The following is a 54,881-nucleotide window of genomic DNA, read 5'->3' as shown; positions in this document are numbered from 1 at the left end:
CCGGCGGCGATGGCTTCCGCGACATGCTCGGCGGCGAGCATGCCGGAGAGCACGGCGTTGTGCGAACCCTTGATGCGCGGGACGTTGACCAGACCGGCCGAGCAGCCCATCAGCACGCCGCCGGGGAACGAGAGCTTCGGCACCGACTGGAAGCCGCCCTCGGTGATGGCGCGGGCGCCGTAGGACAGGCGCTTGCCGCCCTCGAAGGTGCCGCGGATCGCCGGATGCGTCTTGAAGCGCTGGAACTCCTCGAAGGGCGCGAGATAGGGGTTCTTGTAGTTGAGGTGGACGACGAAGCCGACGGCCACCATGTTGTCCTCGAGGTGGTAGAGGAACGAGCCGCCGCCGGTCTTGAAGTCGAGCGGCCAGCCGAAGGAGTGCTGGACCAGGCCCGGCTTGTGCTTCTCGGGCGCGACCTGCCACAGTTCCTTGAGGCCGATGCCGAACTTCTGCGGCTCCTTGCCGGAACCGAGGTCGTATCTGGCGATCAGCTGCTTGGCGAGCGAGCCACGCGCGCCCTCGCCGATCAGCACATACTTGCCCATCAGCGCCATGCCGGGGGCGAAGCCGGGGCCATGGCTGCCGTCGCGCTCGACGCCCATGTCGCCGGTGTAGACGCCGGTGACGGCGCCCTCGTCATTGTAGATGAGACCGGCGGCGGCGAAGCCGGGATAGATCTCGACGCCGAGCGCCTCGGCCTTGGTGGCCAGCCAGCGGCAGACATTGCCGAGCGAGACGATGTAGTTGCCGTGATTGCTCATCAGCGGCGGCATCAGCAGGTTGGGCAGGCGGAACGAGCCGGCCGGCCCGAGGACGAGGAAATGATCGTCGGTGACCGGCGTCTTGAACGGATGGTCGGGATCCTGGCGCCAGTCGGGCAGCAGGCGGTTGATGCCGATCGGGTCGACCACCGCGCCGGAGAGGATGTGCGCGCCGACCTCGCCGCCCTTTTCGAGCACGACGACGGAGAGATCGGGGTTGACCTGCTTGAGCCGGATCGCCGCTGCCAGGCCCGCCGGCCCGGCGCCGACGATGACAACATCGAATTCCATGCTCTCGCGTTCGACTTCGCTCATCTATCCCTCCGCTTTGGCTCGCCCTGTCCCAAGGGCAGAATTGGCTAAGCGCTGCATAGCGCATCGTTTGGAAACGTCAAACCGGACCATTCAGCACATCGGCCATTCGGACGGGTGAAGCCTCACAAACACAGTGATTTATCTTACGTTGACGTAAAGGTCAAAATATTTAACCTTCCGGCAGTGGGCGCCGCCCCTTAGTGTCGATGTGCAGGTGACCGTCATCAGCCAGCCGTCCGTCTCTTTCATGCGCCCTAACGTGCCCAGCAGGACAGGACCGAAGCGCCTCTTCCCCAGACGCCACATCCTGGCCGGGGCTGCCCTCCTTATTGCGACATGCCTGAACGGCGAAGGTCGCGCTCAGGAGACCGAGGCCAACCAGAAGGTCTGGGATGCCGGCGCCTACTCGTTCTCCGACGAACTCGGCGGCTTCCTGATCACGTCCGTATCGGGCACCGGAACGCGGGAGGACCCGATCGTCATCCACGAAGAGCTCGAATCCTCGTCGCCGGTGACGCTGACGATCCGCACGATCAGGCCGATCAGGCCCTTCGACAATTCCGGCTTCTACGCCAACGGCATCCTGTTCATGCGCATCCAGGCCCTCAACAACAGCGGCCAGGCCTGGGTCGAGTTCGAGTTCGAACTGCAGGAGATCGAGGGCAAGGCGAGCGTCTTCGGCGACGGGCTGTCCTTCGACCAGCGGCGCACCGACAACGTCAACATCTCCTCCGACAGCTTTGCCAAATACAGCCGCGACTTCGAACCCTACGACCGGCTGCGCTATACCGACGGCAAGGTGGACCCCCGCGAAACGGTCGGCTTCAGCTTCCTGGTGACCGACTATACGCCGCGCTGGCGCTTTTATCTGGTGCAGGACCCGCGCATCCCCTCCTCGTGAACTTGCAAATCGGCGCCGCAGCGTCGAAAGTGGGGCATGGCCTCCATTTCGGGAAATGAACGTCCGGATCTGCGCGATCTGCTCGCATTCTATGCGGCGGCGGGCGTGGACGACGCGCTTGCCGAGGAGCCGATCGACAGGTTTGCCGAGAGCGCGCAGCGCCAGGCGGCGCCTGCCCCGGAAGCCGCGAGGTCGACGCAGGCCGACCTGGGCCGGCCGGACCGGAACATGGCCGAACGGGCCGCGCCGCCACCGCCGCAACGCCCCGCCGCCTCGGCCGCCGTGCCCGACGAGGCGCAGGCGGCGGCCGCGCGCGAACTGGCCGGCAAGGCAGCGACGCTCGACGAGCTGCGGCAGATCATGGAGGGTTTCGAGGGCTGCAACCTCAAGGCCACGGCGAAGAGCATGGTGTTTGCCGACGGCAACCCGGAGGCCGACCTGATGCTGGTGGGCGAGGCGCCGGGCCGCGACGAGGACCTCGAGGGCCTGCCCTTCGTCGGACGCTCGGGCCAGTTGCTCGACCGCATCCTCGCGGCGATCGGCCTCGACCGGAAATCCGCCTACATCGCCAACGTCATTCCGTGGCGGCCGCCGGGCAACCGGACGCCGACGCCGCACGAAACCGAGATCTGCCGCCCCTTCATCGAGCGGCAGATCGCGCTGGCGAACCCCAAGGTGCTGGTGACGCTCGGCGGACCGTCGGCAAAGCTGCTCGTCGGGTCGCCCGACGGCATCCTCAGGCTGCGCGGCAACTGGAAGACCCATACGACCGCCCAGGGCACCGTCATTCCGGTGATGCCGACCCTGCATCCCGCCTATCTGCTCAGAAATCCCGCCCACAAGAAGCTTGCGTGGCGGGACTTCTTGGAGGTTAAGGCGAAGCTGCGCGAACTCGGCAGCCTGTAGCGAAGCGCCGCTCAGGCGGTCGCGGCGTCGGCGCGGCGGATGCCGATGAACTGCAGTTCGGCGAAGACCGCCACGGCCAGCGCCTGGGCGGCCACGAAGGCGATGCCGAGCGCGTTCGGCGCCACCGCGCCAGTAACGAGCAGGGCAAAACTGCCGATCACCCAGAGCACGTTGAGGGCGACGATGTCGAAGAGGATCAGCTTCGGCACCGCGGCGCGGCGCGCGACCACCACCAGCATGGCGACGAAGGGGACCAGCGCCAGGCCGGCCCACAGCAGCAGCGCTTCCGGCAGGTCGAGGAAAGGCGCAAGCAGCGGCGCCCCGACGATCGCCAGCAGGGCTGTGGCGCCGGTGGCGAGCGCATCGACATAGAGGGCGTTGCGGAGGAAGGGCGTGACGGCGACGGACATGTGATGCTCCTGTGGTTCGGTTGCGAGGAGGCTTCGCAACAGCTGCGACCGCCCTCCTGTCGCCGACAATCCCACCGCCATTGCGTATTGCGATTACGCCCGAGGTAATGGAAACGAGAAAACTCCCGCGCTAGGTTGCCGCCATGGACACGAACCCCGTAGGCAACCTCATCCGCGAATGGCGCATCAGGCGGCGCATGAGCCAGCTCGACCTCGCGATGGAGGCCGAGATCTCGCAGAGGCACCTGAGCTTCATGGAGAGCGGGCGCTCGCTGCCCTCGCGCGAGATGGTGCTGCGTCTCGCCGGGCAGCTTTCCGTGCCGCTGCGCCAGCGCAACCAGATGCTGCTTGCGGCGGGATATGCGCCGAGCTTCGGCGAACGGCCGCTGGATCACCCCTCGCTGGCGCCGGCGATGGATGCGGTGCGCATGGTGCTCAAGGGGCACGAACCCTATCCGGCGCTCGCCGTCGACCGCCACTGGAACCTGATCGAAGGCAATGCCGCGCTCGCCCCCCTGCTCGCCGGCGTCGAGGACGCCGCGTTGCTGGAGCCGCCGGTGAACGTGCTGAGGCTCAGCCTGCACCCCAGGGGCATCGCGCCGCGCATCGTCAACCTACACGAATGGCGGGCGCATCTGATCGAGCGACTGAAGCACCAGAACGATACGGCCGGCGACCCGGTGCTCGCAGCGCTGGAGAAGGAACTGCTCAGCTATCCGGACGGACCGCGGCCGGGGCGGCCGGTGCAGGGCGACGCCGGCATCATCGCCCATCCGCTCCGGCTGCGCGTCGGCGACGCGGTGCTGTCGTTCATCAGCACGACCACCGTGTTCGGCACGCCGCTGGACGTCACCCTCTCCGAACTCGCCATCGAATCCTTCTTCCCCGCCGACGAGGAGACGGCGGCGCGCCTGAGGACCCTGGCGACGGAATAGCCGGGGCGGCGGCAAAAATGCCCTATTGCGGCGGCGCCGCCTTCTTGGCCGCCTTGCGCTCGATGCCGAGGCGCCGCTCGCGCAGGATGATGAAGATGCCGGCGCCGATGACGATGGCGCCGCCGACCAGCGTGTGGATGGTGGGCAGGTCGCCGAAGACGACGTAGCCGACGACGATGCCGAGGATCAGCGAAGTGTATTCGAAGGGTGCCACCGTCGACGCCTCGGCGTGCCGGTAGGCCTCGGTCATGAACAGCTGGGCGATGCCGCCGCAGACCCCACCCGTGACCAGGAGCGCGGTCTGCTGCCACGACAGCGACTGCCAGCCGAAGGGGATGCTGAACAGGGCCATGACGCTCGCACTCAGCGAGAACCACAGCACGATGGTCGCGGTGCGTTCGGTATGGACGAGGTTGCGCACCAGGAGCATGGCGACGGCCGACAGCGAGGCGCTGACAAGTGCCGCGACGACGCCGATGGCCGCCTTGTCGCCGAGGCCCGCCCCGGAGGTGAACAAGGTGAGCTTGGGCCACGACACGATGACGACGCCGATAAGGCCGATGGCGACCGCAGTCCAGCGATACATACGGACGTTCTCGCCTAAGAACAGCGCGCTGAAGACGACGACCAGCAGGGGCTGGGCGTAGTTCAGCGTAATCGCCTCGGGCAGAGGCAGTTGGGTGAGCGCAAAGAAGCCGAAGCCCATGGCCATCACCCCCACAAGTCCGCGCATGACGTGCCCGAACGGCCGCCTGGTGACGAAGGCGGTGCGGAGTTCACGCCGGAAGGCGAGGAACAGCAGGATCGGAAAGATGGCGAAGAAGGACCGGTAGAAGACGATCTGGCCGGCCGGCACCTCGCCGGTCGCCTTGATGGCGGTCGACATGCCGACGAAGACGGCTACCGAGACGACCTTGAGGGCAATTCCGATGAGCGGCGACGAAGCGCCCTGACTTCCCTGGTGCATCACTTCTGCCGGGCCGCCTCTATTGCCGCCCAGACGCGCGCCGGGGTCGCCGGCATTTCGATGTGGTCAATTCCGTAAGCCCTGTACAATGCATCCGTCACCGCGTTGAGCGCCGCTGGCGTGGCGCCGATGGTACCCGCCTCGCCTGCCCCCTTCATGCCCATGGCATTGGTGGTCGAAGGCACGTTGCGCGTCTCGAAATGGAAGGACGGCACGGCGTCGGCGCGCGGCACCGCGTAGTCCATGAAGCTCGCCGTCAGCAACTGCCCGTCCTCGCCATAGACGGCCTCCTCCGACAGCGCCTGGCCGATGCCCTGCACGACGCCGCCATGGACCTGGCCGGCAAGCAGCAGCGGGTTCACGGTCGCGCCGAAATCGTCGACGATGGTGTAGGCGACGACCTCGGTCGTGCCGGTCTCGGGATCGATCTCGACCTCGCAGATGTGGGTGCCATTGGGATAGGTCGCCTCGTCCTGGACGAACTCGCCCATCGCCTTGATATCGTCGGGATTTTTCGCCGCGGCGTGGAGGCCGGCGAAGGAGATGACGCGGTCGGTGCCGACGATGCGGGCCTCGCGGTCGCCGAGCTCGATGTCGGCGGCGGCGGCTTCCAGCTCGTCAGCGGCGATCTTCCTCAGCTTCTCCGCCAGCGCCTCGCCGGCGCGGGAAGCGGAGACGCCGCCGAGCGGGATCGAGCGGGAGCCGCCGGTGCCGCCGCCCTTGGCGAGCTGGTCGGTGTCGCCCTGGTGCACGCTGATGCTCGCCACGTCGAGATTGAGCTTTTCGGCGACGAACTGGGCATAGGCGGTGGCGTGGCCCTGGCCGTTGGACTGGGTGCCGATGAACACCGACACCGTGCCGTCGGCGTTGAGCTCGACGCGCGCGGGCTCGGAGCCGGCGAAGGCGCAAGCCTCGATGTAGGTCGCCATGCCGATGCCGCGGATCTTTCCCCGTGACCTGGCCTCGGCGAGCCGGTCCGGGAAGCTTGCCCAGCCGGCGCGCTCCATGGAGAGGTCCATGTGCGCCTCGAACTCGCCGACGTCGTAGTTCCTGCCTGTCTGGGTGCGGTAGGGGAACTGCTCGGGGCGGATGAAGTTGCGGCGACGGATCTCGTCGACCGGGAGCCCGAGTTCGCGGGCGCAGGCATCGACGAGCTTCTCGACCAGAAGTGCTGCCTCCGGGCGCCCTGCCCCGCGATAGGCATCGACGGGACAGGTGTTGGTGTAGACGCCGGTGATCGTCACATCCAGCGCCTCGATGTCGTAGACCCCGGTGGACATGCTGGCGCCGATATGGGCGATGATCGGGCCGTATTGCGAGATGTAGGCGCCGACATTGGAGACCAGTCCGACGCGCAGGCCGAGGAAGCGGCCGTCCTTGTCCATCGCCATCTCGGCGGTCGCGAAATTGTCGCGCCCCTGGGCGTCGGCGAGGAAATGCTCAGTGCGGTCGCCGGCCCACTTCACCGGACGACCGAGGCGTTTTGCGGCCTCCAACACCAGCGCGTGCTCGCGATAGACGAAGGCCTTGGTGCCGAAGCCGCCGCCGACATCCGGGGTGACGACGCGGAGCTTGTCGGCGCCGATGCCGAACACCTGGCCGGTGAGGATGTTGCGCATCGAGTGCACGCCCTGCGACCCGGTGGTCAGCACGAAGCGGTCCTCGTCCTTGCGCCACTCGCCGATGGCCGAGCGCGGCTCCATGTAGTTGCAGATAAGGCGGTTGTTGACGAACTCGATGCGGGTGACGCGGTCGGCGGCGCCAAAGGCGGCGTCGGTCTTCGCCTTGTCGCCCAGATGATAGGTGAAGGCACGGTTGGAGCCGAGTTCCGGCCAGACCAGCGGCGCGCCGTCCTCCAGCGCCGTGGCGGTACCGGCGGCGGCGGCCTCGTCGTCGTAGTCGACCTCGATCAGCTCGGCCGCGTCCTGGGCGAGCGCGCGGCTGTCGGCAACCACGAAGGCCACTGCGTCGCCGACATGATGGACCCGGTCGCGGCAGAGGATGGGGATATCGCGGGTCGGCGCGCGGGTGCCGTCGGGCTGCTTCTGCATGACCACCGACTTGAGGTCGCCGAGATGGGCGACATCGGCGCCGGTCAGCACCAGATGCACGCCGGGCGCCGCGCGGGCCGCATCGAGCGGGCCGACGCTGAAGCTGGCCTTGGCGACGGGCGAGCGCAGGACGTAGCCGTGCAACTGTCCCGCCGGCGAGATGTCGTCGGTGTAGCGGCCACGGCCGGTGACAAAAGCGCCATCCTCGACGCGCAAAACGGACGCGCCCATCCCGAATTTCGGCGTGACGACAGTCATATCGGCCTCGTGAGGATTGGTGGGGGAAGCGCAGCAAATGTGCGACCCTGAACAGTTTTGCCGAGGGGGCGTTTCGTGTAAAGACCAGCGGCCGCTTATTTTTTCTACCAGGGCGGCGGGCAGAGCGACGACGACAGGAAGGCCACCATATGCGTACCGATACCGGACAGGTGTTTCGCCTCGAAGACTACCGGCCGAGCGACTACCTGATCCCGGCGACCGAACTCGACTTCAGGCTCGGCGCGGACAGCACGCGCGTGGTGGCGAAGCTGACGATCGAGCGGCGCGCAGGTATCGACAAGCCGGTCCAGCTGGAGCTCGACGGCGACGGGCTGACGCTACGCCGCATCGAGATCGACGGCGAGGCCGTGGATGCCGCCAATTTCGACGCCACGCCGGAACGGCTGGTGATCTATAGTCCGCCCGCCGCCGGCCGCTTCACGCTTTTGATCGAGACAGAACTCGCGCCGTCGCGCAACGAGGCGCTGATGGGGCTCTACCGCTCCAACAAGGTCTACTGCACCCAGTGCGAGGCCGAGGGATTCCGCCGCATCACCTATTTCCTCGACAGGCCGGACATCCTGTCGGTCTACAGCGTGCGCATCGAGGCCGAGCGCGCCGAGGCGCCGCTGCTGCTCTCCAACGGCAATCCGGTGGAGCGCGGCGATCTCGGCCAGGGCTGGCACTACGCCGTCTGGCACGACCCCTTCCCCAAGCCGTCCTATCTGTTCGCGCTGGTTGCCGGCGACCTCGGCTGCATCAAGGACCGCTTTGTCACCGCCTCCGGCAAGGAGGTCGAACTCGGCATCTATGTCGAGCACGGCAAGGAAAACCAGGCGGGCTACGCCATGGACGCGCTGCGCCGCTCGATGACATGGGACGAGGAGGTGTTCGGCTGCGAATACGACCTCGACGTCTTCAACATCGTCGCCGTCTCCGACTTCAACATGGGCGCGATGGAGAACAAGGGTCTCAACATCTTCAACGACAAGTATGTGCTTGCCGACGAGGAGACCGCGACGGACGCCGACTTCGCCAATATCGAGGCGATCATCGCGCATGAATATTTCCACAATTGGACAGGCAACAGAATCACTTGCCGCGACTGGTTCCAGCTCTGCCTCAAGGAAGGGCTGACCGTTTTCCGCGACCATGAATTCTCGGCTGACCAGCGGTCGCGGCCGGTCAAGCGCATCGCCGAGGTGCGCACGCTGCGCGCCCACCAGTTCCCCGAGGACCAGGGGCCGCTCGCCCATCCGGTGCGGCCGCGGCGCTACCGCGAGATCAACAACTTCTATACCGCGACCGTCTACGAGAAGGGTTCGGAGGTGGTGCGGATGATCCGCACCGTGCTCGGCGCCGAGACGTTCCGGAAGGGCATGGACCTGTATTTCGAGCGTCACGACGGAGACGCGGCGACGATCGAGGATTTCCTCAAGGTGTTCGAGGACGTGTCGGGCCGCGACCTGTCGCAGTTCGCGCTCTGGTATCACCAGGCCGGCACGCCCAATCTAAGCGTGACCACCACGCACAATCCGGCGAGCGCCGAGTTCACCATCGAGATCGAGCAGTCGGTGCCGCCGACGCCGTCGGAAACCCGCAAGCGGCTGATGCACATCCCGCTTGCCTTCGGCCTGGTGGGACCGGACGGCAGGGACATGGCGTACCAGGACGTCGATGGGGCGACGATCGAGCACGGCGTCATCCACGTGCGCAAGCGCAGGCACGTGGTGAAGTTCTCGGGCGTGGCGGAGCGGCCGGTGCTGTCGCTCAACCGCGGCTTCTCGGCCCCCATCACGCTGACCGTCGAGCAGCGGCCGGAGGACAAGGCGTTCCTCGCCTCGCACGACAGCGATCCGTTCTCGCGCTGGCAGGCGTTCAACACGCTGCTCACGGATGCCACCATCGCCGCCTTCAGGAACGTGCTGGGCGGCAAGCAGCCCGAGTTCGGCGCCGAGCTTGCCGAACTGGCGGGCCGCATCGCCGGCGACGGCAGCCTCGAACATGCCTTCCGCGCGCTCGCACTCGCACTGCCGGGCGAAGCCGACGTGGCGCGCGAGATCGGCAAGAACATCGATCCCGACGCCATCTTCGCCGGCCGAGAGGCCCTGGCCAGGTCGATCGCCGAGGCGAATTACGGAATCTTCTCCGGACTTTACGGGGATTTGCGAATGTCGGGCGCGTTTTCGCCGGACGCGGCCAGCGCCGGCCGGCGCGCATTGCGCAACACGCTGCTCGACTATCTGGCCATGCAGCCCGGCGGCGCGAAGCTCGCGGCGGCGCATTTCACCTCCGCGACCAACATGACCGACCGTGCCGCGGCACTCGCCGTCTTGGTGCACCGCCATGGCGGCTCGGCGGAAGCGACGGAGGCGCTGGCCGAATTCGACAAGCGCTATCGCGGCGATCCGCTGGTCATGGACAAGTGGTTCATGATCCAGGCCACGGCACCGGGTCCGCAGGCCGTCGACGCCGTCAGGGCGCTGACCCAGCACCCTGCCTTCTCGATCGCCAACCCCAACCGGGTGCGCTCGCTGTTGGGCGGCTTCGCCAGCGCCAACCAGACGGGCTTCCACCGCGCCGACGGCGCCGGCTACACCTTCTTCGCCGACATGGTGCTGACCGTCGAGAAGCGCAATCCCCAGGTCGCCGCACGGCTGGCCACCGCACTCAGGTCGTGGCGTTCGCTGGAGCCGAAGCGCCAGGCCAAGGCGCGCGCGGCGCTGGTGTCCATGCAGGCCAGGGAAGGCCTGTCGGCCGACCTGCGCGACATCATCGAGCGCACGCTCGCCTGATACGGAGCTTGATCCGAGTCAAGGCAAATCCTCCGGAACGCAGGGCTTCTGAAGCCCCGGGGCCGCTGCCTTGGCTTGCGCGATACGCCGCGGCCAGTTCGGCTGACTTTTAGCCGAATTTTAATCTTTTTCGCCCGCCCCACTGGACAAGGCGAATCGGCTTTGATTCTTTAGTGACGATTCGGAAGTGCGGTGTTGCCGGATCAGCCAAATCAGAACGGGATTACGGGGAGCCATTTATGGCCAAGGCGGACGCGTGGGGCGCGCCCGATGAGAATGCTGTTGTCCGACGCAGGCAGGCGCGCGACGCCGGCCTGGCGGGCAATGCACGTCTCATCGCCGAACCCGCCTACCGCCGGCTGCTGGCCGCGGAACCGCTGCTGCGCCGCTCCATCCCGACGCTGATCGTCATCTTCCTCCTGGTGGTCGCCGGTGCGCGCTTCCTATCGCTGATGGCGCTCAGGGACGACGTCGAACAAAACGCCAAGGCCATCCTCACCCTTGCCGCCGCCGACATGGTCAACTCGCTGATGCTGAGCGCGGCCGAAGGCGAGACGCTGGCAACCGCCGGCCAACAACTGGTCGAAGGGCCGGAACGGCAGGGCGCGCTCAGCCGCAGCCACGTGATCGCGCTCACGGACCAGAATTTCCGCGTCATCGCCGTGTCGCCGCAGTCGACCGGCTGGCAGGGGCAGTCGCTGGACGCGATCGTCGGCGGCGGGCAGCCGCTGTTCATGTTCGGCGAGCGCGCCGGCGTGTTGGCCGTGCGCATCGGCGGCCAGGACTGGTTCGCCGCCGTGAGCCTGGCCGAGGGCAAGCGGGCCGCGGGCGCCGTGCTGATCCCGCAGGACGCCGTTTTCGCCGATTGGCGCAAGACGCTGTCGCTCAACGTCTCGCTGTTCGTGTTCACGGCAGGCATCCTGTTCATCATCCTCTACGCCTACTTCACCCAGGCAGCGCGCGCGCAGGCGGCGGACGCCATCTACCTCGAGGCGCATCAGCGCATCGACCTCGCGCTGGTGCGCGGCAAATGCGGCCTGTGGGACTGGGACATGGTGCGCGGCAAGATGTACTGGTCGCGCTCTATGTACGAACTGCTGGGCTACGAAGCCTGCGACGCGATGCTGTCGTTCGGCGAGGTCGCCCGGATCATCCATCCCGAGGACGGCGACCTGTTCGAGCTCGCCAACCGGGTGGTGGGCCGCGAGATCGACCACATCGACCGCGTGTTCCGCATGCGCCACGCCGACGGCCACTGGGTATGGATGCGCGCCCGCGCCCAGGTGGTCGACCCCGAGGCGCCCGAAATCCAGATGACCGGCATCGCCGTCGACATCACCGAGCAGCGCCACCTGGCGCAACGCTCGGAGGCGGCGGACCTCAGGCTGAGGACCGCGATCGAGAACATCACCGAATCCTTCGTGCTGTGGGACGCCGGCGACCGGCTGGTGATGTGCAATTCGAAGTACCAGCAGGACAACGGGCTCAGCGACCGCGACGTGCTTCCCGGAACGCCGCGCGAGGAACTCGAGGCGCGCATGGTCGCGTTCATCTCCGAGCGGCGGCTCGCCAACGCCAACGGCCCCCGCGCCGGCGCGACCTACGAAAGGCAGCTCGCGGACGGGCGCTGGCTGCAGGTCAACGAGCTCAAGACCCGCGACGGCGGCATCGTGTCGGTCGGCTCCGACATCACCCAGATCAAGCAGCACCAGGACAAGCTGATGGAGAGCGAGCGCCGGCTGATGGCGACCATCCACGACCTCAGCCTGGCACGGCGCGCCGAGGAGGATCGTTCGAACGAACTCGTCGACCTCAACCGCAAGTACATGAAGGAAACGGAGCGCGCCGAAGCTGCCAACCGCGCCAAGTCGGAATTCCTGGCCAACATGTCCCACGAGCTGAGGACGCCGCTCAACGCCGTCATCGGCTTCTCGGAGCTGATGGAAGGCAAGTTGTTCGGGCCGCTCGGCTCGCCGCGCTACGACGAGTATGCGCGCGACATCAACTCGAGCGGCAAGCACCTGCTCGGCGTCATCAACGACATCCTCGACATGTCGAAGATCGAAGCCGGCCAGTTCTCGATCGACCGCGAGGAGATCGACCTGTGCCCGCTGATCCGCGAGACGGTGCGGGTGGTGTCGCTGCAGGCGGCGCAAAAGGCCATCACGCTCGACACCCAGATCGCCGAGCAGATGACGCTGTTCGCCGACCGCCGCGCGATCAAGCAGATCGCCATCAACCTGCTGTCCAACGCCGTGAAGTTCACCGGCGAGGGCGGCCGCATCACGGTGCGCGCCCGCAATGCAACCGGCGCGCTGACGCTCAGCATCGAGGACAGCGGCTGCGGCATCCCCAAGCATGCGCTCGCCAAGCTGGGCCGGCCGTTCGAGCAGGTCCAGAACCAGTTCTCGAAGAACCACGAAGGCTCGGGCCTCGGGCTGGCGATCTCGCGGTCGCTCGCCGAACTGCATGGCGGCGCGCTCAAGATCCGCTCCACCGAAGGCGTCGGCACGATCGTCGCGGTCCGCATTCCGGTGCGCAGGGTGCTGCGGCCGATGCAGAAGGCGGCCTGATCAAGGTTGTGCCGGCAACCTCGGGATCGCCGGCACATCGTTTCGCCAACTGGCACGGCGGGCATTCCGACGGATGCAGTCCCGCCGCTGCAGCTGTCTTTCTTAGCCGCATTTGTGCGACGCCAGACGAAATCCGTCTGGCTGCAAAATGCTCTAACGCATCCGCCAGCGCCCGCCGCCGTCGTGGCGCGGCATCTCGTCCTTGACGATCTTGCCGTCGTCATTGCGGTCGAGCAGGGCAAACAGCTTCTTCTGCCGCGACTCGATCTCCGCGCTGGTCAGCGCACCGTCGCCGTCGGCATCGAAACGCTCGACCATCCGCTGCGCGGCGCGCTCGGCGCGCATGCGCATGATCTGGTCGGCGATCTCGGCCACCGTCATCTTGCCGTCGCCGTTGCCGTCGGCATTGGCGAAACGCTGATTCATCGCGGCGGCGAATTCGTCGAAGGTGACGTCGCCGCTCTTGTCGGCATCGGCCCGCTCGAGCCGCGGCATCATCTTCATGCCCTGGCCGCGCGGACCGTCCTGGGCGGCTGCGAGGGCCGATGTTCCGGCCGTGCCTGCGAGGGCGAGGAAGGCAATCGCGAGTTTGGTCGATTTGCTCATGGGTCTTCTCCTGTTGCATCGTCACCCCCGATGCGAACCGAAGCGCTAATGGGCCCTCCCGGACATCATTTGCGCTTCGCGCGTAGCAAGCGGTCGAAATGCGTCCTGACCGTTTGCGACGTCTCCTTGAGATGGGCCTCCAGCACACCGAAATCGGGCAGGTCGGTCACCGCGAGGAGCAGGTCCGACAGCCCCGGCGGGACATCGGCGCGCTCGAACGCGCCGGTGAGGCACAGTCTCGTCATCTGTGTGATGGCCGAATAGAGGCCGTAGGCGGCAACCAGGTCCTCGCGCAGCTGGGCGCCGGCGAAGCTCGGCGCCAGCCGGTGCAGCACCTCGGCCGTTGCAGTCGAGCGCCCCTCGCCTTCGAGGCCGCCCGTCAGGGCCGCCACCTGGGCGATGAACTCCAGGTCGATCAGGCCGCCCGGGATCAGCTTGATGTCCCACAGGTCGTGCGGGGGTTTTTCGTCCTCGATCAGCTGGCGCATGTCCCGCGCCTCGGCGGCGACCTTGGCGGCGTCGCGCGGCAGCGCGATGATGGCCGTGACCTCCGCCTCCACCTGGTCGCACAGCGACGGGTCGCCGGCGATCGGGCGGGCGCGCGTCAGCGCCATGTGCTCCCAGGTCCATGCCTCGCCGCGCTGGTACTTGCTGAAGGCGTCCACATGAGTGGCCACCGGGCCCTTGTTACCCGAGGGACGCAGCCTGAGGTCGAGTTCGTAGAGCACGCCCTCGGCCGTCGGCGCGGAAACGGCCGCGATAAGCCGCTGGGTCATGCGAGTGTAGTAATGCGAGGAGGCAAGCGGCTTGTCGCCGTCGGATTCTTCGGCGTTGGCGTCGTGGTCGTAGAGCAGGATGAGGTCGACGTCGGAGCCGGCGGTGAGCTCCCGGCTGCCGAGCTTGCCCATGCCGAGGATGGCGACCCGGCCGCCGGCCACGCTGCCGTGACGGCGCGCGAATTCCGTCTGGACCGCGTCGAGGGCCGCGCCGACGGTCAGGTCGGCAAGATCGGAGAAGGCCTTGCCGGCACGCGCCGAGTCGATGGCGCCCGCCAGCAGCCGCACGCCGATCAAAAACTTCTGCTCGGCGGCAAAGATGCGCAGCCGGTCGAGCACCTCCTCGTAGAGCGAGGTGCTTTCGAGAAAGGCCGCGAGACGCGCGGCGAGATAGGCGCGGTCGGGCAGTTCGGACAGCAATGCCGGATCGAGCAGGCCGTCGAAGACATGCGGCCGGCGCGTGATGATGCCGGCGAGCCGGGGGGCGGCACCCATGATGGTGGCCATGAGCTTGAGCAGCGCCGGGTTGGACTGGAGCAGCGAGAACAGCTGGATGCCCGCCGGCAGTCCGGCCAGGAACTCGTCGAAGCGCATCAGCGCCTCGTCGGCCCTGCGCGTCTTGCCGAAGGCCTCGAGCAGCGCCGGGGTCAGCTCCGTCAGCCGTTCGCGCGCCTCGGCCGACTGGGTCGCGCGATAGCGGCCGAAATGCCAGGTGCGGATGACCCTGCAGATGTCGCTGGGGCGCTGGAAGCCCAGCTGCCGTAGCGTGTGCAGCGTGTCCGGATCGTCGACGTCGCCGGTGAAGACCAGGTTGCCGATGCCGGAGGAAAGCTCGGGCGCGGCTTCGAACAGGGCCGCATAGTGGCGCTCCACTTCCTGGAGCGATGCACGGAACACCCTAGAGAAGGCCTCTGCATCGGCAAATCCGAGCATGTGGGCGATGCGGGCCAGGCCCTCGTCGTCTTCCGGCAGCGTGTGGGTCTGCTCGTCGGCCACCATCTGGATGGCGTGCTCGACGCGGCGCAGGAACCAGTACTGCCGTTCGAGCGCGTCGCGCGCCTCGGCGGTGATCCAGCCGCGGACGGCGAGCTGGTCGAGCATCGGCACGGTGGCGCGGCCGCGCAGCTCCGGAAAGCGGCCGCCGGCGATCAGCTGCTGGGTCTGGACGAAGAACTCGATCTCGCGAATGCCGCCGCGGCCGAGCTTGACGTTGTGCCCCTTCACGGCGACCTCGCCGTGGCCCTTGTGGGCATGGATCTGGCGCTTGATGGAATGCACGTCGGCGATGGCGGCGTAGTCCAGGTACTTGCGCCAGACGTAGGGGCGAAGTTCCTTGAGGAAGGCCTCGCCGGCCGCAATGTCGCCAGCCACCGGCCGCGCCTTGATCATCGCCGCCCGTTCCCAGTTCTGGCCGCGGCTTTCGTAGTAATGCAGCGCGGCGTGGATCGAGATCGCCAGGGGCGTGGAGCCTGGGTCGGGACGCAGCCTGAGGTCGGTGCGGAAGACGTAGCCGTGCTCGGTGCGGTCCTGCAGGATGCGCACCAGCCGACGAGTCAGGCGGGAGAAGAGGTCCGTCGCCTCGTGCGGATCGGCGACGGCCGGGGCCTCGGGGTCGAAGAAGACGACAAGGTCGATGTCGGACGAGAAATTCAGCTCGCGCGCGCCGAGCTTGCCCATGCCAAGGATGATCCAGCCGGAACCTGCGGCGGGCACCTCGGGGTCGGGCAGATGCAGCTTGCCCTGGCGGTGCGCGTCGCGGAGCAGGAAATCGATCGCAGCGCCGGTGCAGAGATCGGCGAGGCTGCTCAACCTGTGGACCGTCTCCGACGCGTCGGCCTCGCCGGCGAGATCCGCCAGGGCGATGAGGAAATGCGCTTCCGACTTCAACCTGCGCAGGCGCATCATCAGGATGGCTTCGGTGACGTCCGCCTCGCGCGGTGCGGCCGCTATGGCCTGGCCGATCGAGCGCAGCCGCTCGTCGACGGATTGATCGAACAGGCGGTCGAGCATTTCCGGCTGCCGGCGCGCGCTGTCGCGCATGAATTCGGAAAGATCGAGCACCGCCGCGAGAAAATGCTGGGCCGCCCCCCGGCCCTTGAGGAAGGCAACGAGGCGACCGAGACCGGCCTCCCCGGCATGGCCGGCGAGTTCCGCAAGGTTGCTCGCGCCTGCCTCGGCATCCAGCGGCGTCAGCTCTATCCTGGGCGCCAGGCGCCATTCCTGAGCTGTCTTGGTCGCGGCCGGGCTCTTCATCTATTCGTCCTTGGATCCGGGAAAGGCCATCTGGACGGATAATCCGGGATTGCCGGGCAAAAGATCAAGCCGGCCCTTGTGAAAGTCCATCACCGCTTTTGCGAGGCTGAGGCCGAGCCCGGAGCCCGGCTGCGAGCGGCTCTGCTCGAGGCGCACGAAGCGCTCGGTGGCGCGCTGCCGGTCGCCTTCGTCAGGAATGCCGATGCCGTTGTCCGACACGGTGACGCGGATCTCGCCGTCACGGCGTTCGAGGGAGACCGCGACGGCAGGTTTCTCAACCGCGCCGGCAGAGTATTTGAGCGCGTTGTCGATGATGTTCGAAAGCGCCTGGGCGATCAGCTCGCGATTGCCGCCGACCACGAACTCGCCCGATGCCTCGCTGGAGAAGGCAACGCCCAGTTCCTCGGCCACGGGCTCGTAGAGATCGATCACATCGCGGACAACCGGCCCCAGATCGACTTTTGCCAGCGGCTCGGCCGAATAGCCCGCCTCCAGACGCGAGATCATCAGGATGGCGTTGAAGGTCCGGATCAGCTGGTCCGACTCGGCGATGGTGACATCCAGGGCCTCGCGGTAGTCGGCGCCGCTCTTCTTGCCCGAGAGTGCCGCCTCCGCGCGATTGCGCAGGCGGGTCAGCGGCGTCTTCAGATCATGGGCGATGTTGTCGGAGACCTGCTTCAGCCCTTCGTTGAGATGGGCGATGCGGGCCAGCATGGCGTTGAGGTTTTCCGACAGGCGGTCGAACTCGTCGCCGGCGCCGGTGACCGGCAGCCGGCCGCTCAGGTCACCGCCCATGATGCGGCGGCTCGCCTCGGACACGTCGTCGATGCGCTTGAGCGCCCGTCGTCCGACGAAGTACCAGATCAGCAGTCCGCCGACCGCCATCATGCCCAGCGCCACCATCAGCGAGCGCTGCACGACGCTGCGGAAACGCTCGGGTTCGCCGAGATCGCGGCCGACCATGAGGATCATCTGGTTGGGCAGGCGCAGCACGACCGCGATCGCGTTGTGGCCGACCGCAGGAACGGCAACTCCTTGCTCGTCGGACCCTCCCTCGCCGCGCCTTATCTCGCCGTAGCGCTCATAGGAAAACGGCAGCTCGGTCCAGCCGTCGCGTTCGAGCACGCCCGGCTGGATGCTCTGGACGTTGCCAGAAAGTATGCGGCCGTTCGGGTCGGCGAGGAGATAGAGGTTGGCGCCGGGCTGGCGGGAACGCTGCCCCACGACCCGTACCAGGACCGGGATGCCGCCGCGTTGATAGGCTCCGGCGAGGCCCAGCACCTCCTCGTTGACGGTCTCCCTGGTCTGCGCCAGCAGCATCCGCGCCGACAGCGACGTCATGTAGAAGACGAGGAGGATGGCGCAGAGGGCGAACAGCAGCAGATAGAGCGCCGAAAGGCGCGCCGCGGTCGTCTTCATGATGGCCGGCAGCCCGAGCCCCATCAGGCGGCCTTGAGCATGTAGCCGGCGCCGCGGACCGTATGCAGGACCGGCTTGTCGAAGCCCTTCTCGATCTTGCCGCGGAGCCGCGACACGTGGACGTCGATGACGTTGGTCTGCGGGTCGAAGTGATAGTCCCAGACGTTCTCCAGCAGCATCGTGCGGGTGACCACCTGCCCTGCGTGGCGCATCAGGTACTCGAGCAGGCGAAACTCGCGCGGCTGCAGCGTGATTTCATGGCCGGCGCGCCGGACCGAATGGCCCAGCCGGTCGAGCTCCAGGTCGCCGACACGGTAGACCGTCTCGGATTCGCGCGCCGGGGCGCGCCGGTTGAGCACTTCGACGCGGGCGAGAAGCTCTGAAAAGGCGTAGGGCTTGGTCAGGTAGTCGTCGCCGCCGGCCCTGAGGCCGGTGACGCGATCGTCCACCTCGCCCAGGGCGGAGAGGATCAGGACGGGCGTGGCGTTGCCGCGCGAGCGCAGCCCGGCGATGACCGAAAGCCCGTCGCGCCTGGGCAGCATGCGATCCACGACCATGACGTCGTATTCGCCGGCGTCCGCCAGGGCAAAGCCCGAGTCGCCGTCACCGGCGACATGGGCCGTATGGCCCGCTTCGCCGAAGGCCTTCTGCAGATAGTCGGCAGCCTCGCGGTCGTCTTCGATGACGAGAATCTTCATGGCGCCGTTATACGCGATTTTGTCTGAGAGCAGAGGCAGCATATTGTGCCTTCCAGGTCCTGGGGCGGCGCCGACCGATAGGTTCGGCGCGTCGCCGCAAGCGGCAGCGGGAGACAGGTCCCGCTGCCGCTGGAGCCGTTTCGACGAGTGACAGACGATCCGGCCCCGCCGCTCCCGCCACTTCAACTCGGGGGTGAGAAAGCCGAGCGGCGGGAGCGTTCAGCTCGGTCGATCAGCCCTGGTTGACCGGCAGAGCGACGAAGCGGTTGGAATTGTCCCGGCTGATCTGGAACAGGACGGCCTTGCGGCCGGCCTTTTCCGCCTGGTCGAGCACCTTGGTCACGTCGCCCGGCGCATTGACTTCCACCGAGTTTACCGTGGTGATGACGTCGCCGGCCTGGATACCGCGATCGGCCGCGTCGCTGGAGGGGTCGACGTCGGTGACAACGAGGCCCTTGCCGTCCTCGGAACGCGTGACCGTCAGGCCGAGATCGGCGAGCGAGCTGGGTTCGCGGGCGTCAGCGGGCTCGTCGGCCGCAGCGCGCTTCTCCGCGCCGGGGATCTCGCCGAGGCCGACCTTGAACGACTGCGCCTTGCCGTCGCGCCAGACGGTGACGTCAACCGACTTGCCGGGCGCGATGCCTGCGACCAGCTTCGACAGTTCCTTAGGCGAGGCGACTTCCTTGCCGTCCACCGCGGTGATGATGTCGCCCGCGGCGATGCCCGCCTTCCTGGCCGGGCCGTCGTCCTGGGCGCTGGCGACGATCGCGCCCTTTTCGCTCTTGAGCCCGAGCGACTCGGCGATGTCCTTGGTCACCGGCTGGATCTCGACGCCGAGCCAGCCGCGCTGGACGCTGCCGTTCTTCATCAGGTCCTGCACCACCTGCTTGGCGGTCGAGGCCGGGATGGCGAAGGCGATGCCGACATTGCCGCCCGAGGGCGAGAAGATCGCGGTGTTGATGCCGACCACTTCGCCGTTGAGGTTGAAGGCGGGGCCGCCGGAATTGCCGCGGTTCACCGCCGCGTCGATCTGGATGAAGTCGTCATAGGGGCCCGCGCCGATGTCGCGGCCGCGCGCCGAGACGATGCCGGCAGTGACGGTGCCGCCGAGGCCGAACGGATTGCCGACGGCGACGACCCAGTCGCCGACCCGCACCTTGGAGTCGTCGGCGAAGCCGACATAGGTGAACTTGGTGTCGGCATCGACCTTGAGGACGGCGAGATCGGTACGCGGATCGGTGCCGATGAGCTTGGCGTCGTATTCCTTGCCGTCGTCGCTGACGATGGTGTAGGCGCTGCCGCCTTCGACGACGTGGTTGTTGGTGACGACATAGCCGTCAGCGGAGATGAAGAAGCCCGACCCCTGGGCAACGGGCCGCGGGCGCGCATCCCGCCCACGGTTGGGGCGGTTGTATTGCGGGCCGCGGTTGTTGTCGCCCTCTTCGCCGAACTGGCGGAAGAAGCGCTTGAGCGGATGATCTTCGGGGAGGTTTTCGAAGTCGCGCTGGTCGAAGAACGGCGATCCGCCGCGGTCGGCGACGGGGTTGACCTTGGCCTTGACCTGCACGCTGACGACGGCCGGCGAAACCTGATCGACCACATCGGCGAAACCGGGGGCCTGAGCCGACTCGACGCGCACCGCCTGAGCAAAGACGGGAGCCGTGCCGCCGGCTACGGCGCCCAGACCGATCGCACCGGCAAGGGCAACGGACGCGGCGGCTGCCAGAAGGCGCTTGCGCGAATGCGAATGGGAGGTGGGGGTGCTCATCTTCTCTGATCCTCTTGAAGGGATGCCCGAAACATCCGGTGCCCAAGAGATAGAGAGGCTCACATTACCGCGCCATTTCCGAAGGATGAAACTTTCGTAATGTTGGCTCAGCCGTCCCTGTGCAGGATCGAGTCGAGTTGCTTCTCCTCTTCGCTGCTCAGTCCGGCAGGCTCCTGCCTGCGACGCGACCGGGCCGAGAAGAAGATGAAGGCGCCACCGCCGGCCAGAAGCAGGATGGGCGCGCCCCAGAGCAAAGCATTGCGCAGGTTGAAGCGCGGCTTGAGCAGCACGAACTCGCCGTAGCGGGCAACGATGAAGTCGACCGCCTGGGCGTCGCTGTCGCCGGCCACCAGGCGTTCCCGAACCAGCACCCGCAAATCGGCGGCAAGCTCGGCGTCGGAATCGTCGATCGACTGGTTCTGGCACACCAAGCAACGCAGTTCGGCGGAGATGGCGCGAGCCCGCGCCTCGAGAACCGGGTCGGCGAGCATCTCGCTCGGCTTGACCGCCAGGGCGGTGCCGGCGAACAGGAGGACGGCGAGGAAAGCCGCCGTCGATGTCAGCTTCGTTTTCATCACGAGACCGCGCCAACCTTCGCTGCGGCGCCGGACCTGCGCCGCGCCGGTGCCCCGACGCGCAGGCGCCGGTCCATCAGCGAAACCGTGCCGCCCGCCATCATGAACAGGGGCCCGACCCAGATCAAGAGGACCATCGGCTTCCACCACAGGCGCACGACCACCAATCCGTCTGGAGAGGCGTCTCCGAGCGAGATGTAGATCTGGCTGAGCCACATCGTCCTGATGCCCGCTTCGGTCGTCGGCATCTGGCGCGCAGGATAGAAACGCTTGGCGGATACGATCTCGGCGACGGCCTTGCCGTCGGCGTCGAGCAGTGAGAACCGCCCCTGGTCCTCCGTATAGTTCGGGCCGCGCGCCGGCTGGAGCCCTTCGAAACGCAGGCTCTTGCCGGCGATCTCCACGACCTGCCCCTGCTTCATCACCAGGATGGCCTCGCTCTGGAAGGCAATGACCCCGACGATGCCCATAAGCGTCAGGCCGAGGCCAAGATGGGCCAGCGCCGTGCCGAACACCGAGCGCGGCAGGCCGATCAGACGGCGCACGGCAACTGCCGGCGCCACCGAGCCGACGCCAGACTTGAGCGCAAGGTCGGTAAGCGCACCAAGCACGAGCCAGGTGGCAAGTCCCGCGCCAAGGGCGGCGAAGACCGAAGTTCCGTCGACGAACAGCAGCGCAGCCAGCACCACCAGCAATGCCCCGCCGAAGGCGAACATCAGCCGCTGCGCGACGGCCGCCACGTCGCCCCGCTTCCAGGCCAGCAACGGCCCGAAGGGCACAATCGCCAGGAGCGGGAGCATCACCGGGCCGAAGGTCAGGTTGAAGAATGGTTCGCCGACCGAGATCTTTTCGCCGAACAGCGCCTCGACGACGAGCGGGTAGAGCGTACCGATGAGCACGGTCGCCGTCGCCGTCGTCAGGAACAGGTTGTTCAGGACCAGGGCGCCTTCGCGCGAGATCGGGTGGAAGAGGCCGCCGGCGGTCAGCGAAGAGGCGCGCAAGGCGAAAAGCGTCAGCGAGCCGCCGATGAAGAAGGTCAGGATGCCGAGGATGAAGACGCCGCGGCTGGGGTCGCTGGCGAAGGCGTGGACCGAGGTGAGCACGCCGGACCGCACCAGGAAGGTGCCGAGCAGGGAAAGCGAGAAGGTCAGGATCGCGAGCAGCAGGGTCCAGATCTTCAGCGCCGACCGCTTTTCCATCACGATCGCCGAATGCAGCAGCGCGGTGCCCGCGAGCCAGGGCATGAAGGAGGCGTTCTCGACCGGATCCCAGAACCAGAACCCGCCCCAGCCGAGTTCGTAATAGGCCCAGTAGGACCCCATCACGATGCCGCCGGTCAGGAACACCCAGGCGGCCAGCGTCCAGGGCCGAACCCACCTTGCCCAGGCGGCGTCGATGCGCCCTTCGATCAGCGCCGCGACGGCGAAGGAGAAGCAGACCGAAAAGCCGACATAGCCGAGATAGAGCAGCGGCGGGTGCACCGCGAGGCCGATGTCCTGTAGAATGGGATTGAGGTCCCGGCCCTCGATCGGCGCCGGGATCAGCCGCTTGAACGGATTGGAGGTGATAACGATGAAGAGCAGGAAGGCGGTGGCGATCCAGCCCTGCACCGCGAGCACGTTGGCTCTGAGGGTGGCGGGAAGATTGCCGCCGAAGACGGCGACCATTGCGCTGAACATGGCCAGGATCATGATCCACAGCAGCATGGAGCCTTCGTGATTTCCCCAGGTGCCGGTGATCTTGAAGAGCAGCGGCTTCAGCGAATGGGAATTCTCCCAGACGTTCATGACGGAGAAGTCCGACTTCACATAGGCCATCGTCAGGGCGGTGAACGACAGCGCGATCAGCGCCAGCGTGGTGATGGCCGCCGGACCACCTACCGCCATCAGCCTTGCGTCGCCGGTGCGTGCACCAACCATGGGAACCACCGACTGCACGACCGAAAGGACGAGAGCCAGGATGAGTGCAAAATGACCGATCTCGACCATGTCGATGCCGCCTATTGTTTGGTTTCCTGCCAGACGCCCTTTTCCTTCAGGCTGTCTGCGACTTCCTTGGGCATGTAGTTCTCGTCGTGCTTGGCCAGCACGCTGTCGGCGATGAAGACGCCATCGGGCCCGAAGCTGCCTTCAGTGATGACGCCCTGCCCTTCGCGGAAAAGGTCCGGCAAGATGCCGGTGTAGCGCACCTTGACCGTGCCGTCGGTGTCGGTGACACCGAATGCGACCTCGACGCCGGTGCCGCGCACGATCGAGCCGTTCTCGACCAGGCCGCCGAGGCGGATGCGCTGGCCCGGCTGGAGGTTTGCCGCCTGGAGATCGGCAGGCATGTAGAAATAGGAGGCCTTCTGGCCGAGCCCATAGAAGGTGAGAGCAGTGGCGGCGCCGAGAAAGGCGAGCGCCCCGGCGATGACAGACAAACGCTTCTGCTTGCGCGTCATGACTACTCCGTCACCTTCAGGCCGAGCGTCCCGGCCAGTTCCGAGAGCTTCTTGCCACCGTCGCTGTCGCCGCCGAGCGCCGCATAGCCCCGGTCGAACGCGTCCTGCGCAAGGTCCTTCTTACCAAGCACGGAATACGAACGGACCAGACGCAGCCATCCTTCCGGATCGGCCGGGTTCTGGCGCAGCTTTTCGTCGAGCCCGGAGACCATGTTCTCGATCATGGCCGTGCGGTCGCCCGACGACATGGAGGCGGCAGCCTCGATATCGGCATCGGTCGGGCCGGCCTGGCCAGCGCCGGCGCTCGGCGCGGCGGGGCCGACGGCCCGCGCGGCGGCCTGTTCGGCAGCCTCGCGCCAGGGCGAGTCGGCGGGAAGGTCGACAACCATCTGCCGCCACATGGCGGCGGCCTCGGCAAGCTTGCCCTCCTGGGCCAGCGACAGGCCGAGGAAGTAGTGCGCCTTGGCGTTGGCCGGTTCGAGCTGGACCGCCGCATCGAAGGCGGCACGCGCATCGGCAGTGACTATACCGCCGGCAGCAGCCGTCATCGCCTCGCCGAGACCGGACTGGCGCGTCGCGGTCGTCCCCAACAGCTTAATGGCGTTGCCGTAGGCGACGACTGCGTCATTGACGCGGCCAGTCCGCATGTAGACTGGAGCCAGCACGTCCCATCCCCTGCCATCCGACGGATTGGCAACGAGATGGGCCTCGGCACGGGCAATCAGGTCACTTACCGAGCTGTTGGCCGGGTTGTCGGCCATGCGGGCACTGAGGGGCTGATCGGGGATATCGGGGGAACCCGACAGCGTGTAGGCACCCCAACTGACCAGCGGTACGGCCAACACGGCGATGCCACCGACGATCTTGGCGGCCGTCAACGACCCACTCGAGGTCTTCGGCTGGTTGCCGGTGCCGAGCCGCAAGATGCGCCGTGCGATCTCGGCCCGCGCATGTTCGGCATCGGTCGCTGCAATGACGCCGCGTGCCGTGTCCTTGTCGATCTCGGCCAACTGGTCACGATAGACTTCTAGGTCATGGCTGCGGTCGACCTCCTGTTCCGCTCGCCGCGCAAGCGGCAGCAGAACGGCAAGACTTGCAACCAAGGTAAGTGAAGCGGCTACGACCCAGAACAGCATGGCGAATAAATAGCCAGCGGCAACAGAACTGCCAACATGGCCGCCCTGCGGCTTATTGACGATTCACTTGCCGCCGCCGGCGGCTGCGGCGCAGCTCAGCTCAACGGCGTCCAGCTGCCGTCGGGGTTTCGACAGGCCGTGCCGCGGGCAACGAGCGGCGTGCCGCCGGTGAAGACGGTCTGCGAATACTGCCTGCAATCCTGGGAGCCGACTCTGTAGGGCTGGGCCGCGACAACTTCGCCGGACTGGCTTTCACCCTTCCAGGCGACGGCCTGGCCGCCCTGGCCGTACTCAAGCGCCCGGTACTCGGCCTCGAGCGCCTTGCGCCGATCGCCGCTGCTCAAATCGCCGCCGATCGAACCGCCGATGAGCCCGCCCTCCATTGCATCGATGATGCGTGCGGCCACCTTGCGGTTGGGGCCGGCCGCACCCGCTCCGCCAACCGAGGGAATGATGCCATCGCCGCCCCCCAGCCCGCTGGTTGCACAGCCGGATATGGCAAATAGCCCGGCGATCATCGCCAACCGAAGTCTCATATCTATCAACGGTCCCGAATTTCTCTTCCGCTTACAAGGAGTTGGCGTCGCGTTAGTGCGCATCTTTGGCCGAAATGGGGCCGATTCGGCCAGTCGAATCTACTGCACTCCGCCCAGTTCCACGACTGCTTTCAGCCCACCCAGGGACGACCGCTCCAACAACAGCCTGCCGCCATATTCCTTGACCAGATCGGCCACTATGGCGAGCCCCAGTCCGGTGCCCGGCTTGGTCTCGTCGAGGCGACTGCCGCGCTTCAGGGCTTCGCGAGCCTTGTCTTCGGGTATTCCGGGGCCGTCGTCCTCGATCCGGATCGCAAAGCGCGGCGGCTCTTCGGCGATCGGCGGCAAGGCTTCGACTGACACCCTGACTTCCCGGCGGGCCCATTTCATGGCGTTTTCGAGCAGGTTGCCGACGATTTCCTCGAGATCCTCGCGCTCGCCGGCAAACATCACCTCGCCCGCTGGCAAGGCAAGCGAGATGGTCGTGCCCCGCGAGAGCTTGCCCATGACCCTCACCATCCGCTGCAGCAGCGGCGCGACGGGCGTGCGATAGACGACGCTCTCGCGCTGCGCGGCAACACGCGCGCGCTGCAGATAGTGATTGATCTGCTTCTGCATCGCCGCGGCGTGATCGGAGATCAGCTGCCCCTTCGGCCCGCCCATCGCCCGCCCCTCGTTCAGCATCACCGCCAGCGGCGTCTTCAGCGAATGTGCCAGATTGCCGACCTGGGTGCGGGAGCGCTCGACGATCCTTCGATTGTTCTCGATGAGGGCATTGGTCTCGTTGGCGAGCGGCTGGATCTCCGCCGGAAAGCGCCCGGTCAAGCGTTGCGCGGTGCCTTCGCGCACCATGGCGAGCGCGTTGCGCACGCGGCCGAGCGGCTGCAGGCCAAGGAGAATGGCAATGGCATTGATGGCGATCATGCCGAAGCCGAACAGCGAGAGGTATGAGAACAGCCGCCATTCGAAGCCACGGATCTCGTCCTCGAGTTCGGTGCGGTTGCCCATGACGCGGAACCGGGCGATGCGGTTCTGCGAATCCAGCACGAACTCGCTCTCGAACACCTCGAGTTCCTCGCCGGCGATGCCTTCCGCCTGATAGTGGCGCTGGAAGTCGGTATCGAATGGCACTTCTTCGGCGCTCGGCGACGGCACCGCCTCGGTCATCGACGACGACCGCAACTGTCCCACCAGCCCCTTCGAAACCGGTTCCACCGACCAGTACCAGCCCGATTCCGGCTCCGAAAAGCGCAGGTCCCCGAGGTCCGGGCCGCCGGTCAGCGTACCGCCGTCCGAGACGCCGACCGAGCCGATGAGGTTGAACAGATGTGCGGAAAGCAGGCTGTCGAAGCCGCGCTCGCTGGTCTGGCGATAGAGCGACCCGATGACCGTGAAGATCAGGGCGAAGGCCAGGATCGCCCACACGGTCGAAAACGCAATGACGCGGAAAGCCAACGACCGCGGGCCGAGGCTCAGCGCGTATCGCTTCAAGCGGGACAGACGTTTGTTGAGCTTTTCCGCCTCAGGCCTCCGGTTCGCGCATGCGGTAACCCATACCGCGGACCGTTTCGATCATGTCGATACCCATCTTCTTGCGAAGGCGGCCGACGAACACCTCGATGGTATTGGAATCCCGGTCGAAGTCCTGGTCGTAGAGATGCTCGACCAGTTCGGTCCGCGAGACCACCTCGCCCATGTGATGCATGAGGTAGGCGAGAAGCCGGAATTCGTGCGACGTCAGCTTCAGCGGCACGCCGTTGACATCCGCTTTCGACGACTTGGTGTCGAGCCGCAGTGGTCCGCAGGCGAGTTCCGACGAAGCATGGCCGGCGGCGCGCCGGATCAGCGCCCTCACGCGCGCCAGCACCTCCTCGATATGGAACGGCTTGGTAACGTAGTCGTCGGCACCGGCATCGATCCCGGCGACCTTGTCGCTCCACCGGTCGCGCGCCGTCAGCATCAGGACGGGCATCTTGCGCCCTTCCCGGCGCCAGCGCTCCACCACGCTGATGCCGTCCATCTGCGGCAGCCCGATGTCGAGCACGACCGCGTCATAAGGCTCGGTGTCGCCGAGAAAATGTCCTTCCTCGCCATCGAAGGCCTTGTCGACGACGTAGCCGGCGTCGGTCAAAGCCTCCGAAATCTGGCGATTGAGATCTTTGTCATCCTCGACGACGAGTATTCGCATGCGGTTTTGCGACCAGTGAAACTTCGGAAGAGATATAGGCCGATTCCGACCCAGGGGAAATCGGCGCTATTCGGCGGGGACCACCACCTCGACCCGACGCGGTCGCTGTCCGTCCTTGCCGGGAACCAGAACGACGATGACGCAGACGGACCGGCCGCCCTTGTTGGACTCCGACGCCCTCGCCAAGGTGCCGCCGTACTGGTCGGCCACCTGCTGCCCGATCGAATAGCAATCCGCCTGGGCCACGACGTATTCCCCGTCGGTCGCGCCGCGCTGGGGCTCCGCGGCAACGGGGCTGGCCAGAAGGCCAGCCGCCAGGGGCGTAGCGACCGCAAGCCTGAATATGGAACGAGACGTTGTCATGTCGGAACTTCTAATACAGCAGTGCTGAACGCCGAATGAACGATGAGTTCACGCAAATGTCGGCAATTGCAACCCTAGCGGTTCCTGCCGATCCGCTCCCTTGCACTCAGTCGGCCCATCAGCGCAACAAGCCCGGAAATCGCGGTGATCGCCTGCAGGAGCGTGTCGGTCAATGCCGCATTGTCGATGCCTGCAACGGGCACTCCGGCAACCCCGGCAATCCCTACCAACAGCGTAACGACGGAGGCCCAGATGGTTCGCGACAAGTACCAGGGTTTGACATCGGTCATGGCAGCATCCTTTCAGCGGATTGGGTTCAAACAAGCACAAGCCCCCGCGTGGCCGGCAGACCCCAGCCGGCGGCGACACTGTATTGGCGAACGGTGATATCGAGCGCGGCCGGTGGCGAGCCGAAATCCGCGACGATCTCGGAGGCGGCATAGGTCCAGCCCGGCACAGGTACGTTCGCAGAGCGGACGATGGTGCCACCCACGGGTGCGACTTCGACGCGGTATTCCTCCCGCTGCTCGCCGAGCGGGATTTCGCCCGCGTCCCAGCTGTCGGCGTCGATCCTGCCGCGCCTGACCCAGGCAACGGCAAGATCGCCGCCGGGCGTCCGCTTCGCCCGCAGATGCACCGGTGAAAAGGGCAGCAGTGCCCGCCGCCCGCCGATCTCGCTGTGGGCCGAATAGTTGCCGCCCGCGAAATCGGCCCCCAGGGGGCCTACGCGCCAGTTGAGCCGAAGCCCGGCTTCGGCCGGCAGCAGGCCGGCGGGGACGACGGCTTCGTCGATGACTACGAAGGCCGCGCCGGCCGATGCGCCGGAAGCGGTCGCATCGCCGGTGCCGAGTTGACCGCGCAACAGTCCGGACAACTGCCATATGCCGGGCGCGGTCTCCGCCGCCGTCTCGAACTGGACGAGTTCCCACTCGCCGTTCGAGGACCGGATCGCGGCGAGATTGGCGCCATTGAGCAGTTGCGCGCGGCTGACGCTCGCGAGTTCTCCCTCGTAGAGTTCGACGGACACGGTGGCGGCCCGGTCGATCCGGCCTTCCACGCCCGGCGGCATGGCCGCTCTCAACACGCCCATCTCGGCGCGACGAACGACTGATCCGCGCAGCACGAAGCCCGTGTCTTCTGGGGAAACTAGCAGCGCCTGGCTTCGCCAGGGTGTCTGGATCGCGGCGACGCGAAACTGTTCGTGCGGGGGTGCGGAGATGCTGCCCGTCATCGGAAGATCGAGGAACACCGCATGAGGCTGACCGGCAACGGTGGACGGTGCCGGTTCGACCCCGGCATAGGAAGACCGCCATGCAGCCGCCACGGTGCGGTTGAGCTGGCGCGCCGCGACGCGCCTGATCAGCCCCTGCTCGATTTCGGTGACCAGGAACTCCGAGTTGCTGCCGGACGCCGGCACCTTGACGATCGTGCCGGGCTCGACGTCGGCCCGAGGTTCGGCAACCGCGAAGTTCAACTGCTCGCGTTCGCCCCAGCGGCGTCGCATCCAGTCCTGGGCAAGCGCCCGCGCCTGTCCGGCCTCGAGCATTCCTGGGAACGAAATGGTGTGTTGCCGGCTCCCGCCGGCGCCGAACTGCCGACTGCGAACCGCCGACGCCTGGTAGTCGGTCACGGGATCGCGGAAACCGAGCACCACCTCGGCCGGGATGTCGTTGGACGGAGCCCGTACGATCTCGGCAGCGTGTCTGTCCCCCTCGATCGCCAGTTCGTCCAGCACCACCGCCTGATCGCTCGACGCCGTCGACCGCCTGAACACGAGGCGGTCGGCCTGCTGGATCACGGACAAGCCATAGAGATCGATGAGCGGCTCGAGGGCCGCACGCGCCGACGTGGGATCGGCCAGGACGTAGCCCGCCAGGGTATCGTTGGCGCCATCCGCATCCGCCGCCGGCAGGCCGTGGTCTGCCAGGATGGCGTTGACGAGATCGGCAACGGTCGGCCCGACCAGACGGCCATTCAGCCAATGCCCGCGATGCCAGGCCGAACCATCCGACCAGGTGCTCGCCTGCAGGGGAAAGGCCGGGTACGGCCTCGCGTCCCACGCCCAGACATAAGAGCGCGACACGTCCACCATGCGGCCGCCATAGAGCGGGGACTGCGGATTGCGCTGGACATCGTCGACGGCTGGCTCCCAATGCCTGGCATGGGCCTCCAGCAAACGGCGCTGGGCGATATCCGATCTCCCACCGACGGAAAAATACGGCACGCCGTTCTCGGATGACTTGACGTCCGGGAACATGTTGGGCTGGTTCGGGCCCTTGTCGACGGCGGGACAGCCGATCTCGGTAAACCAGATCGGCTTGCTGCAGGGTACCCATGCAGTCGGGTCGGCAAGCTCTACGGCGCCACGCCGGTCGAAATGCCGGTTGCTCCACCAGCCCGAGAGGTCTTTGTAACGGAAAACCCAGTCTTTGCCGTAGGCTCCGTCGGTGATCACCTTGCGCGACCGCTGCAGCCTGGCGGTGAAATCGGGATAGTACCAGTCGAAACCCTCGCCGCCGCCGATCGAGGCGCGCAGGCCGGCGGGATCGTAGGGCGAGGCAAATCCATCCGGGTTGCCGCCAGCATAATCGGCGTCGCGCCAGTCCGACAAGGGCATGTAGTTGTCGATGCCGACCGCGTCGATTGCCGGGTGGGCCCACAGCGGGTCGAGGTGAAAGTAGACGTCGTCGCTGCCGTCGCTCGGGTGATAGCCGAAATATTCGCTCCAGTCGGCGCCGTAGGTGATCTTGCAGCCGGGGCCGACAACCGAACGGACATCCGCCGCCAGCGTGCAAAGCTCCTCGACGAAAGGAAAGGCCCCCGAGCCGTCGCGCAGCGTAGTCAGGCCGCGCAACTCGCTCCCGAGCAGGAAAGCGTCGACCCCGCCGGCGAGTACCGCAAGGTGGGCGTAGTGCAGAATGAAGCGCCGATAGCCCCAGTCTGTGGGATTTCCCGAGAATTCGACGGTGTAGGTGACAGGGTCAAACTGACCGACCGCCGCCTGCCCGGAGAAGGCATCCACCTGGCTGCGGGCGGCCGCGGTGCGGTCGGCAGACCCCGGGAGCATCGGCGCAGGCGTGCAGGTGATGCGTCCGCGCCACGGATAGGGTGGCTGGCTAGGCTGGCCATAGGGATCCGGCAGGGCGTTGCCCGCCGCAATGTCCATCATCACGAACGGATAGAGCGTCACCTTCAGGCCCCGCGCCTTGATCTCGGCGATCGCCTCCAGGACGCTGCGATCGGATGGCGTGCCGCCATAGGCGGCTTCGCCGTCATGCTTCGAGATCACGAGAGCATCGGGTCGATCGACGCCTCCCACTTGCCAGGCGGCAGACAGGCCGGAGGGCGAGGCGGTGGTCACCCCGGGCCTCAGGCGGCAGTGCCCGGCACGCAGGTCGTCGCCGAACCAGGCCACGACCAGGGCGACGTGCTCGAGGTTGGGACAGAGCATCTGCAGCTCGTCCAGGGACGCGGCGATGTCGGTGCCGGCATGGATCACGTGCCGGTTGATCGCGTCGGTCTCGCCGGGCCGCTTCTTGCGACTGACCAGCCTGGTCGAAAGACCGTATTCGGTGGCGCCGGGGATCAGGGAAACCGCACGGATGCGGCCGTACAGTTCGCCGACCGGCCGCATCACCTCGAACTGCATCTGCGGGATGCGGTTGCCGAACTCGCCGATGTCGAGGTTCTCGACCACGACATAGGCAACGCCGCGATAGGCCGGCGTGTTGGCGGCTCCCTGCTTGGCTGCGATCAGCGGATCGACGGCCTGGTCTTCGGTGCCGCGGTGCACGCGCAGTTCGATGGTGTCGCGATCGATCTCGCGGCCGTCCGCCCAAACCCTGCGAATTCCGGCGATTTCGCCCTCGCACAGCGCAAATGCCGCGTTCGCATAGTAGGAATATTCCGTCAGCTTGGGACCGAGCTTGCCTTGCCGCCGGGTGCGGCGCGTCTCCTTGAAACGTGTCGCCCAGATCAGCGTCCCGCCGATGCGGGCGGTGCCGTAGACGCGCGGCAGCGAGCTGCCCTCTTCGGCGGTGAACGGCCGGGGGCCGGACATTCGCGGCCCCTCGATCCTCCGGGTACCCTCGATGAGCGCCCGGTCGATGGCATAACCCGCAAGGGCGCCTGCCGCGGTGCCGATGGCGCTGCCGATCGGTCCGAGCATTCCGCCCAGGAATGCCCCGGCGGCCTGCAGTAGGATGGTTGCCATCGGAACCTCCGGGGAGCGCTAGTCTGGAAAGGCGAATGCGGCTGCCAGGCGTTGCCGCCACTGCGGCACCATCCGCGTCAGCGTCACGCCGTGATCCTGATAGGCGTGAACGAAGCGATCCGCCGCAACGAGGATCGCGGCGTGCTTGGCCGGCAGGTGCTGCCGCCAGCGGAAGACGATCACGTCGCCCGCGCCGGCTTCCGCAACCGGCCTTTCGCAAAAATGACGGCGCAGGCCCTCGAGCAGGCGCTCTTCTCCCGTCGCTTCGGCCCAATCGGGAGCATAGGGCCCGGGCCGTTCGAGTTCGTGGCCATAAACGTGGCGCCAAATGCCGCGCACGAGCCCCAGGCAGTCGCAGGCAACCCCCCTTCGGCAGCCCTGGTGCCGATAGGGAGTTCCGACCCAGCCAAGCGCCTCCTCGACGACGGCCGCAGCCTTCGCGTCGCGCTCGGTCATGGCACGATCGGCCCTCCGTCGAACACACCACCCTCGGTGACGTACGAATATCCGGCGTCATTGCCGGGAAGGTGCGGGAAGCCCCTGAAGTTGGCGGCATTGGCGAATTTCGCCTTGCAGGTGGCGAATGCCTTGTCGCAGCCGGCGCGAACCGTGAACGGGTCGCCGACAACCAGGGCGGGTCCAGAGCCTGCCTCAAGCAGAAGGGTCGCGCCGCCGGCGTCCTTGCGGTGTTCCGATATGCGCTCCGTCCGCCCGGCGCGCGCGCCGCCCGTCCAGGTAAGCGTGCCATGGGTGAACCAGCCGGCATCGAAACCGAACAGTCCAACTGCAACGAGCATGTTCGGGTCGACATATGCCGCAACGGATCCCGCGGCTGCGAATTGCGCCTGCTCCAACCCCACTCCGCATCGCCGGTCGCCAAGTTCGGCATCGCAGGCGCGCGCGACATAGCGGCCATTCGGCTGGTCGAGCGCGTTGGCCGAGCTTTCGAGTTCGGCGACGAAGCGCAAGCCGCTGCGCGTCACCTTGCCGATGGTCGAAACCCGCAGCAGCGCGAAATGCACTGGGACGGCCCAGTTGACCATGAAGGTCTCGACCCTGGCGTTGTCGTAGAGCCCGGCGGCGATGTCCTCGCCGCGAATGGCGTCGGAGGCCAGCGCCCCTTCGACATCGACCGTATCCACGGCAAGGCCAAGCGAGGTGCGGGCCTCGCTCGCGCTCAATCCGGATTCCGGCTCGAATGTCGTTCCGTCCAGGACAAGGTGCCGATCGTGATCGGTGAAGCCGATCGAAAGCCCATCCGCCCGTGTCAGGCGCCAGCAATGGCAGACGGTCGTCACTGGTTGGCCGAGATGCGCGGCCAGATCTGCGGGCATGGTCACAGGCGCACCTCCACGAGCGGTATGGATGCGATCTGTCCGGCATTGAAGGCGCTGAGGCTCAGCGCCAGATGCTCGATGTCGAAGCGGACGGGGACGTGGAATTCGAACCCCGCGGTAATCACCGCCCCGGGCCCGGGGATCGCCGACGGAGCGAACACGACCTCGCCGCTGGCATCATCGAACCTGAAGCCGGTGGCCGAAGGCAGTTCGACGCCAGCCACGGCTATGCTCAACGTCGCGACATCCGGCTTGGCTATGAGCCGCCGATAGGCCTCGCTCCCCGTTCCGTAAGTCTTCACGAGCGGAAAGCGGGCCTTCGTCCCGTCGCCCACGCCCTGTTCCTGGTCGAGCGGCGACGGTGCCTCACCAGGCCGGCACGACTTCATGTCGAACGGATCCCTGAAACGGAAGGCGTGCAACGAGCCGCGCCGCGCCTCGAAGAACGCCACGACCGCATGCATGTCGTCGAGCGACCGCACACCCGTGCCGGCGTCGTAGCGGTGGCGCGACTGCGAGAAGCGGAGGTTGCGTTTCTCGCGCCCGGACGTCAGCGACACGATCTCGTTTCGCCGTTCCGGGCCGCCGGTCGCGCCGAAGGAAACGGCGGCCGGGAAAACCTCGTCGTGGAAACTCGCCAGGTCCGACACGTGATCTCCTCAGAATGTGCGCGTGCCGCGCGACACGGCCTTGGCCAGCATGCCGGTGATCTGCGCCTCCGACTTGCGGAACGACGCGGCGTCCTGGGCCGTCACGTTGAAGATCACGTTGACGGAAGTGCCGCCCCGCGCGGCGACGCCTAGGCTGCCGTCGGACGAACGGCGCAGCGGCAGGATCGCCTCCGCACCCGCCTCCCCCATCAGGCCGACATTGCGGCCTGCGGGAAAATAAGTAGGTGTCGAGACCACGCCACCCGAGGCGAACGGAACGACATTCCCCGTCACCCCGCCCTTGGAGAAGGGGAGAATGCCCGAAAGCCCGCCGAGCAGGCCCGACAGCAGCGAACCGGCAAGCGATTGCAGCGGCTTCATGCCTTCCTGGAGCGCCATGCCCGCGAGGTTGAGGCCGATGCGTCGCAGCACGTCGTCGAGCTCCTTGCCGCTGACCACGGCACTCTTCATCGCGCTGGTCAGTTGTGCGCCGAAGCTGTCGGACAGCCGCTCCAGCGATTGCAGGGCGGTCTGAAACGGCGCCGTGTCGGCGCGGATCGCGACCATGAGATCTTCGGCCACAGGCTTACTCCGATTTGTCTGGGAACAGCGCCATCATCGCCACCAGGTGATCCTTTCCGGGCGGAGCATCGGTACGCTTGGGCAGCGTGCTCATGGCGCGCTCGAGCTCTCGCGGCGTCATCGACCAGAACGCACCCGGCGAAAGCCGCAGCAAGCCAAACCCCGCGGCCATGACGCTGTCCCACGGGAATTCGGCTGGCCTGCCCGCTGCGGCGTTCAAGGGTTTTGGCCGGCGTCTCCGCTCTTGCCCGCCCCGAAGGTCGTGGTCAGGAGATCCGATACGATCGCCGCGAAACCGGCCGCGGCGCCCTCGGCATGCATGCCCCCGACCTCGGCGTCGGACACGTCGTGCCCGGCACCGCGCAGGCCCGCACCGACGACGCGGATCATGTCCCGCGCCGACAGCCGGCCGCTCGAGAAGCGTTCGACCAGTGCCGCCAGGTCGTCCGCCGCATAGCTCGCCTCGAGCTCCGCCAGCGCGCCGAGCGTCAGGCAAAGCCGATAGCTTTGGCCGTCGAGTTGGGCGTCGATTTCACCACGTCTCCTGTTCGCGCTCATGGCGCCACCGCGAACGCAACCACGCCGGCCGACTCCAGGGCGACCTCGAAGGTCACCTCGCCGTCGTGATTGCCGGTATATTCGAGCGCAGTGATCTGGAACGGCGCTTCGACGAGGCCGAAATCCGGCACGGCCAGTTGCCACCTGACGATCTCGCCGCCGAAGAAGCAGCTCCGGATTCGCGCGTCCGACTGCTGGTCCTTGAAGATGCCCGAACCGCTCACGGACGCGCGCTGCACGCCGCTGCCGGCGAGAAGCTCGCGCCAGCGCCCGACCGATTCCGCGTCGGTCACGTCGACGGTTTCGCTGTTGAAGGCGATGCGCTTGGAGCGCAGGCCCGCGACGGTGACGAAGCTGCCCAGGCCGTTGCTGTCGACCTTGAGCAGAAGGTCCCTGCCCTTCTGTGCGACCATTGCTTGGTCTCCCGATATTGATGTGAGAACTCGGTGTGGCCGGTCAGGCGGCCGGCTCGGTCACCGCGCGGAAGCGCAGCAGCCCATGCTGCACGGAGAGCCTGTCGTCGAACCGCGCCTCGGAGAATTCGAGCCGCATGTTGACGAGGTGGTGGGCGTCGAGCGCAAGGTTGGCGCCGTCCAGCAGCCCGCGCACCACCTGCATGATCTCCAGCGCCTCGCGCTTGCCCTGCGATTTCGACCAGACATGGACCGAAAACAGCTGTTCGGTGCCGCTCTCGGTGTCGGTGCTCCAGTCATAGATGCTGGTCCGGCCGAAAGTCAGGTATGGGAAGATCACATTCACCGGGACCTGGTCGTGTATCTTGGGGCCGCCGAGCAGCCCCAAGAGCTCAACGCTGCCGCCGAGCGCGGCAAAAACCGCCTTCTGAAGTTCAGCCGCCGGGGCGGTCATCGCTTCGCTCCCTCGTCGCTGCGCGCCTGCTCCGCTCAGTCCGCCGCGCGTCCGTCGCGTCGCCACGGTAGCCTTGTTCGACGTCCTCCGCCAGTTCGTGCGCCTTCCAGCGCAAGGCCCGCTTCAGCCCCTCGAGCGTGAGCTTCATCGTCACCTTCATTTGCCCTGCTCCCGCGTGCGGCAGACCAGGTAGCGCTGGGTTTCGTCGGGATCGTGCACCGTCACGATGTCGAGCACGCGCTGGTCGCGGCGAAACCGCATGCCGCTCCTGATCCCCTCGCGCCACCTGACGGTGACGCGGTGCGTGGCCGTCTCGAGCGTCTGGCCGGCGCCAAAGGCGCTTTGCGCCGCCAGCGGCTCCACCTGGGCGAACAGCGTCGCCCGTTCGACCCAGCCCTCGGTGTAGCCACCGAAGGCATCCGGCATCGTCACGCTCTCCTCGAGTGCGACCTCGGTTCGAAGAGCCCCCGGATCGAGGAAGCTGGCGCGCATCAGAGCCTCCTCGCCCGGTAGCCGGCGATCAGCCGGTCGTAGCCCCGCGGGTAGGACGCCGGCTGTTCCTCGGCCCCGAAGCTCGCGCGAAACTCGTACCAGTGCGCTACCAGCAGCAGCATCGCGCGCTTGATAAGGTCCGGCACGTCCGGACCCGATTCCCCGAAGCCGGCGCGAAAATCGATCTCTATGCCGTTCATGACGCGCAGACGGTCCGGCTTCCGGTCGAAACGCAGGCGTGCGGGCCGTGACAGCGTATCCAGCTGGTAGTGCACCGGATCGAGGATCGCCGCCTCGCCCTCGCTGCCGAAAGTCGTCACCGACAGGATCTGTCGCACGGGGTGGCGCGCAATCGCTACGGCGTTCCCAGGCGGCCATGCGTCGAGGACCAGGCGCCACGTCTGGTCGATCAGGGCCAGCCCCGTCGCTCGTTCCACGTCCTCGCGCGCCGCGCGGATCAGCCCGCCGATCAAGGCGTCCTCGCTGACATGGGCAATTCGCAAATGCGCCTTGGCCTCCATCAGCGTCACCGGTTCGACCGCCGGGGCGCTGGTCCTGATGAGGGTCATTCGTCACCCTTTGCGTCTGCATTGAAAGGAAGCGGCCCCGGCCGGTAGGTGGCCGGGGCCGCCGCGGCACAATTGGCGAACGGGAGGGGGAAAGCCGTCCGCCCTTAGGCCGTGCCGTATTTCAAGAGCTTGATCGCGGAGAAGTCCTGGACGCCGCCGCCCACCCGCTTGGTCGTGTAGAACAGGACATAGGGCTTGGCCGAATACGGATCGCGCAACACGCGCACGCCGGCGCGGTCCACCACGAGATAGCCACGCGAGAAATCGCCGAAGCCGATGGGCGTCGCGTTGGCGGCCGCATCCGGCATGTCCTCGGCCTCGACGAGCGGGAAACCCATCAGCATCGCCCGTTGCCCCGGGGTTGCGGGCGGCTGCCACAAATAATTGCCGTCGCCGTCCTTGAGCTTGCGGATCGATGCCTGCGTCTTGCGGTTCATCACCCAGTTGGCGTTCTGCCGATAGCCGGCCTTGAGGGTGTAGACGGTGTCGATCAGCACGTCGGACGGGCTCGACGCCGGCAGCGCACCTGAGACGCCGGTCACCACGTAGCCGATGTCGCCCCAGGCCCAGCTGGCCTCGGCCACCTTGTTGTAGTCGAGGAACCCCTTGGGCCTGTTGACGCCATTGCCGTTGACGAAGGCCGCCCCCTCCTGCTCGGCGAAGGCCGCCTCCACCTCCGAAGCGATCCACTGGTCGAGATCGACAACGCTGTCCTCCAGCAAGGAGGCGGTCGCCGCCGGCATCGCGTAGAGTTCCATCGTCGGGAACTGCAGCTCGGCCAGCGTCGGCGTGGCTGTCTGGGGCCGCGCCGCCGTCTCCGCCACCCAGCCGACGGCCGGGCCGGCGACGGTGAACGGCTTCTTCAGCACCGCCGCCGAAACCTGCCTGACCGCTGCGATGGACCGGATCGGCGACAGCGACGACAGCCGGCGTCCGATCTCCGCTTCGGTTTCATCGGGCACCAGGTAGCCGCCATCCTGACCCGAGCCGTAGGACATCGCCTTGGAATCGAGGGCCCTGAGCTGCCGGTCGTCGCCGGCGCGCATGTAGAGGTCGAAAGCCTCCTTGTGTTCGCTTGGCGCAGCCCGTCCTCCTTCGCGGCTCAGGGCCGGCCTGACGCGCTTGAGCGACAGGCCGTCGAGGGCACGCTTCTGCTCGTCGAGCGCGCGCGATATCCGGTCCACCTTCTCGCTGGTCACCACGTCGGCGCCCAGCCGGCCTTCCAGCTGTGCCAGGCGTTCGTCGTTGCTGTCCTTGAAGGCCTCGAATGTGGTCATGAACTCGCCGAAGGCGTCCTTCAGGTCGAGCATTTCGCCGCTTGCCGCCTTGACCTCGGGGGCGCGCGGCAGATGTGTAGCGTTCATGCGGTGTTTCCTCTTTGCTTGATCATGCGCGTGGTCTCACGGATGCGTTCGGCGAGACCGGTCTCCGCTCCCCATGCGGCATCCCGCCTGCGCACGAGGCTGGCGAAACCCTCGGCGATGACGGCCCGGGCGTCGCTCCTGGTCAGCCCAGCATCCCGCGTGAGCCAGCATTCGAATTGTCGAGTGGTGGGGAGTTTGCCCCGGTGCTTCACCGTGTCGATGCGTGCCTCCGGCAGCATCGGAAAGGTGACGATGGATATCTCCCAGAGATCGGCCTCGAGGATGTGGCGAATTCCGGTCGCCTGTTCCTTCCGCGCCTTGACCGCCCGGAAACCGATCGACAGCCCGTCGAGCGCGCCTCCGCGCAGCAGGCTGTGCACCTCGCGGGCACGGGCCACGTCCTTTGCAAGCCTGCCGCGGACGAACAGGCCGCGCTGATCTTCCCTGATCTCCGTCCAGTTGCCGATCGGCTGGTTGGGATCATGCTGGAACAGCATGCGGATGCCGGCCGCGCCGCGGGTCCGCAGCGACTTGGCGAAGGCGCCCCGTTCGACCAGGTCCTTGCCCAGGTCGACCCGGTCGAACAGGCTGGCATAGCCGGAAAAGGTCCCGTCAGTCGCGACTTCATCGAGCGCAAGGTCGACGAACTTGCTCTCGCCGTGCCTCGCGGTTGCCTCATGCATCATGGTCGGCCCCTTTCCTCCGGTCGATCAGCTTGCCGACGCGGCTGCCTTCGAAGGCGCGCATCAGCAGGCCGAGTGCCCACCAGGCACACAGGCTCGCGACGGCCGCGCCCATCATCATCATCTCGGCGGCGCCGAGCAGGCGATCGATGCCGAGCTCGGCGGCGACCTTGACGCCCGCCGCGCCGCCGAACACGAGCCCGCAGACGACGCCGACGGCGAACCGCACTGCGGCCTCGCGCCGGCCCTGCGGCAGGATGTAGGCAAGCGAGATCGCCGATCCGGCAACCGCGCCCGCCCCCTTGGCCAGCCACAGCCAGCCGGGATCGGACATCTCCGTCATCGTCGAGTTTTCCGTGGTTGGGATGGTTCAGCCGCGGGGCGGATAGCCCACCGCCTGGCGTTTCTCGTCATCGCTCAGGAAACCAGCGGCTTCGAGCCGCGTCCACAACGCGTCCCGTTCGCTCGCCAGGCCTTCCACCTGGTCCGCGTCGTACCAGAGCCTCAAGCCGTCGCCGAAGGCCGGCGCGAGCCAGGCCGAGAATTCCTTGGCCGTGCGCGCCACCAGCGGCAGCACGGTCAGGCGATAGAAGGCGCGGTTCGCCTCCTGGTAGTTCGAGTAGGTGTTGTCGCCGGGGATGCCCAGCAGCATCGGCGGCACGCCGAAGGCGAGCGCGATGTCGCGGCTTGCCGAATGCTTGGCCTCGATGAAATCCATGTCCTTCGGCGAAAGCCCCATCGCCTTCCAGTCGAGCCCGCCTTCCAGCAGCAGCGGCCGGCCGGCCCGCGTCGCGCCGGAGTAACCCTCTTCCAGTTCCGCCTTGAGGCGGTCGAACTGGTCGTCGGTCAGGTTGCTTCCGTCCTTTGGGGCGTAGACCAGCGCGCCGGATGGCCGGGCCGAATTGTCGAGCAGGGCCTTGTTCCAGCGCCCCGCGGCATTGTGGGTGTCGAGCGCGATCAGCGCAGCTTCCAGCGGCGGAAAGCCGTAGTGGTCGTCGAGCGGGTGGAACAGCGTCAGCTGTGCCGCGCTGCCGCCCTGCCCTGCAATCCCGAGCACGATGCGCCGACGCGAGCTTCCTTCGCGATAGTCGAGCGCCGACGGCCAGCCTCCTGCGTCGCTGGCGACGGTGACCCGGTCGGGCCTCAGCAGGTGCAGTTCGCGCGCCCCGCCGGCCGCCTCGACCAGCTCGACATAGGCGTTGCCGGAAATGAGCAGATGCCCGTACAGCGCCTCCATGAAGCCCGCGCCGGACTGCCGCTCGTTGGGTCGCGCCAGCAGCCGCAGAAGCGGATGGTCGTCGAGTTCGGCAGCACCGTCATAGAGCAGCCAGGGTATCGCCGATGCCGTTTCCGAGATCAGGCGAACCGAACGGTGCACGATCGGGTTGCGCATGAATCCTTCGCGGGCAAGGGCGGCATAGTCCCGCCTTGTCCAGCGGGCCTCACCCTGGGCGTGGATGGCGACGAACCCCGTCGACATGCCGCTCTTGCGCTCCGGCAACGAACCTCCGTTCCTGGTCTTGCGCGACCAGGGCCAATTCATAGCCATCTTGTTTCCTGTTCAGAAAATGTCGCGTATCCGCGGCTCGGACGACCACTCCGGCATCAGTTCACCGATCGCCCAGACCAGAGCATCGACACGATCCGGCGAGCGGCCATTCGACAGCCCGTCCGGTCCGAAATCGCACATCTCGTCTTCGAGCGCCTCGAAGCTACCGGCGTGCAGCACCTTGCCTTGCTGGTAGAGCGCCGCGATCGGTTCGGCGCGCAGCCATTTCGCCCGCCGGGCCCTGACCGCCTTCACGGGCACGGCCGGGTCCACGGTCCGGATCACCGCCGTGGCCATCTCGCCGCCCTGGTTCGTCTCGACGACGATGCAGTCGGCCTCAAGCCGGTGAAAAAGTCCCACCGCGGCACCGGCCCATGCCTGGGGCTTGGCCGCGCGAACCGTCGCATCGGCAAGCACCACCGCCCTCCCCGCCTCGTCGAGGCCAGCGGCAACGATGCCGCAGGCATCGGAATTGCGGTGCGAACTCGCCGGCGGATCCACCGCAACGACGATCCGGCGAAGGTTTGGCGCCTCGCCGATCAGCACGTGTTCCAGCATCTCGCGAGACCACAAGGCATCCGGACGGTCTTCTATGAATTCTCCGTCCAGTTCCTGGCGCCCGAGAACCGTGCCGCCATAGCGCGCGCGGATCGCGCTCAGAAATGTCGGCGCCAGATTGGCACTGTTCTCTTCAGATCGCATCCGCGTCACATGCACCTGCGGATCGGCCAGCAGCCGCTTCAGCAAGGGCAGCGGACGCGGGGTCGTGGTGATGATCTGCCTCGGCCTCTCCCCCAGCCTGAGACCAAACTGCAGCATGTCGAAGCAGGCATCCGGATACCTCCACTTCGCCAGCTCGTCACACCAGGCGGCCTGGAACTGAGGCCCGCGCAAACTGTCCGGATCCTCGGAGGAGAAGATCTGCGCCACGGCTCCGCTTTTCCACACCAGACGCCTGCGGCTCGCTTCGAAGCGCGGCCGATCATTGCGCGAGATCGTCATGATCCCGGACGGTCCCTCGATCATCACCTCCCGGACGTCCGCCAGCGTTTCCCCGACCAGGGCTATCGGCGAGTGCTGGGTGCTTGCAAAAGGCGGAAAGCCCCGCACCATGCTGTTCACCCACTCCGCGCCGAGCCGGGTCTTGCCGGCGCCGCGCCCGCCGATCACCAGCCATGATGCCGGCTGCCGCTCGAGCAGATATTGTTCGATCCGGGCGAAATGCACCCACTCGCGGTCGACCAGCCAGCCTTCGTGCTCATTTATGTTCTTCTGCGACCAGCACCCGTGCATAGTCTCGAGCAAGTTCGATGATGCGCCGGTCGATCCTGGCGAGCACGTCGGCCGTTTCTGCATCGCGCTTCGTCTGGCTCACTTTCTCGCTTTCGGTTCCACGGCTGAGCTCTCCGATCTTCTCGACCGTCTTCAGTATCGAGGAAACCAGGTCGACCTGTCCCTTGTCGAAGGCGCCTTCGTGCTCGAGCCGCAGGCTTTCCACCTGCGCCACCAGCGCGTCGGCCAGCCTCGCCAGCCTCTCGTCCAGGCCGGTGGAAGTCGGGGCCGTCCAGCCCTCGCGGAGAATTTGCCTTTCGATTGCGGAGGCAGCCTTACCGCTGGCCGCCGCCAGCAATTCGACACCTGCCGTAGCCCCTTCGTAGAGCGCCCGCAGCGCCCGTCCTCGTTCGACCGCATTCGCGCCCAACGCCAACCTCCAGGGTTCGATAAATTCGGAAATCGCCGGGCGATCAGGACGCATTGGCGCCGGTCGCACTTCTTCGACGATAGCCAAACACTACCAGACGACCGTAACGCAGTCAAGAATATATTCCTATTTTGGGGCATTTTTCCTCGCCAACGACGATGTTACCGGCACCCCCTTGTCCCGCCGCCGAAAATCGGGGACAAGACCCCCCGAGGGGCGGGGGACGCGCGCCCTTAATTCGCCAGCAAGCGTATCTAGGTATAAGCTGTAGCAACGCGCCGGACCCATTTCGAATGGAAAGCCCACTCGAACCACGCAAGAGGAGAGGCCGACTGGCCGCTGGCCTGTTGGCCATCGACGCCTGGCTCGACTCGTCTCTCTACGAACTTCGTTTCCGCGCGCAGCAATTTTGGGAAAACGCCACCGTTTTCTTTCGACGCTTCCGGGTCAAGGGATGGCGGCGCGGCATCATCGAGCTGTTGAGCGAGGCTTTCACGCTCGGCGCCGGCGGCTCGGTCGTCATGCTGGCCCTGGCGATGCCGGCCTTCGAGGAGACGACGAGCGACTGGCGCAACCAGGACGATTTCGCCGTCACCTTCCTTGACCGCTACGGCAATGAAATCGGCCAGCGCGGCATCATCCAGCGCGATTCGGTGCCGGTCGACGAGATGCCCGACCATGTCATCAAGGCGGTCCTCGCCACCGAGGACCGGCGCTTCTTCGACCATTACGGCATCGACTTCCTCGGGCTGTTCCGTGCGATGTCGGAGAACATGCGAGCCAATTCCGTGGTCCAGGGCGGCTCCAGTATCACCCAGCAGCTCGCCAAGAACCTGTTCCTGACCAATGAACGAACGGTCGAGCGCAAGGTTAAGGAAGCCTTCCTGTCGATCTGGCTGGAGATGAACCTCTCCAAGAAGGAGATTCTCCAGCTCTATCTGGACCGCGCCTATATGGGCGGCGGCACCTTCGGCATCGCGGCTGCGGCCGATTTCTACTTCGGCAAGCAGGTGAAGGACCTCAATCTCGCCGAGGCCGCCATGCTTGCCGGCCTGTTCAAGGCGCCCACCAAATACGCCCCGCACATCAACCTGCCGGCGGCACGCGCCCGCGCCAACGTCGTGCTCACCAATCTGGTGCAATCAGGCTTCATGACCGAGGGCCAGGTGCTGTCGGCGCGGCTCCGACCGGCCGACATCATCGACCGCGGCGAGCGCAAGAGCCCGGACTACTTTCTCGACTGGGCCTTCGAGGAGGTGCAGCGGATCGCTGCCAAGTCCGGCACCCACTCGCTCGTCGCCCGCACCACGATCGACATGAACATCCAAAGGGCCGTCGAGGAATCGCTCGAATACCATCTGCGCCAGTTCGGCAAGGAATACGGCGTGACCGAAGGGGCGGTCGTCGTCATCGAGACCAATGGCGCCGTCCGCGCCATCGTCGGCGGCCGCGATTACGGCGCCAGCCAGTTCAACCGCGCCACCCGGGCGCAGCGCCAGACCGGCTCCTCGTTCAAGCCCTATGTCTACGCCACGGCCATGGAAAACGGCTTCACCCCGGAATCGGTTATCTCCGATGCGCCGATCAGCTGGGGCGGATGGTCGCCGAAGAACTACACGCGCGGCTTCTCCGGCCGCATCACGCTCACCACCGCCCTGGTGAAGTCGATCAACACAGTACCGGTGCGCCTGGCCAAAGAGAACCTGTCCATCCCGCCGATCAAGGCGATGGCCGAGGCCATGGGCGTGGAATCGCCGGTCAGCTCGCACAAGACGATGGTTCTGGGCACCTCAGGCCTTACGGTGATGGACCAGGCCACCGGCTACAGCGTGCTTGCGCAAGGCGGTGTCGTCGGAACCCGGCACGGCATCAACCAGCTGGTCACGCACGCCGGCCAGGTCGTCTATGATTTCAACAAGGACGCTCTGCCGCCCAAGCGCGTGCTGTCCGAGCAGGCCGTCGCATCGATGAACTCGATCATGGTCCAGATTCCCGAGACCGGCACGGCACGCAAGGCCGCACTTCCGGGCATCCGCTCCGCCGGCAAGACCGGAACCACGCAGTCCTACCGGGACGCGTGGTACATCGGCTACACGGGCAACTACACGGCAGCCGTCTGGCTCGGCAACGACGACTTCACGCCCACCAACAAGATGACCGGCGGCTCGCTTCCGGCGATGGTCTGGCAGCGCTTCATGGCTTATGCGCACCAGAACATCGACCTGAAGCCCATTCCGGGCATTGAAAACCCCTTCGTCGATCCGGCGACCGTGGCCAAGGCCGACGAAGCTGCCAAGGCCGGCGCTGAAGCCGCGGCGACCGACGCGGCGGACCGGCCGCCAGTGCTGTCGAGCACGACGACCCGCACGCTGCGCGAGATCACCACTTTCTTCCAGCAAGCTCCGGCGATCGAGCCTCCGCCGGAGCCGAACAGGCTCTCGGCCCTGTAGGCAGCGAAGGTCATTGAGCTTCTTTGGAAGCATTCGTGCCCCCTCGACTTGCCATCCCTTCAAATGACGGGATATTCCTCCAGCAACTCCATCCTGCGACGGCTCATGCTGAAACAATCGGTACTGATAGCGCTTGCGTTGGCCCTGGCCGTCGGAGGCGGAGCCGCGAGCGTCGGGCTGGTGCTCGGATCGGGGGAAGGCATCGGCGCCGTCTCGGTCGGCCCGTGGACGGCCTACCCCGACATCGGCACGCCCGAAGCCGATCCCTACTCGAAGGCGCGCGTCGCGCGCGATGGCATTTTGGCGCTCGGCCGCGCCGAAGGGCTGAGCTTCGCGGCGGAACGCGATTCGGATGGCGTGCTGCTCAGGCGCGAGTGCACCTACCGGATCGAAGGCAGCCTCCCCATCGCGAGGTTCTGGACGCTCTACGCCACCGACAAATCCCAGGCAGTCCTCCAGTCGCCAGCGCAGCGGAAGCCCTCGTTGAATTCTCTCGAAGTGCTGCGGCAGCCGGATAACTCGGTGTCCATCGAGGTCGGTGCACGGGCAACGCCCGGCAACTGGCTGGCTGTTTCCGGTTCCGGCGAGATGTCACTGGTCATGACCCTCTACGACACGCCCGTCGCCGCCAGCACCGGCCTTTCCGGCATCGAAATGCCCCGAATTTCCAGGGGGCAGTGCGATGCGTAAGGTCCTCCATGCCCTGGCCGTTGGGATAGTCGGCGCAGGCATCGCCCACATCGTCATCCTGCTCTTGGTGCCGAGCTTCTCCGAGCGGGATGCGTGGTCGCGCCTTGCCATGGTTGCGGGCCCCAACAAGGTCGTCCGCCTTGACGCCGACATCGGCGGCACGCCGGTGGTGAAGGCGCTGGACCCCTCCTTCTTCGAAGCCGCCTGCAGGTTCGATCTCTCCGAGGGCGTGGTGCGCATCGACAACGCCGGCAAGGTGCCCTACTGGTCGGCCTCGGTATATGACCGCGGCGGCGAGAACATCTACAGCTTCAACGACCGCACCGCCACTGACGGCAATCTCGACTTCGTGGTCGTCACGCCGGCTCAGATGATCGAACTGCGCAAGGATTTGCCGCAGGAATTCGAGAAATCGATCTTCGTGGAGACGCCGATCGACGAGGGTATCGTCGTCGTTCGTGCCTTCGTGCCCGACGAAAGCTGGAAGCCTACCGTGTCGCGCTTCCTCGACGGCATCAACTGCGAAATGCAGTGATCGCCTGGCACTGCCGAATGCGATGCCCTCAATGCCGTGGCAGGGGCTCGTTGCGTCTCATGCCGTCGATGCGACCCGCGCCGTCATCGACGCCTGGCTCGCGTGACATCACGCGCTCGTAGCGCACGCCTGGAAAGATGATGATGGCTGCTGGCTTTTCCGCGACACGCAGCGGTCTGCGGGCGGTCCGCTGGCGCGGTATGAACGATACAACGCTGCCCACGGTCTGCGATTTCCCTCTCGGTTGCACCGGAGCAAGCACGCAACGCCTCCTCGTCGATAAGGCCACCAGACAGTTAACAGTACGCTAACAAATCGCCGCTAAGTTTATGTTCATATTCGGCATCTCGCGGGGGCACGCAGGGTCCCTCCGCGGCTCCGGATAGTGTGCAAAGTTGTTCAGGCGTACGCGTTCGTGTCAGCATCGGACTTCAGGCAAATCGCCATCGGCCGCGAAACCGGAAAGCCCGAGAGGCTTTTTCGTGCAGCCGTTTCTGCCTTCTGTGCCCTGCCGCGACCCTCGCGCCGCGAGATCACCCAACTCGAAGATCTGACGCTGCCGCTGTTCGACAAGGTCTCGGTCGAAGCTCGACGGTTCGTCTCCGCTGCATTGTCCGAAAGCGAACATGCGCCAATGGGCCTGGTCAGGCGCCTTTGCGACGAGAGCGTCGACGTTGCCGCTCCCTTGCTTGTGCGCTCGCCGCTCCTCTCCGATGTCGCGCTCATCGCGCTGATCGGACGGCATGGACTGCCCCATGCCCGCGCGATCGCACGGCGCCCAGGCCTCAACCGGGCCATTGCCGACCTGATACGCGTGCTCGAGCGCCCTCGCCTGGTCTATCCCGAAGTACCGGCAGACAGGCCCGAGGCGCCGGCGCCTGCCCCTCATGCCGACCATCCGGAGCACTCTGGTTCCGAAGGCACCCCCGCGACGGGAGCGCTTGCGGAAACCGTGCGTCGGCGGCTTCGGTCGATGATGGCGTCAAACACGGCCAGCGCTCCGGAGCAGCGTGCACCGGTCTACGAGAGGCTCAGGGTCACGGCGCTCACCGGCAACAGCGCCTTCTTCCAGACGGCACTGGCCGACGCGCTGGAGATCGACTTCCAGACAGCGCGATCGATCACCGAAAGATCCGGCTATTCCTCGCTCATCGACGCCCTGAAGGCGCTCGAACTGCAGGAGGAGCAGGCATTCCTCCTTGCAGCAGCAACCTTCCCGGGCCACTTCACCCATGCGGAAGGCGTCAGGCTGTTCCTGGAACGCTACAGGCTGCTGCACCGTGACGTGGCCATGGACAGGGTCCGCGAGTGGAAGGCCGCCGCCGTCGGTGCGCGAATTCGTGAGAACGCCAATCGTGCCGGTGCCGGCGCAACGCCGAAGGACAGCCACCTCAGGGCTTCGTGAGGGCGATCAGGTCCTGGACCGGCGAATTGCTTTCGATCTCGACGACCCAGATATCGGGGTCAAAGCGACGCTCGCGCTCGAGTCGGGCGTCGATCGACGAGGCATCCTCCGTGCTTTCGAGCAAGCTGAACTGGCGTTCGTCGGGTCGAGCCGAATCGTAACTGGTCTGGGGAGCGGGCCCATAGAGCGTGGTGGTGCCGAAGCGGTCGCGGGCGAGGACGAATACGGCTCCGGCCTCGGTCGCCCCGCGGCTCAGGATGGCCGCGAAGCCGCCTTCGCCGAACACCCTTCGCATCAGGGCCGATACCCAAAAGTCTGTTGTTACACGCATCCGGCCGTTTCGCTCTCCAGGTCGCCACGGCCTCTATAGCCTTCTGCGCCTCCCGCGCACAGGCCGGGAGCCCCCTATTCGGTCAGGCCGATCTCGCGCATCTTCTGGTAGACCTGCTGATTGGGCTCGCCGGTCTGGGGCAGGCCGAAGAGCGCCTGGAATTCGCGAACCGCCGCCGTGGTCCGGCCGCCGATCACGCCGTCGATCTCGATGCCGTCATTGCCGAACGCCTTCAGCCCGACCTGGATCTTCCTGATGCGTTCCGCCGGCGACGCATCGCTGGCCTCTGTGGCGCGAGCCGCCGGGGACGGCTGAGATGACGGCCGTGGCTGCTGCGCTGGCAGGGCCTCGGAGCGCGGCGACGGCCTCGGCGTGATGCCAGCCGTCGTCTCGTCGGCGCCCAGTTGCTCGAGCAGGGCATGATCGATCGTCCCAGTGACGGGCAGCCCCACCTTTTGCTGGTAGGCTTCGACGGCGCGGCGCGTGTTCGGGCCGTTGAGCCCGTCGACCGTACCTTGGTAGAAATCGAGGTCCCTCAGGATGCTCTGCACCTGTTCGACCTCGGGATCTCCCTTCGGCGGCCGCTGCGCTTCCTCGGGGCGTTCGATCGTGATCGTCGTTTCGGGCAAGGCCGGATCCGCCTCGGGAAACGCTGCCGCATCTCTGGTCGAGAAGAACGCCCCCTTGTGGGCGTAGGGCTGATACCAGAGCGCGTTCGCCGACACGTAGAACAGCGCCACCAGGAACGCCGTCGAGCCCCCTACCAGCACCGGGTTGCGCGCGATCAGTCCGCCCAGCGCCAGCGCGCCGTCCTGCAAAACGCTGCGGTCTTCGACTTGACGCCTAGCCTGCTTTGCGGAGCGAGCCATTGCGCATCTCCTTGATCCTGCCTGTGGGCAAGCGCATCAGTTCGCCCATGGCCGGCTCGGTGTGGAATGACGGGCCGTCGACAGGCAGGCTGATGGTTACCTTCGTTCCTTCCTGCGGAGCGCTTTCGATCGACATGGTGCCGTCGTGCAGCGCGACCAGCCCCTTCACCAGGGACAGGCCCAGTCCGGTTCCTTCGAAGCGACGTGTATAGTCGTTCTGGATCTGCATGAAGGGCGTGCCGAGGCGGGAAAGATGCTCCTCGGCTATGCCGATGCCGGTGTCCGAGACCCAGAAGTGCAGGCGGGAACCCAGGCGCTTGGCGCCGATCTCCACCCTGCCGCCATCGGGCGTGAACTTCACCGCGTTCGAAACCAGGTTGATCAGCATCTGCTGCACCGCCCGGCGGTCGGCGGTGACCTCTCCGGCGCCGGCAGCGACATCGATCGAAACCGTCAGGGCCTTCGCCTCGGCCTGGAGTGCCATCATCGATGCGCACATGTCGACGGCCTCGCGGAACCGGAACGGCTCTGGATTGATCGCATAGCAGCCGGACTCGATCTTGGACACGTCGAGGATCGAGTTCACCACGTCGAGCAGGTGCTGCCCGGAATCGCGCACGATGCCGACATATTCCTTCTGACGCGGCTCCTTGAACGAACCGAACATCTCGTGCAGCAGCATGTCCGAGAAGCCGATGATCGCATTCAGCGGCGTGCGCAGTTCATGACTTACCGCCGCCAGGAAGTTGGTTTTCGCCAGCTCGGCGCTCCTTGCGGCGTCGTCCGCCCTGGCGAGGCTTTCGCGCAGGTCGGCGAGCGTGTCGTTCGCCCGAACGACAGCCACGATTGCCGCACCCTCGCCCTTCATCATCTCCAGCGCGAATGGCTGGAAATTGTCGCCGGCTTCCTCGGCGGCCTGGCGCGGCAGGCGCAGACGCAATTCAACCGCGCGGAAATCCGCACCGCCCCGCATGTCGGCCAGTGCGCAGAGATAGCCGACGCGGTCGCCAACATGGATGCGGTCGAAGAAGGAGGTCCCCAGCAGCAGTTCCGGCTGCAGCCGCAGCAAGCCCCGTGACTGATCGGAGACTTCGACGATGTCGCCATTGTGCGCGATGCGGAGAACGACCGCCCTGATGATGCTTTCCAGCCCGGTTGCCGGCGCGGCATCGCTCGAACCTGCACCATGGCCAACATAAAGCGGGGCGCGCGCGGCGATCGTCGCAAGCCACATAATCGAGAGCAGCCAGTGCCAGCCGGAAGCCGAGGCGCCCTCGGCAAAGGGAGCGGAAGCGAGAAGACCCGTCAGAACCGCTGCTGCCAGGGCGGCAAGCGCTCCGAGCACCGCCGCCCTGCCCGTGCGCCACACCCAGGCGGCCTCCACGGGAAGCGCGGCGAGAAGCAGAGCCGCCGGAGAGGTCAATCCGCCGGCAGCCGCAACGATGGCCGCGAGCGCCAGCGACCCGGCGATCAGGGCCGCGGTGGCGACAAGCACCGCCCGGCCGATGGGTGCGATCGAAAGGGCCGCGAGCCAGCTCAGGCTGAACACGGCGAAGATGACGGCAATCGTCGCTGCAGCCCCGAGATTGGCGGAAACCAGCACGACGCCCGAACCCGCGACCAGAAACGGTGCGGCCAGCAGCGTGCCCACCAGGCGGCGCTGCCGGGGACGTTCTGCGCTTATGGCGGCAGGATGAACCAGACGGTCGCAGCCGCCGGCCAGCGCGCCGGAAAACTCACCGTATCTGGTCATGACAAAACTCAACGCTACGCACTCTTCCGTGGCTCGCTTCGCGGCTCTTCTGTAGTTGGCAACCAAACTCGCACCGAGCCTTTAATGAAGCGATAAAACCGGCGGATCACACCGCGTACCCGCGGCAAATATCGGACCGGCGGCGCCCACTTTCGAGGACAGTTCGCGTCATGGTAAACGGAGGGTTAGCCGGCCCATTCGCTCGGTTGAATCGCCCTTCCTGGGGCAGGATTTCCTGTCGCCCGAGTTTCGCAATTTAAATCAAATACTTACGAATCTGGCGCATGACTCGCGCGGTGATGGTGCGTCTCGGCGCTCCGGAACAGTGAAAATTCGGTGAAAAAGCAACGCGAAATGCCGCCTTTTGCTGCAAGCGCTCCTTTCCTGGTCCGTGCCATTGTCGCGGCAACGCAGACACGTGGCCGGAGCGGTTTCACCCCGGCCCTCAATTTCACAAGGGGCACGCCATGGGCTTTCTGATAAGGGCCGCCTTCTGGTTCTCGCTTGTGCTGCTCTTCCTGCCCTTGAGCACCGGCCCGGACGGGGAAAGCCAGGTCAGCCCCCTGCAGGCGCTGTTTGCCGCACGCGAGGCGGTCGGCGACATCGCCGGCATTTGCGAACGCAAGCCGGAAGTTTGCGAAACCGGCAAGGCGGCGATGCAGACCATTGGGGTCAGGGCACGCGAAAGCGCCCGGATCGCCTACGAACTGCTGGACGAGCAGTTCGGCAAGCCCGACACCGCCACGCAGACGGGAAGCGTCGAGCCCGCGCCGGAGTCCGACAAGCACCCCCAGCCCACGCCTGCGCCGACACCAGCACCCGCCAATTGACGTGACCTTGCCGTCCGGTCCTTCCAGGCGGCGTCTGCAGCCCATCTTTTTTCGTGACGGCCGAAGGCGCGGCCACTATATCCAGCGATATGACGACTACGATCGACACGATCCGCGACGACTTTGCCTTCCTGGACGAGTGGGAGGATCGCTACCGCTATGTCATAGAGCTCGGCGAAGCGCTTCCGCCCTTCCCGGACAGCGCGCGGATCGACACCAACAAGGTCCAGGGCTGCGTCAGCCAGGTGTGGCTCGTGACCCATCGCGGCGACGGGACCGACCCGGTCATTCGTTTCCAGGGCGATTCCGATGCGCATATCGTGCGCGGGCTGGTCGCCATCATGCTCGCACTGTTCTCGGACCGCCAGGCGAGCGAGATCCTGGGCACCGACGCCGAGGCAACGCTACGGACGCTCGGCCTCAACGAACACCTGTCGCCGCAGCGGGCAAACGGCCTGCGGTCGATGGTCAAGCGCATCAAGCGCGATGCCGAGGCGGCGCTGCACCAGCCCGCCTGACCTATGCTTATTTCAGCTTAGGACGGTAATCCGCCGTCCCCCAGTGCAGAACCTTGCCGCGTCGCCCACTGGTCGAACCGGGATTGTAGTGGCGAGCAAGGGCGCCAAGTGCCGTCTTGAGCATGATCTTCGCCGAGCGCACCGGCCAGCCACGCTCGACTTCCACAATCTCCAGCCCCTTCAGGAAGCAGCAGACGTCGATCAGAACACCGGATAGTTCCGGCCCCACCGCGTCAATGGCCATGTCGACGCGCTGGCGCGCCGTGAGCGCCGCGTCGGTGTGTTCGCTCAGCCCGCCGCCACCGGTGCCGCGGCGGCCGGAAGCCACGGTCGCTTCCCAGTTCGCGCCCAGCCTCGGCATGATCTGCCCTCGCGTGTAATCCGAGCGCAAGCGCTCGCCCGCCGCGTATTCACTGCCGGTCAGGAATGGGTCGCCGGTCTTGTTTCGGCGGCGGACGAGCTGGCCCAAAGGCGACTCCGACAGGTTCATCAGTGCCGCCTGGGCTCCGGCCGCGGTGTCGACGAGAGCAACCTCGAGATCGCCGTGCTGGGCCCTGAACGGGTCGGTCTCGCCGGCCTGTCGCCGCGCGGCGGACATCCCCTCCGGGGTCAGGCCGACGATTGCTCCATGTCGGCGCAGTAGACCTTCACGGGCAAGATCGGCCAATTGCCCCGAGGCGACGGCGATGCGGTCGCCCGTCTCGCTTTCGAGCAGGATCTTGTCGCCGCAGGTCGCCGGCGCGCAGCTGGCCCTCCCCTTCGCGAGCAGCTTCAGGATGCGTGCGCGCGCCTTTGCAGCTTCCTCGGCCATGATCAGCGCCCCAGCCTGTCCCGGAAAGCGGCAATCGCCACGCGCTCCGCCAATGAGACGATACGGTCGAAGTCGGGGTCGTCCCGCAGGTCCTCCACCAGATGGCACGCATACAGAACCGTCGTCCTGTCACGCCCGAAGCCCCGGCCGACGTCGCGCATGCTGAAACGGAAGACGACATGCGCGACATACATCGCGATCTGCCGCAATCGGCTGATGTCGTTTCCGGTCCGGCCCAGGCGACGCAGCTCCCTGCTCGGAACGCCGAACAGGGCCGCCATCAGGTCGATCATGGCATCGCACTGCTCGATGACCTCGTCGTTGCGCCTGTCGGCCGCAAGCTCCAGCCCCGTCCGCTCCAGTTGCGCGGCAACCTCGCGCGCCTCGATCTGCCTTTTCGCCAGCACTGTCGACGTCGCTCCCACCAAACTCGCCCCCTCCGAAGATAGGAATAAGTTCTTATAGCCACCATCGAGCCAGGTGTGAACAAAAAAAGAACGGAATTTCTTGTCTGGAACCGCCAACCCTCTGGGAACACTCATGCTTTTCTAAGCGAAAAACAAAATTCGTGTTCAATTTCTCCTCACCCGTCAGGGCGGACGCATCATTCATCGAACGGCAACAAGGCAGGTGAAGATGAGGGATTTCCGAAACGAGATAACCGCATTCAGGCAGGACAAGCTGGCGGAACTGGCCGATGCCAGGCAGAGGGCTGCCCTGCAGATCTGCTGCGGAATCGAACTCGCCGATGCGCTGTCCGGCGGATTCGTCTCCACCCACGCGCTGTTGAGGCGCCTCGAGCGGGTGATCGAGCGCGAAAGGCTGAAAGGCGTCAACCGCCACTGGAGCTATGACTTGAACCGCCACATAGCGCTCAAGCAGGTGCGCGACCGGCTGAAAGGCGTTTCGCCTGCGGAACCTGCCAGGCTCACCTTTCGGCCGCGCCGCAGGCGCCAGAAAAGCAAAGCGGCACCCGAAGGTGCCGCTCATTGAGCAGGGAGTAGTGGGGGTTCACTTGCCCTTGCGCTTGCGGCCCAGCCCCATCTTCTTGGCGAGCTGGGAGCGGGCGGCAGCGTAGTTGGGCGCCACCATCGGATAGCTGGCGTCGAGGCCCCACTTCTCGCGGTACTGGTCCGGCGTCATGTTGTAGTGGGTCATCAGGTGCCGCTTGAGCGACTTGAACTTCTTTCCGTCTTCAAGGCAGACGATGTAGTCGTCATGCACCGACCGCTTCGGGTTCACGGCCGGCTTCTGCTTGTCTGCGGGGGGCGCTTCGGTCGCGTTGCCGACGCGTCCAAGTGCTGCATGCACATCGGCGATCAGTCCCGGAAGCTCTCCGACCGGAACCGGATTGTTGCTGACATAGGCCGCCACCACGTCGGCGGTCAGCTCGATCAGCGTATCGCTGTTTGCTGTAGGCGTTTCGGAAGTATCCATATTCTTCAGGCCCCAATGTGACTGGTTGTTTTTTTGCCCGATATTGCGATCGGGACGCGGCACGATTTTATACCGCAGTTTGCGACTGCGACTCGCGTTCCGTCACTTTAATGAGCCCGTATCAGCAATAAGTCAATTCACTATTCTTTTCGAATTCAAGAACAACGAATTCGACACTTCTCTAACAAATGAACGTTTTTGACAACCATAGGTCATTTTCTGAGATCAACTCGCCCGATGACGATAGATCTCGCCCGGGCTCACTATCCTCATCCACCTTGGATTTGACCGTTCTTCTTGGATGACACCACATTTTGGGCCAGTTCGTCCCGAACAGAGCCCTCCCACATGCGATATCCGGCCGAATATGACGCCTTGGCCAGTAGATGAGCCGCGATTGGTGCGGTGAGCACGAAGAAGCCGGCGCCGGCCAGCGCCCTGACACCGGTTGCGAACTCGCCGATGTGCAGCGCAAGCGCGACCAGCATCAGGCAGGATCCCAGCGTGCCGGCCTTGGAGGCGGCATGCATCCGGGTGAATACGTCCGGCAGGCGCAGCAGACCGATCGAGGCCGTGAGCGCGAACAACGCCCCCACTACGATCAGCAACCCAGCCAGATAATCGCCGAATTCGCCCATCATCGCTGCTCCTCTTCCGCCTGTTCTTCCCGTTTCTTGGCGTCGGCGCCGCCGCTCATCACAAATCTTGCGAAAGCGACCGTGGCCAGGAAGCCGACCAGTCCGAGGGCAATCGCCACATCCACGTAGAGCCTGAACCCCGATCGGATGCCGAACACCGCGATGAAGCCGATGGCAACGGCAACCAGCATGTCGAGCGCCAGGATACGGTCGGGCAGCGACGGTCCCTTGACCACTCGCACGACGACCAGAAGGAACGAAACACTGAGTATTCCGAGAGCGAAGATCGCACTTGCTTCCAGGAAGGCTGCTCCGGACATCATCTGAACGCCTCCATTATTCTTCTCTCGAAGCCTATCCTTATTTCTTCCTTGGCCCTTTCCGGATCGGAGCAATCCATGCCGTGCACGAACAATGT

Annotated in this window: 57 protein-coding genes (2 of these 57 only partly in view); 12 read left to right on the top strand and 45 right to left on the bottom strand. The window is 66.1% G+C overall.

Translation table 11 applies throughout. The features are described 5' to 3' along the window. A protein-coding gene (locus tag AmiPiv_RS02395; protein ID WP_340035643.1) for an electron transfer flavoprotein-ubiquinone oxidoreductase crosses the window boundary here: on the bottom strand, positions 1-1,076 show its 5' portion. 607 nt of this gene lie to the left of the window's left edge; only the first 1,076 of its 1,683 coding nucleotides appear in the window; it begins with the start codon at positions 1,074-1,076; its stop codon lies off the left edge, out of view. A gap of 247 nt (positions 1,077-1,323) precedes the next feature. Between AmiPiv_RS02395 and AmiPiv_RS02390 the strand changes: the two genes are divergently transcribed. Continuing rightward, positions 1,324-1,977, top strand: coding sequence for a hypothetical protein (locus AmiPiv_RS02390; protein ID WP_445206891.1), 654 nt, complete (start codon positions 1,324-1,326; stop codon positions 1,975-1,977). Between the two features lie 36 nt (positions 1,978-2,013). Continuing rightward, positions 2,014-2,883 (top strand): uracil-DNA glycosylase, encoded by an 870-nt coding sequence (locus AmiPiv_RS02385; RefSeq protein ID WP_340035641.1) that lies wholly within the window; start codon positions 2,014-2,016, stop codon positions 2,881-2,883. Positions 2,884-2,894: 11 nt separating this feature from the next. Here AmiPiv_RS02385 and AmiPiv_RS02380 read toward each other — a convergent pair whose 3' ends face one another. Beyond that, the gene (locus AmiPiv_RS02380) at positions 2,895-3,293 is read right to left on the bottom strand and encodes a hypothetical protein (RefSeq protein WP_340035640.1); all 399 of its coding nucleotides are present in this window, start codon (positions 3,291-3,293) and stop codon (positions 2,895-2,897) included. 143 nt (positions 3,294-3,436) lie between these two features. Between AmiPiv_RS02380 and AmiPiv_RS02375 the strand changes: the two genes are divergently transcribed. Beyond that, positions 3,437-4,228 carry a helix-turn-helix domain-containing protein gene (locus AmiPiv_RS02375; RefSeq protein WP_340035639.1) on the top strand — a complete coding sequence of 264 codons (792 nt, stop codon included), beginning with the start codon at positions 3,437-3,439 and terminating at the stop codon, positions 4,226-4,228. Positions 4,229-4,250: 22 nt separating this feature from the next. Here AmiPiv_RS02375 and AmiPiv_RS02370 read toward each other — a convergent pair whose 3' ends face one another. Both AmiPiv_RS02370 and AmiPiv_RS02365 read right to left on the bottom strand, forming a co-directional pair. Then, entirely contained in the window at positions 4,251-5,195 is a 945-nt protein-coding gene (locus tag AmiPiv_RS02370) for a DMT family transporter (protein ID WP_340035638.1), read from the bottom strand. Then, entirely contained in the window at positions 5,195-7,504 is a 2,310-nt protein-coding gene (locus AmiPiv_RS02365; RefSeq protein WP_340035637.1) for a xanthine dehydrogenase family protein molybdopterin-binding subunit, read from the bottom strand. The genes AmiPiv_RS02370 and AmiPiv_RS02365 overlap by 1 nt, the downstream gene beginning before the upstream one ends. A 149-nt stretch (positions 7,505-7,653) precedes the next feature. Between AmiPiv_RS02365 and pepN the strand changes: the two genes are divergently transcribed. Together pepN and AmiPiv_RS02355 are read left to right on the top strand one after the other, a co-directional pair. Further along, entirely contained in the window at positions 7,654-10,299 is a 2,646-nt protein-coding gene (gene pepN, locus AmiPiv_RS02360; protein ID WP_340035636.1) for an aminopeptidase N, read from the top strand. Positions 10,300-10,538: 239 nt separating this feature from the next. Further along, positions 10,539-12,872 (top strand): PAS domain-containing sensor histidine kinase, encoded by a 2,334-nt coding sequence (locus AmiPiv_RS02355; protein WP_340035635.1) that lies wholly within the window; start codon positions 10,539-10,541, stop codon positions 12,870-12,872. Positions 12,873-13,025: 153 nt separating this feature from the next. Here the strand turns inward: AmiPiv_RS02355 and AmiPiv_RS02350 are convergent, their stop codons facing one another. From AmiPiv_RS02350 to AmiPiv_RS02195, 32 genes are all read right to left on the bottom strand, one after another. Continuing rightward, complete coding sequence (locus AmiPiv_RS02350) at positions 13,026-13,478, bottom strand: EF-hand domain-containing protein (RefSeq protein ID WP_340035634.1); 453 nt, start codon at positions 13,476-13,478, stop codon at positions 13,026-13,028. Positions 13,479-13,543: 65 nt separating this feature from the next. Then, positions 13,544-16,507 (bottom strand): bifunctional [glutamine synthetase] adenylyltransferase/[glutamine synthetase]-adenylyl-L-tyrosine phosphorylase, encoded by a 2,964-nt coding sequence (locus AmiPiv_RS02345; protein ID WP_340035633.1) that lies wholly within the window; start codon positions 16,505-16,507, stop codon positions 13,544-13,546. Beyond that, positions 16,508-17,950 carry a sensor histidine kinase gene (locus AmiPiv_RS02340; protein WP_340035632.1) on the bottom strand — a complete coding sequence of 481 codons (1,443 nt, stop codon included), beginning with the start codon at positions 17,948-17,950 and terminating at the stop codon, positions 16,508-16,510. Further along, positions 17,950-18,624, bottom strand: a complete 675-nt coding sequence (locus AmiPiv_RS02335; RefSeq protein ID WP_340035631.1) for a response regulator transcription factor — start codon at positions 18,622-18,624, stop codon at positions 17,950-17,952. Before AmiPiv_RS02335 ends, AmiPiv_RS02340 begins: the two co-directional genes overlap by 1 nt. A 232-nt stretch (positions 18,625-18,856) precedes the next feature. After that, entirely contained in the window at positions 18,857-20,392 is a 1,536-nt protein-coding gene (locus AmiPiv_RS02330; RefSeq protein WP_340035630.1) for a Do family serine endopeptidase, read from the bottom strand. 107 nt (positions 20,393-20,499) lie between these two features. Beyond that, positions 20,500-20,967 carry a cytochrome c-type biogenesis protein gene (locus AmiPiv_RS02325; RefSeq protein WP_340035629.1) on the bottom strand — a complete coding sequence of 156 codons (468 nt, stop codon included), beginning with the start codon at positions 20,965-20,967 and terminating at the stop codon, positions 20,500-20,502. After that, positions 20,967-22,955, bottom strand: coding sequence for a heme lyase CcmF/NrfE family subunit (locus tag AmiPiv_RS02320; RefSeq protein ID WP_340035628.1), 1,989 nt, complete (start codon positions 22,953-22,955; stop codon positions 20,967-20,969). The genes AmiPiv_RS02325 and AmiPiv_RS02320 overlap by 1 nt, the downstream gene beginning before the upstream one ends. A gap of 11 nt (positions 22,956-22,966) precedes the next feature. Further along, positions 22,967-23,407 carry a cytochrome c maturation protein CcmE gene (gene ccmE, locus AmiPiv_RS02315; protein WP_340035627.1) on the bottom strand — a complete coding sequence of 147 codons (441 nt, stop codon included), beginning with the start codon at positions 23,405-23,407 and terminating at the stop codon, positions 22,967-22,969. A gap of 2 nt (positions 23,408-23,409) precedes the next feature. Beyond that, a complete protein-coding gene (gene ccmI, locus AmiPiv_RS02310) occupies positions 23,410-24,543 on the bottom strand; it encodes a c-type cytochrome biogenesis protein CcmI (RefSeq protein WP_340035626.1) in 1,134 nt (377 codons plus the stop codon). Between the two features lie 95 nt (positions 24,544-24,638). Then, positions 24,639-25,061, bottom strand: a complete 423-nt coding sequence (locus AmiPiv_RS02305) for a hypothetical protein (protein WP_340035920.1) — start codon at positions 25,059-25,061, stop codon at positions 24,639-24,641. A gap of 117 nt (positions 25,062-25,178) precedes the next feature. Beyond that, positions 25,179-26,579, bottom strand: a complete 1,401-nt coding sequence (locus AmiPiv_RS02300) for an ATP-binding protein (protein ID WP_445206890.1) — start codon at positions 26,577-26,579, stop codon at positions 25,179-25,181. A 22-nt stretch (positions 26,580-26,601) separates the two neighbouring features. Further along, the gene (locus AmiPiv_RS02295) at positions 26,602-27,267 is read right to left on the bottom strand and encodes a response regulator transcription factor (RefSeq protein WP_340035624.1); all 666 of its coding nucleotides are present in this window, start codon (positions 27,265-27,267) and stop codon (positions 26,602-26,604) included. Between the two features lie 66 nt (positions 27,268-27,333). After that, entirely contained in the window at positions 27,334-27,630 is a 297-nt protein-coding gene (locus tag AmiPiv_RS02290) for a hypothetical protein (protein WP_340035623.1), read from the bottom strand. A gap of 74 nt (positions 27,631-27,704) precedes the next feature. Beyond that, complete coding sequence (locus AmiPiv_RS02285) at positions 27,705-27,920, bottom strand: hypothetical protein (RefSeq protein WP_340035622.1); 216 nt, start codon at positions 27,918-27,920, stop codon at positions 27,705-27,707. A gap of 26 nt (positions 27,921-27,946) precedes the next feature. Further along, positions 27,947-31,843 carry a baseplate multidomain protein megatron gene (locus AmiPiv_RS02280; RefSeq protein ID WP_340035621.1) on the bottom strand — a complete coding sequence of 1,299 codons (3,897 nt, stop codon included), beginning with the start codon at positions 31,841-31,843 and terminating at the stop codon, positions 27,947-27,949. An 18-nt stretch (positions 31,844-31,861) separates the two neighbouring features. Next, positions 31,862-32,299, bottom strand: coding sequence for an NlpC/P60 family protein (locus AmiPiv_RS02275; protein ID WP_340035620.1), 438 nt, complete (start codon positions 32,297-32,299; stop codon positions 31,862-31,864). Then, complete coding sequence (locus AmiPiv_RS02270) at positions 32,296-33,177, bottom strand: DUF2163 domain-containing protein (RefSeq protein ID WP_340035919.1); 882 nt, start codon at positions 33,175-33,177, stop codon at positions 32,296-32,298. Before AmiPiv_RS02270 ends, AmiPiv_RS02275 begins: the two co-directional genes overlap by 4 nt. Before the next feature lie 2 nt (positions 33,178-33,179). Continuing rightward, on the bottom strand, positions 33,180-33,821 hold the full coding sequence (locus tag AmiPiv_RS02265; protein WP_340035918.1) for a DUF2460 domain-containing protein: 642 nt from the start codon (positions 33,819-33,821) through the stop codon (positions 33,180-33,182). A gap of 18 nt (positions 33,822-33,839) precedes the next feature. Beyond that, the gene (locus AmiPiv_RS02260) at positions 33,840-34,397 is read right to left on the bottom strand and encodes a phage tail tape measure protein (RefSeq protein ID WP_340035917.1); all 558 of its coding nucleotides are present in this window, start codon (positions 34,395-34,397) and stop codon (positions 33,840-33,842) included. A 19-nt stretch (positions 34,398-34,416) separates the two neighbouring features. Continuing rightward, positions 34,417-34,632: a rcc01693 family protein gene (locus AmiPiv_RS02255; protein ID WP_340035619.1), complete on the bottom strand. Its 216-nt coding sequence runs from the start codon at positions 34,630-34,632 to the stop codon at positions 34,417-34,419. Continuing rightward, positions 34,629-34,970, bottom strand: coding sequence for a gene transfer agent family protein (locus tag AmiPiv_RS02250; RefSeq protein WP_340035618.1), 342 nt, complete (start codon positions 34,968-34,970; stop codon positions 34,629-34,631). Before AmiPiv_RS02250 ends, AmiPiv_RS02255 begins: the two co-directional genes overlap by 4 nt. Beyond that, positions 34,967-35,383 (bottom strand): phage major tail protein, TP901-1 family, encoded by a 417-nt coding sequence (locus tag AmiPiv_RS02245; RefSeq protein WP_340035617.1) that lies wholly within the window; start codon positions 35,381-35,383, stop codon positions 34,967-34,969. Before AmiPiv_RS02245 ends, AmiPiv_RS02250 begins: the two co-directional genes overlap by 4 nt. A gap of 43 nt (positions 35,384-35,426) precedes the next feature. Next, positions 35,427-35,837: a DUF3168 domain-containing protein gene (locus AmiPiv_RS02240; protein WP_340035616.1), complete on the bottom strand. Its 411-nt coding sequence runs from the start codon at positions 35,835-35,837 to the stop codon at positions 35,427-35,429. Further along, on the bottom strand, positions 35,818-35,997 hold the full coding sequence (locus AmiPiv_RS02235; RefSeq protein WP_340035615.1) for a hypothetical protein: 180 nt from the start codon (positions 35,995-35,997) through the stop codon (positions 35,818-35,820). Before AmiPiv_RS02235 ends, AmiPiv_RS02240 begins: the two co-directional genes overlap by 20 nt. Next, positions 35,994-36,329, bottom strand: coding sequence for a phage head closure protein (locus AmiPiv_RS02230; RefSeq protein WP_340035614.1), 336 nt, complete (start codon positions 36,327-36,329; stop codon positions 35,994-35,996). Before AmiPiv_RS02230 ends, AmiPiv_RS02235 begins: the two co-directional genes overlap by 4 nt. Beyond that, entirely contained in the window at positions 36,329-36,898 is a 570-nt protein-coding gene (locus AmiPiv_RS02225) for a head-tail connector protein (protein WP_340035613.1), read from the bottom strand. Before AmiPiv_RS02225 ends, AmiPiv_RS02230 begins: the two co-directional genes overlap by 1 nt. A gap of 104 nt (positions 36,899-37,002) precedes the next feature. Next, on the bottom strand, positions 37,003-38,262 hold the full coding sequence (locus tag AmiPiv_RS02220; protein WP_340035612.1) for a phage major capsid protein: 1,260 nt from the start codon (positions 38,260-38,262) through the stop codon (positions 37,003-37,005). After that, on the bottom strand, positions 38,259-38,948 hold the full coding sequence (locus AmiPiv_RS02215; RefSeq protein ID WP_445206882.1) for an HK97 family phage prohead protease: 690 nt from the start codon (positions 38,946-38,948) through the stop codon (positions 38,259-38,261). The genes AmiPiv_RS02220 and AmiPiv_RS02215 overlap by 4 nt, the downstream gene beginning before the upstream one ends. Then, positions 38,938-39,288 carry a DUF6107 family protein gene (locus AmiPiv_RS02210; RefSeq protein ID WP_340035611.1) on the bottom strand — a complete coding sequence of 117 codons (351 nt, stop codon included), beginning with the start codon at positions 39,286-39,288 and terminating at the stop codon, positions 38,938-38,940. The genes AmiPiv_RS02215 and AmiPiv_RS02210 overlap by 11 nt, the downstream gene beginning before the upstream one ends. Before the next feature lie 27 nt (positions 39,289-39,315). Beyond that, positions 39,316-40,494, bottom strand: a complete 1,179-nt coding sequence (locus AmiPiv_RS02205; protein ID WP_340035610.1) for a phage portal protein — start codon at positions 40,492-40,494, stop codon at positions 39,316-39,318. Between the two features lie 12 nt (positions 40,495-40,506). Then, on the bottom strand, positions 40,507-41,787 hold the full coding sequence (locus tag AmiPiv_RS02200) for a DNA-packaging protein (protein ID WP_340035915.1): 1,281 nt from the start codon (positions 41,785-41,787) through the stop codon (positions 40,507-40,509). Next, positions 41,753-42,283, bottom strand: coding sequence for a hypothetical protein (locus AmiPiv_RS02195; RefSeq protein ID WP_340035609.1), 531 nt, complete (start codon positions 42,281-42,283; stop codon positions 41,753-41,755). The genes AmiPiv_RS02200 and AmiPiv_RS02195 overlap by 35 nt, the downstream gene beginning before the upstream one ends. A gap of 206 nt (positions 42,284-42,489) precedes the next feature. On the opposite strand from AmiPiv_RS02195, the gene AmiPiv_RS02190 reads away from it, so the two are divergent. The 4 genes from AmiPiv_RS02190 (at position 42,490) to AmiPiv_RS02175 (ending at position 47,276) form a co-directional block, all read left to right on the top strand. Then, positions 42,490-44,646, top strand: a complete 2,157-nt coding sequence (locus AmiPiv_RS02190) for a transglycosylase domain-containing protein (protein ID WP_340035608.1) — start codon at positions 42,490-42,492, stop codon at positions 44,644-44,646. Positions 44,647-44,751: 105 nt separating this feature from the next. Further along, complete coding sequence (locus AmiPiv_RS02185) at positions 44,752-45,336, top strand: DUF1214 domain-containing protein (protein WP_340035607.1); 585 nt, start codon at positions 44,752-44,754, stop codon at positions 45,334-45,336. Continuing rightward, complete coding sequence (locus AmiPiv_RS02180; RefSeq protein WP_340035606.1) at positions 45,329-45,871, top strand: DUF1254 domain-containing protein; 543 nt, start codon at positions 45,329-45,331, stop codon at positions 45,869-45,871. Before AmiPiv_RS02185 ends, AmiPiv_RS02180 begins: the two co-directional genes overlap by 8 nt. Before the next feature lie 415 nt (positions 45,872-46,286). Then, complete coding sequence (locus tag AmiPiv_RS02175) at positions 46,287-47,276, top strand: DUF2336 domain-containing protein (RefSeq protein ID WP_340035605.1); 990 nt, start codon at positions 46,287-46,289, stop codon at positions 47,274-47,276. Here the strand turns inward: AmiPiv_RS02175 and AmiPiv_RS02170 are convergent. The 3 genes from AmiPiv_RS02170 to AmiPiv_RS02160 form a co-directional block, all read right to left on the bottom strand. Next, positions 47,263-47,607, bottom strand: a complete 345-nt coding sequence (locus AmiPiv_RS02170) for a DUF1491 family protein (protein WP_340035604.1) — start codon at positions 47,605-47,607, stop codon at positions 47,263-47,265. The two genes, AmiPiv_RS02175 and AmiPiv_RS02170, sit on opposite strands and share 14 nt — an antisense overlap. A gap of 74 nt (positions 47,608-47,681) precedes the next feature. Beyond that, complete coding sequence (locus AmiPiv_RS02165; protein ID WP_340035603.1) at positions 47,682-48,476, bottom strand: peptidoglycan-binding domain-containing protein; 795 nt, start codon at positions 48,474-48,476, stop codon at positions 47,682-47,684. Continuing rightward, the gene (locus AmiPiv_RS02160; protein ID WP_340035602.1) at positions 48,451-50,229 is read right to left on the bottom strand and encodes a sensor histidine kinase; all 1,779 of its coding nucleotides are present in this window, start codon (positions 50,227-50,229) and stop codon (positions 48,451-48,453) included. The genes AmiPiv_RS02165 and AmiPiv_RS02160 overlap by 26 nt, the downstream gene beginning before the upstream one ends. A 467-nt stretch (positions 50,230-50,696) precedes the next feature. On the opposite strand from AmiPiv_RS02160, the gene AmiPiv_RS02155 reads away from it, so the two are divergent. Together AmiPiv_RS02155 and AmiPiv_RS02150 are read left to right on the top strand one after the other, a co-directional pair. After that, entirely contained in the window at positions 50,697-51,059 is a 363-nt protein-coding gene (locus tag AmiPiv_RS02155) for a DUF5330 domain-containing protein (protein ID WP_340035601.1), read from the top strand. A gap of 89 nt (positions 51,060-51,148) precedes the next feature. Further along, positions 51,149-51,577: a SufE family protein gene (locus tag AmiPiv_RS02150; RefSeq protein ID WP_340035600.1), complete on the top strand. Its 429-nt coding sequence runs from the start codon at positions 51,149-51,151 to the stop codon at positions 51,575-51,577. A gap of 7 nt (positions 51,578-51,584) precedes the next feature. On the opposite strand, the gene AmiPiv_RS02145 is transcribed toward AmiPiv_RS02150, so the two are convergent. Together AmiPiv_RS02145 and AmiPiv_RS02140 are read right to left on the bottom strand one after the other, a co-directional pair. Beyond that, positions 51,585-52,388: a DUF6456 domain-containing protein gene (locus AmiPiv_RS02145; protein WP_340035599.1), complete on the bottom strand. Its 804-nt coding sequence runs from the start codon at positions 52,386-52,388 to the stop codon at positions 51,585-51,587. Positions 52,389-52,390: 2 nt separating this feature from the next. Then, positions 52,391-52,930, bottom strand: coding sequence for a helix-turn-helix domain-containing protein (locus AmiPiv_RS02140; protein ID WP_340035598.1), 540 nt, complete (start codon positions 52,928-52,930; stop codon positions 52,391-52,393). A 94-nt stretch (positions 52,931-53,024) separates the two neighbouring features. Here AmiPiv_RS02140 and AmiPiv_RS02135 point away from each other — a divergent pair, with 94 nt between their 5' ends. Further along, positions 53,025-53,381: a cytoplasmic protein gene (locus tag AmiPiv_RS02135; protein WP_340035597.1), complete on the top strand. Its 357-nt coding sequence runs from the start codon at positions 53,025-53,027 to the stop codon at positions 53,379-53,381. Between the two features lie 18 nt (positions 53,382-53,399). Here the strand turns inward: AmiPiv_RS02135 and AmiPiv_RS02130 are convergent, their stop codons facing one another. The 4 genes from AmiPiv_RS02130 to AmiPiv_RS02115 form a co-directional block, all read right to left on the bottom strand. Continuing rightward, the gene (locus AmiPiv_RS02130; RefSeq protein ID WP_340035596.1) at positions 53,400-53,825 is read right to left on the bottom strand and encodes a MucR family transcriptional regulator; all 426 of its coding nucleotides are present in this window, start codon (positions 53,823-53,825) and stop codon (positions 53,400-53,402) included. A gap of 269 nt (positions 53,826-54,094) precedes the next feature. Then, complete coding sequence (mnhG, locus tag AmiPiv_RS02125; protein WP_340035595.1) at positions 54,095-54,466, bottom strand: monovalent cation/H(+) antiporter subunit G; 372 nt, start codon at positions 54,464-54,466, stop codon at positions 54,095-54,097. Then, positions 54,463-54,786 carry a cation:proton antiporter gene (locus tag AmiPiv_RS02120; RefSeq protein WP_340035594.1) on the bottom strand — a complete coding sequence of 108 codons (324 nt, stop codon included), beginning with the start codon at positions 54,784-54,786 and terminating at the stop codon, positions 54,463-54,465. Before AmiPiv_RS02120 ends, mnhG begins: the two co-directional genes overlap by 4 nt. Next, positions 54,783-54,881: the final stretch of a Na+/H+ antiporter subunit E gene (locus AmiPiv_RS02115; protein WP_340035593.1), read on the bottom strand. 375 nt of this gene lie beyond the right edge of the window; 99 of the gene's 474 nt are visible here — the last part of the coding sequence; the start codon falls outside the window, past its right edge — the gene reads right to left on this strand; it ends in the stop codon at positions 54,783-54,785. The genes AmiPiv_RS02120 and AmiPiv_RS02115 overlap by 4 nt, the downstream gene beginning before the upstream one ends.

The sequence above is a fragment of the Aminobacter sp. Piv2-1 genome (assembly GCF_037625995.1).
Taxonomy (GTDB): domain Bacteria; phylum Pseudomonadota; class Alphaproteobacteria; order Rhizobiales; family Rhizobiaceae; genus Aminobacter.
This window is presented reverse-complemented; position numbering and strand designations above follow the sequence as displayed.

Excerpts from the sequence above, each read along its gene's own strand:
- AmiPiv_RS02390 (WP_445206891.1), top strand. The coding sequence starts at position 1,324 with ATGCGCCCTAACGTGCCCAGCAGGACAGGACCGAAGCGCCTCTTCCCC.
- AmiPiv_RS02385 (WP_340035641.1), top strand. The coding sequence starts at position 2,014 with ATGGCCTCCATTTCGGGAAATGAACGTCCGGATCTGCGCGATCTGCTC.
- AmiPiv_RS02380 (WP_340035640.1), bottom strand. The coding sequence starts at position 3,293 with ATGTCCGTCGCCGTCACGCCCTTCCTCCGCAACGCCCTCTATGTCGAT.
- AmiPiv_RS02375 (WP_340035639.1), top strand. The coding sequence starts at position 3,437 with ATGGACACGAACCCCGTAGGCAACCTCATCCGCGAATGGCGCATCAGG.
- AmiPiv_RS02370 (WP_340035638.1), bottom strand. The coding sequence starts at position 5,195 with ATGCACCAGGGAAGTCAGGGCGCTTCGTCGCCGCTCATCGGAATTGCC.
- AmiPiv_RS02365 (WP_340035637.1), bottom strand. The coding sequence starts at position 7,504 with ATGACTGTCGTCACGCCGAAATTCGGGATGGGCGCGTCCGTTTTGCGC.
- pepN (WP_340035636.1), top strand. The coding sequence starts at position 7,654 with ATGCGTACCGATACCGGACAGGTGTTTCGCCTCGAAGACTACCGGCCG.
- AmiPiv_RS02355 (WP_340035635.1), top strand. The coding sequence starts at position 10,539 with ATGGCCAAGGCGGACGCGTGGGGCGCGCCCGATGAGAATGCTGTTGTC.
- AmiPiv_RS02350 (WP_340035634.1), bottom strand. The coding sequence starts at position 13,478 with ATGAGCAAATCGACCAAACTCGCGATTGCCTTCCTCGCCCTCGCAGGC.
- AmiPiv_RS02345 (WP_340035633.1), bottom strand. The coding sequence starts at position 16,507 with ATGAAGAGCCCGGCCGCGACCAAGACAGCTCAGGAATGGCGCCTGGCG.
- AmiPiv_RS02340 (WP_340035632.1), bottom strand. The coding sequence starts at position 17,950 with ATGGGGCTCGGGCTGCCGGCCATCATGAAGACGACCGCGGCGCGCCTT.
- AmiPiv_RS02335 (WP_340035631.1), bottom strand. The coding sequence starts at position 18,624 with ATGAAGATTCTCGTCATCGAAGACGACCGCGAGGCTGCCGACTATCTG.
- AmiPiv_RS02330 (WP_340035630.1), bottom strand. The coding sequence starts at position 20,392 with ATGAGCACCCCCACCTCCCATTCGCATTCGCGCAAGCGCCTTCTGGCA.
- AmiPiv_RS02325 (WP_340035629.1), bottom strand. The coding sequence starts at position 20,967 with ATGAAAACGAAGCTGACATCGACGGCGGCTTTCCTCGCCGTCCTCCTG.
- AmiPiv_RS02320 (WP_340035628.1), bottom strand. The coding sequence starts at position 22,955 with ATGGTCGAGATCGGTCATTTTGCACTCATCCTGGCTCTCGTCCTTTCG.
- ccmE (WP_340035627.1), bottom strand. The coding sequence starts at position 23,407 with ATGACGCGCAAGCAGAAGCGTTTGTCTGTCATCGCCGGGGCGCTCGCC.
- ccmI (WP_340035626.1), bottom strand. The coding sequence starts at position 24,543 with ATGCTGTTCTGGGTCGTAGCCGCTTCACTTACCTTGGTTGCAAGTCTT.
- AmiPiv_RS02305 (WP_340035920.1), bottom strand. The coding sequence starts at position 25,061 with ATGATCGCCGGGCTATTTGCCATATCCGGCTGTGCAACCAGCGGGCTG.
- AmiPiv_RS02295 (WP_340035624.1), bottom strand. The coding sequence starts at position 27,267 with ATGCGAATACTCGTCGTCGAGGATGACAAAGATCTCAATCGCCAGATT.
- AmiPiv_RS02290 (WP_340035623.1), bottom strand. The coding sequence starts at position 27,630 with ATGACAACGTCTCGTTCCATATTCAGGCTTGCGGTCGCTACGCCCCTG.
- AmiPiv_RS02285 (WP_340035622.1), bottom strand. The coding sequence starts at position 27,920 with ATGACCGATGTCAAACCCTGGTACTTGTCGCGAACCATCTGGGCCTCC.
- AmiPiv_RS02280 (WP_340035621.1), bottom strand. The coding sequence starts at position 31,843 with ATGGCAACCATCCTACTGCAGGCCGCCGGGGCATTCCTGGGCGGAATG.
- AmiPiv_RS02275 (WP_340035620.1), bottom strand. The coding sequence starts at position 32,299 with ATGACCGAGCGCGACGCGAAGGCTGCGGCCGTCGTCGAGGAGGCGCTT.
- AmiPiv_RS02270 (WP_340035919.1), bottom strand. The coding sequence starts at position 33,177 with ATGCCCGCAGATCTGGCCGCGCATCTCGGCCAACCAGTGACGACCGTC.
- AmiPiv_RS02260 (WP_340035917.1), bottom strand. The coding sequence starts at position 34,397 with ATGGTCGCGATCCGCGCCGACACGGCGCCGTTTCAGACCGCCCTGCAA.
- AmiPiv_RS02250 (WP_340035618.1), bottom strand. The coding sequence starts at position 34,970 with ATGAGCGCGAACAGGAGACGTGGTGAAATCGACGCCCAACTCGACGGC.
- AmiPiv_RS02245 (WP_340035617.1), bottom strand. The coding sequence starts at position 35,383 with ATGGTCGCACAGAAGGGCAGGGACCTTCTGCTCAAGGTCGACAGCAAC.
- AmiPiv_RS02240 (WP_340035616.1), bottom strand. The coding sequence starts at position 35,837 with ATGACCGCCCCGGCGGCTGAACTTCAGAAGGCGGTTTTTGCCGCGCTC.
- AmiPiv_RS02235 (WP_340035615.1), bottom strand. The coding sequence starts at position 35,997 with ATGAAGGTGACGATGAAGCTCACGCTCGAGGGGCTGAAGCGGGCCTTG.
- AmiPiv_RS02230 (WP_340035614.1), bottom strand. The coding sequence starts at position 36,329 with ATGCGCGCCAGCTTCCTCGATCCGGGGGCTCTTCGAACCGAGGTCGCA.
- AmiPiv_RS02225 (WP_340035613.1), bottom strand. The coding sequence starts at position 36,898 with ATGACCCTCATCAGGACCAGCGCCCCGGCGGTCGAACCGGTGACGCTG.
- AmiPiv_RS02220 (WP_340035612.1), bottom strand. The coding sequence starts at position 38,262 with ATGAACGCTACACATCTGCCGCGCGCCCCCGAGGTCAAGGCGGCAAGC.
- AmiPiv_RS02215 (WP_445206882.1), bottom strand. The coding sequence starts at position 38,948 with ATGATGCATGAGGCAACCGCGAGGCACGGCGAGAGCAAGTTCGTCGAC.
- AmiPiv_RS02210 (WP_340035611.1), bottom strand. The coding sequence starts at position 39,288 with ATGACGGAGATGTCCGATCCCGGCTGGCTGTGGCTGGCCAAGGGGGCG.
- AmiPiv_RS02205 (WP_340035610.1), bottom strand. The coding sequence starts at position 40,494 with ATGGCTATGAATTGGCCCTGGTCGCGCAAGACCAGGAACGGAGGTTCG.
- AmiPiv_RS02200 (WP_340035915.1), bottom strand. The coding sequence starts at position 41,787 with ATGCACGGGTGCTGGTCGCAGAAGAACATAAATGAGCACGAAGGCTGG.
- AmiPiv_RS02190 (WP_340035608.1), top strand. The coding sequence starts at position 42,490 with ATGGAAAGCCCACTCGAACCACGCAAGAGGAGAGGCCGACTGGCCGCT.
- AmiPiv_RS02185 (WP_340035607.1), top strand. The coding sequence starts at position 44,752 with ATGCTGAAACAATCGGTACTGATAGCGCTTGCGTTGGCCCTGGCCGTC.
- AmiPiv_RS02180 (WP_340035606.1), top strand. The coding sequence starts at position 45,329 with ATGCGTAAGGTCCTCCATGCCCTGGCCGTTGGGATAGTCGGCGCAGGC.
- AmiPiv_RS02170 (WP_340035604.1), bottom strand. The coding sequence starts at position 47,607 with ATGCGTGTAACAACAGACTTTTGGGTATCGGCCCTGATGCGAAGGGTG.
- AmiPiv_RS02165 (WP_340035603.1), bottom strand. The coding sequence starts at position 48,476 with ATGGCTCGCTCCGCAAAGCAGGCTAGGCGTCAAGTCGAAGACCGCAGC.
- AmiPiv_RS02160 (WP_340035602.1), bottom strand. The coding sequence starts at position 50,229 with ATGACCAGATACGGTGAGTTTTCCGGCGCGCTGGCCGGCGGCTGCGAC.
- AmiPiv_RS02155 (WP_340035601.1), top strand. The coding sequence starts at position 50,697 with ATGGGCTTTCTGATAAGGGCCGCCTTCTGGTTCTCGCTTGTGCTGCTC.
- AmiPiv_RS02150 (WP_340035600.1), top strand. The coding sequence starts at position 51,149 with ATGACGACTACGATCGACACGATCCGCGACGACTTTGCCTTCCTGGAC.
- AmiPiv_RS02145 (WP_340035599.1), bottom strand. The coding sequence starts at position 52,388 with ATGGCCGAGGAAGCTGCAAAGGCGCGCGCACGCATCCTGAAGCTGCTC.
- AmiPiv_RS02140 (WP_340035598.1), bottom strand. The coding sequence starts at position 52,930 with ATGAGTGTTCCCAGAGGGTTGGCGGTTCCAGACAAGAAATTCCGTTCT.
- AmiPiv_RS02135 (WP_340035597.1), top strand. The coding sequence starts at position 53,025 with ATGAGGGATTTCCGAAACGAGATAACCGCATTCAGGCAGGACAAGCTG.
- AmiPiv_RS02130 (WP_340035596.1), bottom strand. The coding sequence starts at position 53,825 with ATGGATACTTCCGAAACGCCTACAGCAAACAGCGATACGCTGATCGAG.
- mnhG (WP_340035595.1), bottom strand. The coding sequence starts at position 54,466 with ATGATGGGCGAATTCGGCGATTATCTGGCTGGGTTGCTGATCGTAGTG.
- AmiPiv_RS02120 (WP_340035594.1), bottom strand. The coding sequence starts at position 54,786 with ATGATGTCCGGAGCAGCCTTCCTGGAAGCAAGTGCGATCTTCGCTCTC.